The organism is Rhizobium sp. AQ_MP, from assembly GCF_014237835.1.
Taxonomy (GTDB): Bacteria; Pseudomonadota; Alphaproteobacteria; order Rhizobiales; family Rhizobiaceae; genus Allorhizobium.
In genome coordinates this window covers 57,198-114,401 of sequence record NZ_JACJVI010000002.1, presented here as the reverse complement: position 1 = coordinate 114,401, position 57,204 = coordinate 57,198, and the positions used below count along the sequence as shown (strand labels likewise).

Annotated in this window: 52 protein-coding genes (2 of these 52 running past the window's edge); 27 read left to right on the top strand and 25 right to left on the bottom strand. The window is 61.8% G+C overall.

Annotation, left to right across the window (positions count from 1 at the left end):
* Positions 1–365, bottom strand: the 5' portion of a protein-coding gene (locus tag H6M51_RS03640; RefSeq protein ID WP_185808538.1) for a TspO/MBR family protein. The gene continues 82 nt to the left of window position 1, outside the view; only the first 365 of its 447 coding nucleotides appear in the window; its start codon is at positions 363–365; its stop codon lies beyond the left edge, outside the window.
* 167 nt (positions 366–532) lie between these two features.
* Between H6M51_RS03640 and H6M51_RS03635 the strand changes: the two genes are divergently transcribed.
* The 3 genes from H6M51_RS03635 (at position 533) to H6M51_RS03625 (ending at position 4,053) form a co-directional block, all read left to right on the top strand.
* Positions 533–919: a cytochrome c family protein gene (locus H6M51_RS03635; RefSeq protein ID WP_185808537.1), complete on the top strand. Its 387-nt coding sequence runs from the start codon at positions 533–535 to the stop codon at positions 917–919.
* 204 nt (positions 920–1,123) lie between these two features.
* Positions 1,124–3,013 carry a 1-deoxy-D-xylulose-5-phosphate synthase gene (locus H6M51_RS03630; RefSeq protein WP_185808536.1) on the top strand — a complete coding sequence of 630 codons (1,890 nt, stop codon included), beginning with the start codon at positions 1,124–1,126 and terminating at the stop codon, positions 3,011–3,013.
* A 122-nt stretch (positions 3,014–3,135) separates the two neighbouring features.
* Positions 3,136–4,053: a B12-binding domain-containing protein gene (locus H6M51_RS03625; RefSeq protein ID WP_246780388.1), complete on the top strand. Its 918-nt coding sequence runs from the start codon at positions 3,136–3,138 to the stop codon at positions 4,051–4,053.
* A 35-nt stretch (positions 4,054–4,088) separates the two neighbouring features.
* Here the strand turns inward: H6M51_RS03625 and treZ are convergent, their stop codons facing one another.
* From treZ to H6M51_RS03610, 3 genes are all read right to left on the bottom strand, one after another.
* On the bottom strand, positions 4,089–5,858 hold the full coding sequence (treZ, locus tag H6M51_RS03620; protein ID WP_185808535.1) for a malto-oligosyltrehalose trehalohydrolase: 1,770 nt from the start codon (positions 5,856–5,858) through the stop codon (positions 4,089–4,091).
* Between the two features lie 96 nt (positions 5,859–5,954).
* Complete coding sequence (locus H6M51_RS03615) at positions 5,955–7,070, bottom strand: Gfo/Idh/MocA family protein (RefSeq protein WP_185808534.1); 1,116 nt, start codon at positions 7,068–7,070, stop codon at positions 5,955–5,957.
* A gap of 36 nt (positions 7,071–7,106) precedes the next feature.
* Positions 7,107–7,826: a GntR family transcriptional regulator gene (locus H6M51_RS03610; protein WP_348644389.1), complete on the bottom strand. Its 720-nt coding sequence runs from the start codon at positions 7,824–7,826 to the stop codon at positions 7,107–7,109.
* Between the two features lie 93 nt (positions 7,827–7,919).
* Here H6M51_RS03610 and H6M51_RS03605 point away from each other — a divergent pair, with 93 nt between their 5' ends.
* From H6M51_RS03605 to H6M51_RS03575, 7 genes are all read left to right on the top strand, one after another.
* Positions 7,920–9,077 (top strand): LLM class flavin-dependent oxidoreductase, encoded by a 1,158-nt coding sequence (locus tag H6M51_RS03605; protein WP_185808532.1) that lies wholly within the window; start codon positions 7,920–7,922, stop codon positions 9,075–9,077.
* Positions 9,077–9,970, top strand: coding sequence for an aldo/keto reductase family oxidoreductase (locus H6M51_RS03600; RefSeq protein WP_185808531.1), 894 nt, complete (start codon positions 9,077–9,079; stop codon positions 9,968–9,970). Before H6M51_RS03605 ends, H6M51_RS03600 begins: the two co-directional genes overlap by 1 nt.
* Positions 9,970–10,491, top strand: a complete 522-nt coding sequence (locus H6M51_RS03595) for a flavin reductase family protein (RefSeq protein WP_185808530.1) — start codon at positions 9,970–9,972, stop codon at positions 10,489–10,491. The genes H6M51_RS03600 and H6M51_RS03595 overlap by 1 nt, the downstream gene beginning before the upstream one ends.
* Before the next feature lie 190 nt (positions 10,492–10,681).
* Positions 10,682–11,272, top strand: coding sequence for a TRAP transporter small permease (locus H6M51_RS03590; RefSeq protein ID WP_185808529.1), 591 nt, complete (start codon positions 10,682–10,684; stop codon positions 11,270–11,272).
* Positions 11,272–12,561, top strand: coding sequence for a TRAP transporter large permease (locus tag H6M51_RS03585; protein WP_185808925.1), 1,290 nt, complete (start codon positions 11,272–11,274; stop codon positions 12,559–12,561). Before H6M51_RS03590 ends, H6M51_RS03585 begins: the two co-directional genes overlap by 1 nt.
* A gap of 24 nt (positions 12,562–12,585) precedes the next feature.
* Positions 12,586–13,641, top strand: a complete 1,056-nt coding sequence (dctP, locus tag H6M51_RS03580) for a TRAP transporter substrate-binding protein DctP (RefSeq protein WP_185808528.1) — start codon at positions 12,586–12,588, stop codon at positions 13,639–13,641.
* Positions 13,642–13,738: 97 nt separating this feature from the next.
* Entirely contained in the window at positions 13,739–14,785 is a 1,047-nt protein-coding gene (locus tag H6M51_RS03575) for a YeiH family protein (protein WP_185808527.1), read from the top strand.
* Between the two features lie 187 nt (positions 14,786–14,972).
* On the opposite strand, the gene H6M51_RS03570 is transcribed toward H6M51_RS03575, so the two are convergent.
* The 9 genes from H6M51_RS03570 to H6M51_RS03530 all read right to left on the bottom strand — a co-directional run bounded on the left by H6M51_RS03570 (position 14,973) and on the right by H6M51_RS03530 (position 23,830).
* Positions 14,973–15,956 (bottom strand): PDR/VanB family oxidoreductase, encoded by a 984-nt coding sequence (locus H6M51_RS03570; protein ID WP_185808526.1) that lies wholly within the window; start codon positions 15,954–15,956, stop codon positions 14,973–14,975.
* A gap of 33 nt (positions 15,957–15,989) precedes the next feature.
* Complete coding sequence (locus H6M51_RS03565) at positions 15,990–16,733, bottom strand: GntR family transcriptional regulator (protein ID WP_246780387.1); 744 nt, start codon at positions 16,731–16,733, stop codon at positions 15,990–15,992.
* A gap of 4 nt (positions 16,734–16,737) precedes the next feature.
* Entirely contained in the window at positions 16,738–17,799 is a 1,062-nt protein-coding gene (locus H6M51_RS03560) for an aromatic ring-hydroxylating dioxygenase subunit alpha (RefSeq protein ID WP_185808524.1), read from the bottom strand.
* A gap of 128 nt (positions 17,800–17,927) precedes the next feature.
* Entirely contained in the window at positions 17,928–19,043 is a 1,116-nt protein-coding gene (locus H6M51_RS03555; protein WP_185808523.1) for an FAD-dependent oxidoreductase, read from the bottom strand.
* A complete protein-coding gene (locus tag H6M51_RS03550; RefSeq protein WP_185808522.1) occupies positions 19,036–19,710 on the bottom strand; it encodes an ATP-binding cassette domain-containing protein in 675 nt (224 codons plus the stop codon). Before H6M51_RS03550 ends, H6M51_RS03555 begins: the two co-directional genes overlap by 8 nt.
* The gene (locus H6M51_RS03545; RefSeq protein WP_246780386.1) at positions 19,707–21,341 is read right to left on the bottom strand and encodes an ABC transporter permease; all 1,635 of its coding nucleotides are present in this window, start codon (positions 21,339–21,341) and stop codon (positions 19,707–19,709) included. Before H6M51_RS03545 ends, H6M51_RS03550 begins: the two co-directional genes overlap by 4 nt.
* 96 nt (positions 21,342–21,437) lie before the next feature.
* Positions 21,438–22,658, bottom strand: a complete 1,221-nt coding sequence (locus tag H6M51_RS03540) for an ABC transporter substrate-binding protein (RefSeq protein WP_407073547.1) — start codon at positions 22,656–22,658, stop codon at positions 21,438–21,440.
* Between the two features lie 96 nt (positions 22,659–22,754).
* Positions 22,755–23,000: a zf-HC2 domain-containing protein gene (locus H6M51_RS03535; RefSeq protein ID WP_185808520.1), complete on the bottom strand. Its 246-nt coding sequence runs from the start codon at positions 22,998–23,000 to the stop codon at positions 22,755–22,757.
* A 35-nt stretch (positions 23,001–23,035) separates the two neighbouring features.
* A complete protein-coding gene (locus H6M51_RS03530; RefSeq protein WP_185808519.1) occupies positions 23,036–23,830 on the bottom strand; it encodes a TVP38/TMEM64 family protein in 795 nt (264 codons plus the stop codon).
* Between the two features lie 154 nt (positions 23,831–23,984).
* Between H6M51_RS03530 and H6M51_RS03525 the strand changes: the two genes are divergently transcribed.
* Positions 23,985–24,593: an RNA polymerase sigma factor gene (locus H6M51_RS03525; RefSeq protein WP_185808518.1), complete on the top strand. Its 609-nt coding sequence runs from the start codon at positions 23,985–23,987 to the stop codon at positions 24,591–24,593.
* Between the two features lie 17 nt (positions 24,594–24,610).
* Here H6M51_RS03525 and H6M51_RS03520 read toward each other — a convergent pair whose 3' ends face one another.
* The 3 genes from H6M51_RS03520 to H6M51_RS03510 form a co-directional block, all read right to left on the bottom strand.
* A complete protein-coding gene (locus tag H6M51_RS03520; RefSeq protein ID WP_185808517.1) occupies positions 24,611–25,228 on the bottom strand; it encodes a CDP-alcohol phosphatidyltransferase family protein in 618 nt (205 codons plus the stop codon).
* Positions 25,225–26,736 (bottom strand): NAD(P)/FAD-dependent oxidoreductase, encoded by a 1,512-nt coding sequence (locus H6M51_RS03515; RefSeq protein WP_185808516.1) that lies wholly within the window; start codon positions 26,734–26,736, stop codon positions 25,225–25,227. Before H6M51_RS03515 ends, H6M51_RS03520 begins: the two co-directional genes overlap by 4 nt.
* 111 nt (positions 26,737–26,847) lie before the next feature.
* A complete protein-coding gene (locus H6M51_RS03510) occupies positions 26,848–27,825 on the bottom strand; it encodes a LysR family transcriptional regulator (protein WP_185808515.1) in 978 nt (325 codons plus the stop codon).
* A 186-nt stretch (positions 27,826–28,011) separates the two neighbouring features.
* On the opposite strand from H6M51_RS03510, the gene H6M51_RS03505 reads away from it, so the two are divergent.
* Genes H6M51_RS03505 through H6M51_RS03495 form a run of 3 tightly spaced genes read left to right on the top strand, consistent with a single transcriptional unit; the run spans position 28,012 to position 30,949 of the window.
* Positions 28,012–28,968: a VOC family protein gene (locus H6M51_RS03505; RefSeq protein ID WP_185808514.1), complete on the top strand. Its 957-nt coding sequence runs from the start codon at positions 28,012–28,014 to the stop codon at positions 28,966–28,968.
* Positions 28,969–28,981: 13 nt separating this feature from the next.
* Positions 28,982–29,644 carry an alpha/beta hydrolase gene (locus tag H6M51_RS03500; RefSeq protein ID WP_185808513.1) on the top strand — a complete coding sequence of 221 codons (663 nt, stop codon included), beginning with the start codon at positions 28,982–28,984 and terminating at the stop codon, positions 29,642–29,644.
* A gap of 30 nt (positions 29,645–29,674) precedes the next feature.
* Positions 29,675–30,949, top strand: a complete 1,275-nt coding sequence (locus H6M51_RS03495) for an ABC transporter substrate-binding protein (RefSeq protein WP_185808512.1) — start codon at positions 29,675–29,677, stop codon at positions 30,947–30,949.
* A 36-nt stretch (positions 30,950–30,985) separates the two neighbouring features.
* Here the strand turns inward: H6M51_RS03495 and H6M51_RS03490 are convergent, their stop codons facing one another.
* A complete protein-coding gene (locus H6M51_RS03490) occupies positions 30,986–31,936 on the bottom strand; it encodes a LysR family transcriptional regulator (protein ID WP_185808511.1) in 951 nt (316 codons plus the stop codon).
* Positions 31,937–32,034: 98 nt separating this feature from the next.
* On the opposite strand from H6M51_RS03490, the gene H6M51_RS03485 reads away from it, so the two are divergent.
* The 9 genes from H6M51_RS03485 to H6M51_RS03445 all read left to right on the top strand — a co-directional run bounded on the left by H6M51_RS03485 (position 32,035) and on the right by H6M51_RS03445 (position 41,605).
* Positions 32,035–32,907, top strand: coding sequence for a dioxygenase (locus H6M51_RS03485; protein ID WP_185808510.1), 873 nt, complete (start codon positions 32,035–32,037; stop codon positions 32,905–32,907).
* On the top strand, positions 32,904–33,959 hold the full coding sequence (locus tag H6M51_RS03480) for a maleylacetate reductase (RefSeq protein ID WP_185808509.1): 1,056 nt from the start codon (positions 32,904–32,906) through the stop codon (positions 33,957–33,959). Before H6M51_RS03485 ends, H6M51_RS03480 begins: the two co-directional genes overlap by 4 nt.
* A 61-nt stretch (positions 33,960–34,020) precedes the next feature.
* The gene (locus tag H6M51_RS03475) at positions 34,021–35,301 is read left to right on the top strand and encodes an ABC transporter substrate-binding protein (protein ID WP_185808508.1); all 1,281 of its coding nucleotides are present in this window, start codon (positions 34,021–34,023) and stop codon (positions 35,299–35,301) included.
* A 229-nt stretch (positions 35,302–35,530) separates the two neighbouring features.
* Positions 35,531–36,250 carry an ABC transporter ATP-binding protein gene (locus H6M51_RS03470; RefSeq protein WP_185808507.1) on the top strand — a complete coding sequence of 240 codons (720 nt, stop codon included), beginning with the start codon at positions 35,531–35,533 and terminating at the stop codon, positions 36,248–36,250.
* Between the two features lie 3 nt (positions 36,251–36,253).
* Complete coding sequence (locus H6M51_RS03465) at positions 36,254–36,973, top strand: ABC transporter ATP-binding protein (protein WP_185808506.1); 720 nt, start codon at positions 36,254–36,256, stop codon at positions 36,971–36,973.
* Positions 36,960–37,823, top strand: a complete 864-nt coding sequence (locus H6M51_RS03460) for a branched-chain amino acid ABC transporter permease (RefSeq protein ID WP_185808505.1) — start codon at positions 36,960–36,962, stop codon at positions 37,821–37,823. Before H6M51_RS03465 ends, H6M51_RS03460 begins: the two co-directional genes overlap by 14 nt.
* A gap of 7 nt (positions 37,824–37,830) precedes the next feature.
* A complete protein-coding gene (locus H6M51_RS03455; protein ID WP_185808504.1) occupies positions 37,831–38,946 on the top strand; it encodes a branched-chain amino acid ABC transporter permease in 1,116 nt (371 codons plus the stop codon).
* Positions 38,939–40,693 (top strand): FAD-dependent monooxygenase, encoded by a 1,755-nt coding sequence (locus H6M51_RS03450; RefSeq protein WP_185808503.1) that lies wholly within the window; start codon positions 38,939–38,941, stop codon positions 40,691–40,693. Before H6M51_RS03455 ends, H6M51_RS03450 begins: the two co-directional genes overlap by 8 nt.
* 9 nt (positions 40,694–40,702) lie before the next feature.
* Entirely contained in the window at positions 40,703–41,605 is a 903-nt protein-coding gene (locus H6M51_RS03445) for an intradiol ring-cleavage dioxygenase (protein ID WP_185808502.1), read from the top strand.
* A 333-nt stretch (positions 41,606–41,938) separates the two neighbouring features.
* On the opposite strand, the gene H6M51_RS03440 is transcribed toward H6M51_RS03445, so the two are convergent.
* From H6M51_RS03440 to bcsA, 6 genes are all read right to left on the bottom strand, one after another.
* Positions 41,939–42,856: a hypothetical protein gene (locus tag H6M51_RS03440; RefSeq protein WP_185808501.1), complete on the bottom strand. Its 918-nt coding sequence runs from the start codon at positions 42,854–42,856 to the stop codon at positions 41,939–41,941.
* Positions 42,857–42,867: 11 nt separating this feature from the next.
* Positions 42,868–43,764 carry a hypothetical protein gene (locus H6M51_RS03435; protein ID WP_185808500.1) on the bottom strand — a complete coding sequence of 299 codons (897 nt, stop codon included), beginning with the start codon at positions 43,762–43,764 and terminating at the stop codon, positions 42,868–42,870.
* Between the two features lie 368 nt (positions 43,765–44,132).
* Positions 44,133–44,897 (bottom strand): cellulose biosynthesis protein BcsN, encoded by a 765-nt coding sequence (bcsN, locus tag H6M51_RS03430; RefSeq protein ID WP_185808499.1) that lies wholly within the window; start codon positions 44,895–44,897, stop codon positions 44,133–44,135.
* 8 nt (positions 44,898–44,905) lie between these two features.
* Positions 44,906–46,954: a hypothetical protein gene (locus tag H6M51_RS03425; RefSeq protein ID WP_185808498.1), complete on the bottom strand. Its 2,049-nt coding sequence runs from the start codon at positions 46,952–46,954 to the stop codon at positions 44,906–44,908.
* On the bottom strand, positions 46,951–49,242 hold the full coding sequence (locus H6M51_RS03420; RefSeq protein WP_185808497.1) for a cellulose biosynthesis cyclic di-GMP-binding regulatory protein BcsB: 2,292 nt from the start codon (positions 49,240–49,242) through the stop codon (positions 46,951–46,953). Before H6M51_RS03420 ends, H6M51_RS03425 begins: the two co-directional genes overlap by 4 nt.
* Complete coding sequence (gene bcsA, locus H6M51_RS03415) at positions 49,235–51,481, bottom strand: UDP-forming cellulose synthase catalytic subunit (RefSeq protein WP_281418926.1); 2,247 nt, start codon at positions 51,479–51,481, stop codon at positions 49,235–49,237. The genes H6M51_RS03420 and bcsA overlap by 8 nt, the downstream gene beginning before the upstream one ends.
* 602 nt (positions 51,482–52,083) lie before the next feature.
* Between bcsA and H6M51_RS03410 the strand changes: the two genes are divergently transcribed.
* The 4 genes from H6M51_RS03410 to H6M51_RS03395 are packed head-to-tail and all read left to right on the top strand — an operon-like array spanning position 52,084 to position 55,816.
* The gene (locus H6M51_RS03410) at positions 52,084–52,908 is read left to right on the top strand and encodes a class I fructose-bisphosphate aldolase (protein WP_185808496.1); all 825 of its coding nucleotides are present in this window, start codon (positions 52,084–52,086) and stop codon (positions 52,906–52,908) included.
* A gap of 23 nt (positions 52,909–52,931) precedes the next feature.
* Positions 52,932–54,074 (top strand): Gfo/Idh/MocA family protein, encoded by a 1,143-nt coding sequence (locus H6M51_RS03405; protein WP_185808922.1) that lies wholly within the window; start codon positions 52,932–52,934, stop codon positions 54,072–54,074.
* A gap of 9 nt (positions 54,075–54,083) precedes the next feature.
* Complete coding sequence (locus H6M51_RS03400; protein WP_185808495.1) at positions 54,084–54,755, top strand: D-lyxose/D-mannose family sugar isomerase; 672 nt, start codon at positions 54,084–54,086, stop codon at positions 54,753–54,755.
* Entirely contained in the window at positions 54,755–55,816 is a 1,062-nt protein-coding gene (locus tag H6M51_RS03395; RefSeq protein WP_185808494.1) for a carbohydrate kinase family protein, read from the top strand. Before H6M51_RS03400 ends, H6M51_RS03395 begins: the two co-directional genes overlap by 1 nt.
* Positions 55,817–55,843: 27 nt before the next feature.
* On the opposite strand, the gene H6M51_RS03390 is transcribed toward H6M51_RS03395, so the two are convergent.
* Together H6M51_RS03390 and glnT are read right to left on the bottom strand one after the other, a co-directional pair.
* Positions 55,844–56,869, bottom strand: coding sequence for a LacI family DNA-binding transcriptional regulator (locus H6M51_RS03390; RefSeq protein WP_185808493.1), 1,026 nt, complete (start codon positions 56,867–56,869; stop codon positions 55,844–55,846).
* 106 nt (positions 56,870–56,975) lie between these two features.
* On the bottom strand, positions 56,976–57,204 hold the final stretch of the coding sequence (glnT, locus tag H6M51_RS03385; protein ID WP_185808492.1) for a type III glutamate--ammonia ligase. The gene runs 1,079 nt beyond the window's last position; 229 of the gene's 1,308 nt are visible here — the last part of the coding sequence; its start codon lies off the right edge, out of view; it ends in the stop codon at positions 56,976–56,978.

The window sequence follows — 57,204 nt, the reverse complement described above, 5'->3', positions numbered from 1 at the left end:
AGCGAGGCCAACGGCGTCGCGGACCAGGCCACGATGATGAAGGCCGCAATCGAGAGCCAGAGCACCGCCACATCGACAAGGGCCAGATCCATGCGGCGCAGTCCGAAGAAGAAGTAGGACCACAGCGCGTTGGCCACCATTTGCAGGCCCCAGAGCGCGACCGGCTGCGACCAGCCCTGAGCGTCCCAGACCAGCCAGCCGGCATAACCGATCATCACATAGAGGATCGTCCAGACGACCGGGAAGGCCCATTTCGGCGGCGTCCAGTTCGGCTTGCGCAGACCCTCGTACCATTCACCGGGCTTGAACATCGCGCCGCTGGATGCGGCGAGGAGAACGATGACGATAAAGACGACTGCGGCCATGATCCGGCTCCGGGGTTGGTTTCGTATACAGTATGCTTATGGCCTGCGTCCGGTTCCATGACGGTCCCGTGACCCGAGGCGAACCATTGGCCGGCTTGTCCGGAATGGTCGAATGTCATGCCAGCACTACATATGATTTTCATCCGCGATGCCATGGGAGGTTACACATGTCGAGGATATTAGCAGCCGCATGCACAGCCGCAGCACTCCTGCTGTCTACAAGCGCCTTCGCCCAGGAAGGCGATGCCGCGGCTGGTGAAGCGGTGTTCAAGAAGTGCAGCGCCTGTCACAACGTGGCAGACGCCAAGCACAAGGTCGGACCTTCCCTGCAAGGCGTGATCGGTCGCCAGCCCGGCGTTGCCGAAGGCTTCAAATATTCGAAGGCGATGGTGGATTATGGCGCAGGCAAGGTGTGGGATGAGGCAACGCTGGCGGCCTATCTGGAAAACCCGCGCGGCGTCGTAAAAGGCACCCGTATGGCATTTGCAGGCCTGAAGGATCCGAAGGAGATCGCCGACGTCATCGCCTATCTGAAGGCGCATCCGGCCCCCTGATCGAGCCTACAAAAATCCGCCGGGCAACCATGCCCGGCGGAATTCGAAGCAAAAGTGTAAAAAAAAGTTTACATATCGCTCGTCTTCTCCGAATATACACTTCTTGCACCATTCTTCGGCAACCGCCGTCCACAAGCGCCAATTCGGCACTGGAATCGACAGCGGACCCGTGAGGATTGGGCTCTTTCGTGGGAGGAGAGCGCAGTGGGTTTTTCTTTTGCGAATGACGTCGCCACCCCATTGCTCGACCAGGTGCGCGTTCCCCTTGATCTGAAAGCCATGGACCATGCCGCGCTCTGTCGCCTCGCAGAGGAATTGCGCGGCGAAACCTTGCGGATTGTCTCCGAAACCGGCGGCCACCTTGGCTCCAGCTTGGGTGTGATTGAACTGACGGTGGCCATCCACGCCACCTTCTCTGCTCCACGCGACACGATCATCTGGGATGTCAGTCATCAGTGTTATCCGCACAAGATCCTGACCGGACGCCGCGAGCGTATGCATAGCCTGCGCAAGAAGAACGGCTTGTCCGGCTTCACCCGCCGCCAGGAGAGCGAATTCGACCCCTTCGGCGCAGCCCATTCCTCCACATCGATCTCGGCTGGCATGGGCTTTGCCACGGCACGCGATCTGAAGGGAGAAGAGGGTCATGTAGTCTGCATCATCGGTGACGGTGCGATGTCCGCCGGGATGGCCTTCGAGGCGATGAACAACGTCGGCACATCAGGTCGGCGGCTGATAGTCATCCTCAATGACAATGACATGTCGATATCCGCATCCACGGGTGCCCTTTCCGACCATCTCGCTGACATCAGGCAGAGAAGTGGGGCGAACACGAACAACCTGTTCCAGAATTTCGGTTTCGACTATCGCGGTCCGATCGATGGACACGATCTCGACCGACTGCTTCCGCTTCTGAGCGAAATACGCGATGAGCAGGATGGCCCGGTGTTCCTGCATGTCGTTACCCGAAAGGGCGCGGGTTACCCACCGGCAGAACGGGCCGCCGACAAATATCATGGCGTCAATCCCTTCGACGTTGCGACCGGGACCCAGACCAAGGTGCAGGCGAAGGCACCAAGCTACACGAAGGTGTTTGCCGAGGCCTTGGTCGAGGAAGCAAAGTCGGACGATCGCATCGTGGCGATCACGGCAGCCATGGCGACCGGCACGGGCTTGGACAGGTTCCAGGCTGCGTTCCCTGATCGTGCCTTTGATGTCGGGATCGCTGAACAGCATGCAGTGACCTTCGCAGCGGGCCTGGCGGCAAGCGGCATGAAGCCCTTCTGTGCCATCTACTCGACATTCCTGCAGCGCGCATACGACCAGATCGTCCATGACGTGGCCCTCCAGCAACTTCCGGTCCGCTTCGCGATTGACCGGGCGGGACTGGTCGGGGCTGACGGTCCCACCCATGCGGGCGCCTTCGACGTTGTATACCTGGCCAACCTGCCAGGCTTCACGGTCATGGCTGCAAGTGACGAGGCCGAACTCGTCCACATGGTGGCAACCGCAGCAGCTCATGATCAAGGGCCCATCGCCTTTCGCTATCCACGCGGCGAGGGTACGGGCATTCCTTTGCCGAAAAACGGAGAAATATTGCCCATCGGTCGCGGCCGGATCGTCGAGCAAGGAAGCGACGTCGCCATTTTATCCTTCGGCACCCGGCTTGCTGACTGCGTAAAGGCACGCCGGCTGCTGTCGTTGGAGGGAACATCGGTCACGGTCGCCGACGCACGATTTGCAAAACCTCTCGACACCGCACTTCTGGCAGAACTCGTCAACAACCATGCCGTTCTGGTCACTGTCGAAGAGGGTTCCACGGGCGGTTTCGGAGCGCTTGTGCTGCATCATCTTGCGAATCGCGGCCTGCTGGACGGACGTTGCGCCCTGCGCACCCTGACCTTGCCCGACACGTTCATCGCCCAGGCGAGCCCCGAAGACATGTACGAGGAAGCCAAATTGACCGCCCGCCACATTGCCGCAGCCGCGCGCAACGGGCTCGGAAGCCAGCGTCCAACCAGCGATGTTCGCCGCACCGGAAGGGCGGGGCAGCAGGAGCTGACGACACGACTGCACCGTGCGGAAGATCGCTGATACTAAACTATTGGGAGCTTCGTCGCGTATAAGACTACGTTAGGTTTGGCGAGAGCACAGGAATGCGGTAATGTCGGATCGGGATGAGCGGATCCGCCCAAACCGACGACCGGGAGGGTGACATGGCGGGTGACAATGACGGGCCGCGCTCGGGAGAACCTCCGGCGAGGGCCGACGGCAAGTCTGGAACGTCTAAGGCCGATGCAAAGCTGACAAGCCTCGAACAGCGCATTCTCGAAAGCGCTATTCGCGGGGCTGTGCCTCGGCTGGTGAGTGCGAGTCACACGGAACTGACCGCGGGGCTGCGTGACGGCGAGACCCCGCCCGAATTCGACTTTCACCTGCATCCGGAACTGGATCCGAAAGCAAGAGAACTGCCAGGTACCGACAAGGCGATTGCCTTTCGTGCGGCCCTGACACAAGCACTGATCCAGCCGGATCCGCGTGGCCACCGAGAGATGATCGAGGAATTGCAGCGCAGTGACCTGCCGATGCACACCCTTGCCATCCAGCTCTTTTCGCCTGTGGCTGCACATCTCGGCCGGCTCTGGTGCAACGACGAGACCGATTTCATTCAGGTGGCCGTGGCATCCACACGGCTCGGGATGATCGTCAACCATCTGTCGCAGAACCGCAGCCAGACCATCCGGGAACGTCAGAAAGCGCGCCGCGTGCTTCTCGCGCGGACCCAAGGCGCATTGCACACCATTGGCGTGTCGATTGTCGCTTCCTGTTTCCGCGACATGGGGTGGGATGTCGATGGGGGAGCCGACCTCGAACTCAACGACAGCCTTTACATGCGCCTTTCGAATTCTTCCTACAGCCTTCTCGGCATCTCGGTCGGGCGTGTCGACGAAGTTGACGAATGCGCCGCTGCCATCAGCCGAATCCAATCCAATCGTGGCCTGAGCGCGATGAAGATCGCGGTCGGTGGTCCGGCAGTGATGAAAAATCCGCAAGCCTTCGGCAGCATTGGCGCGGACATGGTGGCAAAGTCGGCGCTTGAAGTCATGCACCTGGCCGACAAGATGGGGGTATGATCACCCGGCACGCCTCCAGCCACTTTGGCTTGTGATCAGCTGGTGCTGAAGACAAGTGACCAAGGCCCGAGAATGCCCGGTCGGTGGTCGCCCAGCGCATAGACCACATCGACCAGATCACTTTCCAGTCCTGTGGCAACAGCCTCCGGAGTCGGATTGGCGACGAGCACATATCGACGCCCGTCTTCCAGAGGCCACTCGACGCGGATGGCACCACCATCCAGAGCGTAATGGCCTCCCTTTCGCATGAATGACATCAATGGAATGACCCGTTCGCGACGCAACGCGATCAGTTGCCTGTAGCGATCCACCCACACGGAGCCCGGCTCCGAGGACGCCTGCTCCCAATCGACGCGCGCTGAGTGGAACGTGTCCTGCGCGGTCGGATCCAGCAGATCATCACCAGCGAAACCTGGAATCTTCGACAGTTCTGTCCGGCGCCCCTCACGCACGGCCGCATTCAACTCGTCGTCGAAGTCACAGAAATAGGGAAAGGGCCGTTGGGAGCACCATTCATCGCCCATGAACAGCATGGGAATTTGTGGAGACAACAGCGTCAGCGAGACAGCAAACGCGAGCGCCTGTTCGGGGAGCGCGGCCTTTACCCTGTCTCCCTTGGCCCGGTTGCCGATCTGGTCGTGATTATGAAGAAAAGAGATGAAGGCCGAAGGCGGCAAATGCGCACTCGGACGGCCTCGTCGTTCACCACTATAGGGCATCACGTCGCCCTGGTAGACGAAGCCCTCTGCGAGAGCCTTCGCCAGCGCTGCACCGGCATCCGCATAGTCCGCGTAGTATCCGAATGTCTCGCCTGTGGTCGCAACATGCAGGGCATGATGCATGTCGTCGTTCCATTGTGCATCGAAAAGGGAGGATCTCCCTCTGTGGTCTCGGTCCAGAAGACGAGGATCATTCTGTTCATTCTCGACAATCAGATGAACGTGGCGATCGACGAACCTCTCCCGCACGCGTGTCGCAAGCTCGTTCAGGAAATGCGGCTCGCTATCGTCCTTGATCGCATGCACCGCATCGAGTCTCAGCCCGTCACACTGAAACGCTTCAATCCAGTACAGGGCGTTCTCGATGAGAAACGCCCGCACCTCCTCGTTCTGTTGATCATCGAAATTGATGCCGTCGCCCCATGGCGTCTGGTGGTGGGGCGAGAACAACGGGGCATAGGCGGGCAACAGATTCCCGGAGGGGCCGAAATGATTGTAGACCACATCGAGGAAGACGGAGATGCCCCTCTTATGGGCTGCCTGAATGAGCTCCGCGAGATCCTCTGGCCGTCCATATCGACTGTCCGGGGCATAAGGCAGGACACCGTCATAACCCCAGTTCCAGCGGCCGGGAAAGTCTGCAATCGGCATGATCTGAATGGCAGTAATGCCGAGCCTGTTCAGGTGATTCAGTTTGCCGATCACCGCTCGAAAACTCCCCTCCTCCGTAAACGTGCCGACATGCAGTTCGTAGATGACCATGTCGGCCCACGGGCGCCCGCGCCAGAGAGGGTCGCGGGCCCGGAAAGTCGCAGGATCGATCACCTCGCTGGGCCCGAGGACGTCCTCAGGCTGATGGCGGCTTGCCGGATCCGAGACGAGCGAGCCGTCAGGGAGACGGAACCGATATCTCGTTCCATGCCCGGCGCCTTCAACCTTCACATGGAACCAGCCCTTGTCACGCCGTTCCATGCCCATCGATGCACCACCATCGACCTCCAGCAAGACGGCCTCGCAACGCGGCGCCCATAGCCGGAAAAGAACCCCGTCATCTTCGATAACGGGGCCGAAACGATATTGGCTCAAAGCGCTTTCTCCTTACATGGGTAGGAAAAGCCCAACGCCGCAGCCGTGAAAATGTTCGACCCGATCTTTGGTATCGGGTGTTCCGGGCCGCAGGGCTCAGAGCGTCTTCGGAGAGAATGACAGAGGAAAAGTCACAGCCTGCCCGGTCTCAGCCGAGCGCTGCGCCGCAAGCCCCATCGCGACCGCCCACCAGCCGTCCTGCAGCGCAACCTCGACCGACTGCTCCCCACGAACGGCACGCTGAAAACGCTGATGCTGATAGAAGGTCGACCCATTATGGTCGCCGGCCTCGAGCAATTGCGGATCGACGGGTATCTCGACCATGCGCGGCCCCTTCGGATCGCGCGGCGAGACGATCACCTGGGCGATCGGCGGCTCGCCGAGATGCTCCGGCCAGAAGCGCCCGGGACCAGGCACCAGGCATTCAATCTTGCCCTTGGGCCCGATAGCCGAGATCTCTTCCTGATAGCGCGCCCCTTCGGCGAACATGCAGAGTTCGAGCATGGCACGCGCCCCGGAGGCGAAGTCGACGATGACATAGGCATTGTCCCAGATGTCGGACTGTTGACCGTCGTAAACCTCGTCCAGATGGTTTACCGACTGTCCGCCAGAGGCCATCACGCGCACCGGATCGGATTTCAGGATATGACGCATCAGATCGAAGAAGTGGCAGCATTTCTCGACCAGCGTCCCGCCGGTATTGCGGTTGAAGCGGTTCCAATCGCCGACCTTTTCGAGGAAAGGAAAGCGGTGCTCGCGGATCGTCAGCATGCGGATGCCACCGGTGGCGTCCTCTGCCTCATCGATCATCCGCGCGACCGGCGGCATGTAGCGATATTCCATCGCCACCCAGATCGGCGCCGGATAGGCCGCGCGCAGAGCGGCAAGGCGGGGTGCATCGGCGGGATCGGTGAACAGCGGCTTCTCCACGAGAACCGGCAGCGGCCGGATCGCGGCGATCTTTTCCAGCTGCTCCAGATGCAGATAGTTGGGGCTGGCAATCAGCAGGCAGTTTACTTCCCTGACGGCCAGTAGTTCTTCGATCGAACCGACCATCTGCGCCTCAGGCACCGCCTGGGCAGAGAGCGCCTGCATGCCGGCATCCGGCTCGAAGATCGCCGCAACCGACGCGTCCTCCAGAAGCGCGATGTTGCGCAGGTGCTCCTGCCCCATCATGCCGCAACCGATGATCCCGTAATTCAATCCTGCCACTCTTTCCTCCTGGGTCGGGCCGCGCTCGCGGCCCCTTTATTTCAGCCGCGAGACGTAGCGCGCGACGGTATGGTCGAGCCAGGTGCGCGAGACTTCGGCGCGCACGCCGTCCGGGTCCTGGCTGATGCGTTGAATGTGAACGATGGGTGCTCCAGCCATCTGCCCGAAGCTCTCCGGGGCCCAGTCCGGCACATGGTCGAGGCCGATCTGGTCCTCTGCCCTGGCGATCCAGAGCGACAGTTTCGTCCGGTAGAAGAGATAAAGGGATTCCGACACGGCTTCGGGATCGATTGCATCGATATAGGAGCCATCGAGCCAGATTTCCTCGAGTGCTGCGGGCTTGCCGGAAAGACGGCGCAGCCGGCGAATACGATGCGCGTCGCCAGACGTCCCGAAGGCCGGCAGTCCCGCCGGCTTCGGCAGCCGCTCGATGGACAGGATCTCGGCCGTCGGCAAACCGCCACCGGCCAGCAGCTCCAGCCGGAACATCGCATAGACCGACTGAGGGTCGGAGATCGCCCGGACATAATTGCCGGAGCCCTGGATGCGCTCCAGAAGCCCCCGGTTCTGCAACTCGGCCAGCGCCTTGCGCAGCGTCCCCACCGCAATGCCGAGTTCTTCCGCCATCTCTCGCTCGGGCGGCAGCTTTTCGCCGTCGATCAGCCGTCCGGCAGCGATGTCGCGGACGAGAAGCTCGGTGATCTGCACATAGATCGGAAGACTGCCGGGCGGAGGCGTTGCGGGGTTCTGTGGCACTTCGGTATCGCCGGAAAAAAATTGATACACTATTGATCTACATCAAAGCGGGTGTTACGCAAGAGGAAAGTTGGAGCCCCGGAGGAGACCTCAATGACTGTCGTACCCGTCACATCGGCCGATCTCGAAGGCGCGGAAGTGTCGTGGTTCGCAGCGCTCTGCTCCGACGATTATCAATTTCTCGGCGTGCCGGATGGCACCCTGCGCTCCAGCTGGGAGCACTGCTCGGACATCGTGCAAAAGGCCGAGCAGCTTGGCTTTCGGAACATCCTCTGCCCGTCTTCCTACCAGGTCGGTCAGGACACCCTGAGCTTCGTCGCCGGCTGCGCGCCGATCACGTCGAAGATCAACATGCTCGCGGCCATCCGCTGCGGCGAGATGCAGCCAATCATGCTGGCGCGCACGGTCGCGACCCTCGACCACATGCTGAAGGGTCGCCTGACGCTGAACGTCATCAGCTCGGATTTCCCCGGCGAAGTCGCCGACAGCGCCTTTCGCTATCGCCGCAGTCATGAAGTCGTGCAGATCCTGCGCCAGGCCTGGACGCGCGACACGATCGACCACGAAGGCGAGGTCTACCAGTTCAAGGGCGTTTCGACCGACCCGGCCAAGCCCTACCAGCAGAATGGCGGCCCCCTCCTCTATTTCGGCGGCTACTCCCCCGATGCGCTGGAGCTTTGTGGCGCGCAATGCGACGTCTATCTGATGTGGCCGGAAAAGAAGGAACAGCTCGCGGAGCGGATGAAGGCCGTGCATGCGCGCGCCGAAGCCCATGGCCGCACGCTGGATTACGGTCTGCGCGTCCACATGATCGTGCGCGACACGGAAAAGGAAGCACGCGAATACGCCGAATATATCGTCTCGAAGCTCGACGACGAATACGGCAAGCTGATCCGCGATCGCGCCCATGACTCCATTTCGCTGGGTGTCGCCCATCAGGCTCGGGCCCGCGAATTGGCCGATCAGTTCGGCTATATCGAGCCGCATATGTGGACCGGCATCGGCCGCGCCCGCTCCGGCTGCGGCGCCGCCCTCGTCGGCTCGACGGACCAGATCCTGTCGGAGCTGGAAGAATACAGGAAGATGGGCATCCGCGCCTTCATCCTGTCAGGTTATCCGCATATCGACGAAGCGGTTCACTTCGGCACCAAGGTGCTGCCGGAATTGAAGACCGTCTCGCTTCCCCACGCCTATGGCCGCGTTCCCTCGGAAACGCCGGCCACACCTCTCGGAAATGGAGTTCGCCGCTGATGCAGCGCGTCAATCTTACCCCTGATCTCACCTTCAGCCGCCTCGTTTACGGCATGTGGCGCATCGGCGACGATGCAGACACCTCGCCGAAGCACGTGCAGGCCAAGATCGAGGCTTGCCTCGCCCAGGGCATCACCACCATGGACCAGGCCGACATCTATGGCGGCTATACGGCAGAAGCGATCCTCGGCAATGCGCTCAAGGCAGCGCCCGGCCTGCGCGACAAGCTCGAGATCGTCACCAAGTGCGACATCGTCGCCCCGGTCGGTCGGCATTCGGCTGCCCGCGTCAAATATTACGACACCTCGGCCGCACACATCACCGCCTCGGTCGAAGCCTCGCTCACCGACATGGGCACCGACCATGTCGACCTCCTCCTCATCCATCGCCCCGATCCACTGATCGATCCCGATGAAACCGGCCCGGTGCTCGATGCTCTGATTGCCTCAGGCAAGGTGCGCGCCGTCGGCGTCTCCAATTTCCGCCCCTGGGACTTCTCGCTTCTGCAGTCGTCGATGGCGAACAATCTCGTCACCAACCAGATCGAGATGAGCCTTCTCGCCACCGACACCTTCGTGAATGGCGACCTGGCCTATCTGCAGGAGCGCATGGTGCCGCCGATGGCATGGTCGCCGCTCGGTGGCGGGCGCCTTCTCGACGGCTCGAAGCCAGAACTCCTCGCAGCCCTGAAGCGGATCGGCGCGGAGCACGGCATCGACGAAACCGCTGTCGCCGTAGCCTGGTTGCTGCGCCACCCCGCCACCATCCTGCCGGTTATGGGCACCAATTCGCTCGATCGCATCGCGAAGATATCGGACGCGATGAAGTTCGAGATGGATCGCCAGACCTGGTTCGAACTCTACACGCTTGCGATTGGACGGGAGGTCGCCTGATGATGGCTGCCAATGACAGTCACGCGACCGGAGAAACCCTGTTCGTGCCGATGGCGGACAACCATCGCGCCTATCGCAATGCATTGGGCAGTTTTACCACGGGTGTCACAGTCGTGACCGCAATGACGGCCGAGGGCCCGATCGGCATGACGGTCAACAGCTTTGCCTCGGTCTCGCTCGATCCGCCGCTCGTTCTCTGGTCGCCGGCAAAGAGCTCGTCGCGCCATCACGCGTTCACGGCTGCACAACACTTCGCCATTCACGTTCTCGGTGCAGATCAGGATCATCTGAGTGCCGCTTTCACGCGGGGCGGCAGCGGCTTCGACGGCATCGAGGTCGAGATCAACGACGAAGGCGTTCCCACCTTGAAGGGAACGCTGGCCCGCTTCGAATGCCTTCAGCAGGCGCAGCACGATGCGGGTGATCACACGATCATCATCGGGAGGGTGATACGGGTGGCACATCGGCAGGGAGAGCCGCTGTGCTTCTCAGGAGGACGCTTCGGACGCTTCGCCGTCTGAAGACACAGGGAGGAAGTCGTCGGTGCATGGGGAGCATGTGGCGGCGGGGTATTGAGGATCACCCGGAACAAGGGCCGCGAGGAGGATTTTACTCCGCCGCGGCATGAAACGGGAATAGTCGTGTTTGCACGGCGGGAAAGAGTCTTCGATAGTCGCGCCAAATTGACCGATGGCAAAAACGGGTGGAGACATGACGGTATTATCGATCCTGACCAATCTGATCGGCCGGCTCAACGCCGCCGTGTTGATGGTCGGCCTGTGGCTGGGCGCCGGCGCACTCGGCATCATGCTCTTCTTCATGCTGATGCAGGTCTTCTTCCGCTATTTCCTGGGCAATGCTCTGCCCTGGAGCGAGGAGGCCTCCCGCTTCCTGATGCTCTGGATGACAGGGCTTCTGGTCCCGACCGCCTTCCGTCAGGGCGGGTTCGTTGCGATCGGCATGATCATCGACAACCTGCCGCGGCTCCTCTCAACCCTTATCACCCTCCTCTTCCTGCTGCTCAGCGCCACCGTGCTCTATGTCGGCATGCGCATCGGCTGGAACGAGGTGACCGGGATCGGCGGGCGTTTCGCCATGTCGGCGATCGCCGTTCCGACCTCATTCGATCTCTCGACCTGGATGAAGGTGCCGCGCGGCTGGATGATGGCTTCGCTGGCGGTCGGCGTGACGCTGATGTTCGTCGTCAACATCGAACTCTTGCTGCGTGCGCTTCTCAAGCTGACGGGGCATGACCGCGAACTGATGCCGATCCGCATCGCCGGACAGCTGGGAGCCGAATGATGTTGAGCCTCTTCCTGCCCCTCTTCATCGTCTTCCTGCTCTTTGGCCTCCCGATTGTCTTCGGCCTGATTGCAGCACCCGCCCTCATCCTCTGGTGGAACGGTCAGGAGCGCGACATCGTGCTCCTCTACCGCAACATCTATGCGGGCATGGACAGTTTCCCGCTGATGGCGATCCCCTTCTTCATGCTGACCGGAGAGCTGATGAACCGTGCTGGCATCACGCTCCGCATCGTCCGCTTTGCCCAGGCCATGGTCGGCCACATGCGCGGCGGCCTCGCCCAGGTGAACGTCGTCGATTCCATGATGTTCGCCGGCATTTCCGGTTCTGCCGTTGCAGACGTCTCGGCGCTGGGTGCCATGCTGATCCCGGCCATGGAAAAGGAAGGTTATACCCGCCGCTTCGCCGCCGGCATCACTGCAGCATCCGCCATCATCGGCCCGATCATCCCGCCCTCCGGGATCATGATCATCTATGCCTATGTCATGGGCGAAAGCGTTGCGGCCCTGTTCTTGGCCGGCATCGTCCCCGGCGTTCTGATCGGCGTCAGCCTCATGGTGATGATCCGGCTACTGGCCAACCACTACGATCTGCCAGCCGCCACCAAGCGCGCCTCATGGCGCGAGCGCGGGAGAGCAATGATCGGCGCCTTCTGGCCGCTGCTCACGCCCGTCATCATCATGGGCGGCATCCTGGGCGGCATCTTTACACCGACGGAAGCTGCAGCGATCGCTGCGGGCTACGCCTTCTTCCTCGGTCTCTTCGTCATCGGCACGCTGGAGTATCGAGATATCCCCGGCATCCTGATGCGCTCGGCCATGACATCGGCCGTCGTATTGCTCCTGATCGGCGCGGCCATGGCCTTCAAGACCGTTGCCTCTCTCGCCCACACGCCGGAAATGCTGGCAAGTATCTTCCTCAGCCTCAGCGACAACCCGCTCGTCCTGCTCCTCCTCGTCAACATCCTGTTGTTCATCGTTGGCATGTTCCTGGACGCGGGCCCCGCGATCATCGTGCTGGGGCCGATCTTGGGGCCGATCTTCACCTCGCTCGGCGTCGATCCGGTCCATTTCGCGATCATCATGGTGGTGAACCTGACGGTCGGTCTGCTGACGCCACCAATGGGTCTGGTGCTCTTCGTCACGTCCTCCGTCTCCGGACTGAAGGTCGAGACGGTCGCCAAGGCCGTGATGCCATTCCTCTTGGCGGAGATCGTGGTGATCTTCCTGATCACCTATTTTCCAGCCTTGACCCTGACCGTCCCGCGTCTTGCGGGCTTCGTCGACTAACTTGAGAAACCGGGAGGTAACAACATGCTCAAGACCATGCTGAAGACATTGCTGCTCGCCAGCGCGCTGACGATCAGCGGGGTGGCGCAGGCGGCCGATATCACGCTGCGCGCCACCGCAAACTCCAACGAAAATGACGAGGACTATGACGGCCTCGTCGTCTTCAAGAACTACATCGAGAACGCCTCGAACGGTGCGATCGCCGTCGAAATCTTCATGGGCACGCAGCTCTGCGCCACCGGCGAGGAATGCCTCCAGGGCATCGCGGACGGTTCGCTCGACGTCTATATCTCGACCTCGGGCGGCGCAGCCGGTCTCTTCCCCTATATCCAGGTTCTCGACCTGCCCTATCTGATGAGCGACGACCGCGTCGCGGAAGCCGTGCTGACAGGTGACTTCACCCGCAAGCTTCGTGAGCGCGCGCTTGCTGACAGCGACAACAAGATCCGCCTCATGACCATCGGCAACACCGGCGGCTGGCGCAACTATGCCAACACCAAGAAGACGGTGAAGTCGCCCGAGGACCTCAAGGGTCTGAAGATGCGCACCGTCCCCGCTGATCTGCCCCAGCAGGTTGCGACCGCAGTGGGTGCCGCTCCGACCCCGATCCCGTGGCCGGAACTCTTCACCTCTCTGCAGACGGGTGTTGTCGAAGGCACGGCCAACGGCATCACCGACATCATGTCGATGAAGTTCCCGGATGCCGGCCTGAAGTATCTGACGCTCGATGGCCACAGCTACATGGGCGCCTTCTGGTGGATGTCGAACGACCGCTTCCAGGCCCTGACTCCCGAGCAGAAGCAGATCGTCGTCGATGGCTTTGCCGCTCTGCAGCAGGCGACCTTCGCTTCACCGAAGCGCAAGGAAATCGCCGCTTATCAGGACTTCGCCAAGGCTGGCGGCGAAATCTACGTGCCGACGCCTGCAGAAAAGGACGCCTTCAAGACCGCCGTTGCTCCGGTCTTTGACTGGTTCAAGACCAATGTCACCGGCGGCGCAGAAGTCTTCGACGAGTTCACGGCAGCCGTTGCCGAGGCTCAGAAGAAGGTTGACGCCGAGCGTGCGGCTGAGCTGAACTGATGTGAGAGGGATGCGCGGCACTCCCGCGCATCCCGCCCCACACCCGCGGCGCCGGATAAGGCCCTTATCCGCACCGCGATTCCCCAGAGGTGATTTCATGCCAGACCTGCCGACCGTCTCGCCTGATCCGGAGCGGGAGCGTCCTTCTGCGACCTTCAGAGATCATTGGCAGAGACTGTTTCCCGGGCTCTCGGTGACGATCCTCATCGCACTCGCCTCGGCCTTCCTGTCGGAGCACTATGGCGCACCGGCGATGCTGCTCGCCATCCTGATTGGGCTCGCCCTGCATTTCCTCGCGGAAGATCCAAGAACGGCAGCGGGTCTGGACTTTGCCTCGCGCGTGGTCTTGAGGCTGGGCATTGCCCTTTTGGGCTTACGGGTCAGCGTCGCCATGTTCACCGATCTGGGTGCCCCGGTGATAGGAATGATTGTGGCGGCCGTGGTGCTGACGATTGTCTTTGGAATAGTGGCCGCGAAACTGCTGAGCCAAAGCACCGCCTTCGGCGTGCTGACAGGCGGCGCTGTGGCCATCTGCGGCGCCTCCGCCGCGCTTGCGATCTCCGCCACGCTTGGCAGCCGAAGCAAGGAAGCCGACCAGCAGATGGTGTTCACGGTGATCGGCGTGACCATGCTCTCCACGCTCGCCATGATCTTCTACCCGATCATCGCCAGCCTGGCCGGTCTTGACGACCATCAGACCGGCATCTTTCTCGGCGCCACCATCCACGACGTGGCCCAGGTCGCTGGCGCCGGCTTTTCGGTCTCCGTCCCGGCGGGCGAGACGGCCGTCTTCGTCAAGCTCATCCGGGTTACCATGCTGGCCCCCGTCGTCCTGATCGCGGCCCTTGCTTTCCGCAAGAGCGTTTCCAGCGATATGAAGCGCCCGCCCCTGCTCCCCGGCTTCGTCGTCGCCTTCCTCCTGCTCGGAACACTGAACTCGCTGGTCACCATCCCGCCCGTCGTAAGCGACTGGGCCGGTACACTGTCCCGCTGGGCGCTTCTGGTCGCCATCGCCGCCGTCGGCGTCAAGACCTCGCTTCCGGAGGTCTTCAAGATCGGAGGCCGCGCCATCGGGCTTCTGGTGGCAGAGACCGCCTTCCTGGCGGCACTTGTTCTGGCAGCCTTGCTGATCCTGGGCCTCTAGCAGCGCGCCGGGGCCGGAAGGAAGTTTCCGGCTAAAACAGCCCATACGTTGTCGCCAGTCTGCCTCGTCGCGGAACACAGACCGAAGATGATACGCAGCCCAGCCCAGTCGAGGTCTGCAACAAAGCGCTTGCGAAGCCGTTGGGGATCGGCGAGCAACTGAACACAACGGCAGGCGCCGACGAAGATCAGGCGCGCAACGCTTCCTGTCGGTAGCCTGTGTCGATCGTTATGGTGCCGCCTACCGCCCGCGAAACGCAGGCACACATCTTCTCACCCTCATGCCGTTCCTCCGGGGAGAAGAAGACATCACGGTGATCAATGGGCGTGGAAGCATCGACAATGGTGACCGCGCAAAGCCCGCATTCTCCGCGGCGACAATCGTAGACCATGTCGATTCCCGCCTCCATCAGCGCGTCCAGCATCGTCTGGTCAGCGCGCACCTCGACGGTACTTCCGTAATTTGGAACCGTGACGGAAAAAGGCTGCTCTGCGAAACGCCCACTGTCGCCAAACACTTCGAAGCGCAACCGGCTCATCGACCGTCCGCTGTCACGCCAGGTGTTGCGCGCTGCCTCCAGAAGACCATGCGGCCCGCAGATATAGGCTTCACCGTCAACGGGCAGTGCTGCAAACTCGGCCGGTAGATCGAAACCCTGACATTCATCCTGGACGAAAGTTTGCAGATTGTCGCCCAGCAACACCTGCAATTCGTCGACAAACGCCATCTGCGCCCGGCTCTTTGCGCCATAGATCAGCCGTACGGAGTGGCCGCGCGCCACCAGCGCTTTCGCCATCCCGTAGATCGGCGTGATGCCGATACCGCCGGCAATCAGGAGATAGCGGGATGCCCGCCAGGAAAGCTCGAAACGGTTTTCGGGCTCGGTCATCTCGGTCTCGTCCCCGATCGCCATGTTCCAGACGAAGGCCGATCCGCCACGGCTGTTGGGATGCAGCTTGACTGCGATCTTCAGGGTGCCTGGGGCACTCGGCAGCACGGTGTAAGTGCGGATCGCAGGCTCGCCCCGAATAAGGACCTTGATGTTCGTGTGTGAGCCAGGATCGAAGGGAGAGCGAAGGCCCTCGACTGCGAAAGTCACCGCCCGGACATCTTCTGCCGGGGTTTCGCTCGCTATGACGCGCGCGGCACGCCATTCCAGCTTGGAACGCATATAATCCTCCCAGATGTGTTTCTCTCAGCCCGTTCAGCCCGCCATCAGGGCGAGCGCCAGAACTTTCCGGCGCAGATCGGGCTGCTCCTCCAGCACGAAATCGAGATTCTGCCGGGCAAGCCGTGCATGCTCCCGCGCCAGCGCCTCCGCCCGCGCCCCCTCACGCAACTCGATCGCCGAAACAATCGCCTTGTGCTGTGCCTGCGCGACCACGAGTGACCTGTAAAAGGCCGGTGCATTGGACTCGGTATTCACGAAGGCATTCGGGCTGGCAAAGGGCAGACTTGTCATGCGCTCGATCTCCCGTTTCAGGAGATCGCTGCCGGCGAGGTCCCAGAGCAGGCGATGGAACATGCCGTTCAAAGCTTCGTACCGCTCGAAGTCCAAGGCGGACGCCTCCACCTGCAACACCGCGTCGAGGGCATCGACCACGTCGCGAATGGCCCTCATCCGCTCAGCCGTTGTCGCTCGTTCGGCAGCAAGGCGCGCAGCGGTGCCTTCCAGAACGCCTCTGAGCTCGATGGCATCGATCACCTCTTGCCGGCTGAAGGAACGCACGGCATAGCCGCCCGACGGGATAAGTGCGACAAGTCCCTCCTGTTCGAGCCGCTGAAGGGCCGCCCGAAGCGGGGTGCGCGACACCGAAAGGCGCTCGGCAAGACCCACCTCCGAAAGTCGTTCACCCGGCTCCACTTCGCCTGCAAGGATGAGGTCGCGAAGCCCGAGCAACGCCTTTGCCGTTTGCTGTTTCGGAGCACGTTCGCCGTCAGCCGTCATGACATCACTCCGCAGCCACCGCATGGGGTCCGGCCTGCGGCTTTACCTCTGCATCGATCATCCGGTCGATCAGCTTGCGCGCCCACATCGAGCCAGCGTCGATGTTGAGATTGTAGAACTGGTGGTCCGGATTGGCATCGATGGCCCGCTGCTGTGCTTCGAGCACCACCTCATCCTCACGGAACACGCCAGCGACTCCCTCGCGCAGCTCGTGCGTGCGCGCCTGGTTGCCGAGGTCGTAATTCCGCGCGAAGGCCCAGAAATAGAGACAGGTCTTGTCAGTGGACGGGGTGATGGTGTTGAGCACATAACCGTTCACGCCCTTGGAGCGATCGCCCTGCTTGGCACCGGTGCCGGCTTCAGCCACACCCACATCGATCGTCACCGTGCAGGGTGCCTCGAAGCGAATGACCTGCCAGCGATCGACCTTGCCCGGGCGGCCATACTGCTTGCGCCAGAAGGGCGGCGGGTCGATGTCCTCCATCCAGCGCGTGATGTAAGCGAAGCGATCGGAATGGCTTGCCTCGAACGGCGCTTCTGCGACGGCGCGATTGCCGATCGAAGAGCCGTGAACAAAGGTCTCGTGCGTGAGATCCATCAGGTTGTCGACCACGAGACGATAGTCGCACTTCACTTCGATCAGCTTGCCGTCAGCAGCCCAGTTCGGATCCTGGTTCCAATGCATGTCGGGGATGAGTGCGGGATCGGCGAGCGCCGGATCGCCCGGCCAGATCCAGATGAAGCGGTGCTTCTCGGCAATCGGATAGGATTTGACGCATGCCGACGGATTGATGGTGTCCTGGGAGGGCATGTATACACAACGGCCAGTGTCGTCGAATTCCAGACCGTGATACCCGCAGACGACATTGTCGCCCTCCAACCGCCCGAGCGAGAGCGGCACAAGCCTGTGCCAACAGGCATCGGCGAGAGCGACAGGCGTGCCGTTTTCCTTGCGATACAGGACAACAGGCTTGTTACAGATCGTGCGTGGCAAAAGCGCCCGCTTTAACTCAACGTCGTAGGCGGCGGCATACCAGGCGTTCAGCGGAAACGTGGGTTTGGACATGACAGCTCCTCCTCTATCACGATCAGAGAGCCACATTGTATACAGCCTGTCAATCAGGATGCAGATTTCGCCGAAAAGCGAGCGGGTGCTACGATGCATGGCTCGCAAGCAGTGGAACGTCCAGAAACCTATCGCGCAGACTGGTCGCCTGACGCATATCGCTGCATGAAGCGTCGATCGATCCGATCCTTCCATCGAGCGACCCAACGGCCGGATACCGCCAGGCCCCACTTGTCCGCGATGGCCTGGTTTTCGGGCAAGGATATGAGGACCAGCCAGGATCGCTGCGGGCGATAGGCTAGAAGGGGCTGACCCCTCAGGCTCCGCAGAATGTTCTCCGCCAGGATGGGCCCTTGCCGGACGGCAAAGACCCCGGCCTTCGGACGCGGATCGACAAGGGAAGCCACGTCTCCGGCCGCAAAGACATCCGGATGCGATAGAGAACGCAGCGACGCTCCGACGCGAATGAAGCCGCCCGCATCAAGCAGCAAACCACTGTCTCGCAGAAAACCTTGAGAGCCGCTCGATGTCGTCCAGATGACCTCGTCGGCGCCAAGCCGCCGGCCATCACGGGAGACGAGCTCGCCGTTTGCGAATCCGACAACGTCGAAGCTGCCTTGATGCGCGATGCCTGCGCGCTTCATCTGCCGCAGCACCAGCCGTCGAGCGAGGAAGCTGCGCTCCCGCAGTGGTTCGGTCGACCGTCCAACAAGCGTGATCTGGACGCCACGGCCGGCAAATCTCTGTCGCAAGGCAAAGGCGACCTCAACACCGGCCACGCCCTGCCCGACGACCACCAGCTTCAGGAGATTTCCGTCCCCAATCAGTCGGTCGAGGCACGAGAGGCGATCGGTAAAGCTTGCGATCGGCTTCACGGAAATGCCACCGGTTATCCCGGATGGCAGGGAGGGCGTGGACCCGATATCGATCGAAAGCTGCCGATAGGAAAGGTCTGATCCATCTGCGAGCCGAACCACCCGACGATCGGGATCGATATGACTCGCCACAGTTTCCTGAAACGTCACTCCGAAACGCGCACAGAGCGCTTGAAGATCGATATGAAAGTCTTCGAAACCGTATATGCCGGCAATATATCCCGGCAGCATGCCAGAATAGGGAGCGTGTTTGCCGGGCGAAACCAGCGTGATGCGGGAACCAAGCCCGAGCTGCCCAAGGCGCCGGATCACTTCGACGTGGCTGTGACCGCCACCGAGAAGCATGATGTCCCTTTCGGTCTCAATCATGTCCGAGATCCTGTGCGCCGAGACGGTGCACGGGGCCACCTGCGGCATCCGCATCCGCCTCGTCATGGGTGACGAGGACCACCGGGAGGCCTGCGCTGCGTGCGCGCGCGAAGACAAGCGCCCGCATCTGGCTCCGAAGAGCCATATCAAGTTTTGAGAAGGGCTCGTCGAGCAGCAACAACCGAGGTTGGGAAACCAGGACACGGGCAAGCGCCACCCGCGCCTTCTGGCCGCCCGAAAGCGTTGCCGGATCGCGATCCTCGAAGCCGGCAAGCTCCATCTCCGCGAGGATTTCAGCCGCCATGCGTCGTCGGAGCTTTCTGTCCGAAACCTCAGAAGGAATGGCAAAGGCGATATTGCCACCGACGGACATATGCGGAAACAGCAGCGGATCCTGGAACAGAATGCCCGCCCTGCGCTGTTCGGGAGCAAGTTCCAGAAGATCGATGCCGTCGACGGAGACAGCGCCCTCCGCATGGAAGACGGGATCGAGAAAGCCGCCGATGAAGGACAGCAGTGTCGACTTCCCCGAACCGGACGGGCCCATGATCGTGAAGACGGACCCCGAAGGGACGTCAGCTGTCAGCGATATCAGACGTTTAGCGCCGAGAGAGATGCCGATCTTCGAGAGACGAAGGCCCGTGCCGGGCTGAGACTGCAACATCATCCGACCCTCATTTCACGGCGATTGCGATGCAGGATCGCCGGTATGAGTGCGGCGAGCGCAAAGGCAAGACTGGGAAGGATGGTCTGCAGCAAAGCGTAGACTCCAATGACGCGTCGGTTGTTTCCGGACGCAAGCGCGACAGCCTCGGTGGTGATGGTCGAGAGCCGTCCTTCGCCGATCAGAAGGGTGGGCAAGTACTGACCGACCGAAACGGCAAATCCGACGGCAAAAGCCGTCAGGATCGGGCGGATGAGCATCGGCACACGGATCAAAAGCAGGACAGACAGCCGTGATCGTCCGAGCGCAGCAGCGATGATCTCGTAGCGGCGGTCCAGCGCTCGCCAGGGATCGGCCAGCGACAGAAAGACATAAGGCAGGACGAAAACCAGATGAACGAGGATCAGAGCGAGGAGCCGATACTGGCTTCCGCTGCCGATGAACAGCAGTTGGAGACCGAAGACAAAGGCGATCTGAGGCACCATGAGCGGCAGATATAGAAGGAGCAGCCCCCGGTCACCCCCATTCCGGCCGGTCTGGATCTCCCGCTCAAGGCAGCCTATGCCAAGCACAACGGCGATCAGGGTCGAGGTGATGCCAATCGCAAGCGTGGTGACCAGGGGATCGATGACCCGCGGCATCGCGAGCATCCAGCTCCGCAACGTGAAGTCCCGAGGCAGCAAATCCGGGAACTGCCAGAGACCAGCCAGTGACCAGATTGCAAGAAGAACCAGCCCGGCAAACACGCCGGCAACAATGATACTGACGGCGACAACCGAGAAAAGGCTCAGCAGGCCATCCCGTACGAACCGGCGCCCGCGCTCGCAGGAAAGTCGCAGAAGCGTCGAGCCCAGTCGCTCGAGGCCGAACCAGATAATCAGCGCCGCAAGGGTTACGGCAAGCTGCAGCACGGCACCTGCCGAGGCGAGGAAGCGTACGGAAAGGTCAGGATCGTTCATCCACTGCACCAGTCGTGTGGCAAGCGTACCGGGCAGGTTCGGCCCCAGAATGACTGCGACATCCACGACGGATGACGAATAGGCGATGACGGCATACACGGCAAAGCGGATTTGCCGGTAGAGCGCCGGCCACAACAGATAGACAAAGCCCGCGATCCGCCCATAGCCGAACGAGGCGGCAAGGCGACGGGCAGCGCCCAGCTCAACCTGAGGCAAAGCCGCCAACAGGACCAGAAACAGGAAGGGTGTCTCCTTGATCACAAGACCCGCGATCATGGCCAGCCCCCACGGATCGTGCGGGATCAGCACATCCGGCGGCCGGTCTATCCCGAACAGTGGCGCCGCCAGCCGAATGAGGAAACCGGATGGAGCAACAAGAAACGCAAGCCCGAAGGCTGCTGCCGCATGCGGAATGGCCAGAAGCGGCGAGAGGAGGTGTTGGATACGGGCAAGAGTCGTCGTGCCGGCAAAGCCGGCGATGAAAACCAGTGCGATGGCAAGCGACAAGGCAGTCGCCGCAAGGCCTGCGGCCAGGCTCAGCATTGCAGCGGAGAAAAGGCCCGGAGTAGCAAGAAGAGCACGGAAGGGATCGAAGGAAAGAGTCACACCACCGAGCGCAGGCAGATAGCCAAAGGCGGGCAGCAATGTGCCGAGGATGCCGAAGGTGATCGGCAAGAGTAAGAAGCCAAGTGTAAGAGTGACCGCGCTTCGGGAGAAAAGCGCGGCCGACCGGTTTGCAAACCTGCGGGCATTTACGTGAAGCAGCACGGCTCAATTGCCGCTGGCATAACGCCGGCGCCATTCCGCTTCGATCCGCTCCATCCAGCTGGCATGCGGCTCGGCGATCACAGGTCCGAGCTGATCCGGCGAAAGTGTCGCGACACCGAGATCGAGCGCTGAGAATGCCGAGCGATCGGCTTCTCCCAGCTTGGCCATGGACAACACTGTCGGGTCACCCCAATAGGCCGGGTCCTGCTTGCGCAGCTGCGCCTCCGGGGAGATCAGGAAATTGGCCGTTAGGAGTGCACCCTCCTTTGCATTGGCATTGTAGGGAATCGCCACGAAATGGGTGTTGCCGAGCGTGCCGCCGGAGAAGGTGAAGGAGCGGACCGTGTCCGGCAATTCTCCGGCCTTGATGCCCGCCGAGGCTTCCGCCGGATTGAAAGCGAAGATGATATCGAGTTCGCCATCCGCCAGCTTTTGCTTCATGTCCGGATAGTTTTGCGGGAACGTCTTGCCCTGGCGCCAGCCCACAGGATGCAACTGGTCCAGATAGGCAAACAGCGGCTCGACATCGCGTTCGAAGGTCTTTTCATCGACAGGCTTTGAGAGCTTTGTCCGGTCGGCGATCACCTCGCTCAGCACCTGCTTGAGAAAGGACGACCCGATGAAATCCGGAGGCGCCGGATAGGAGAACCGCCCCGGATTCGCCTTGGCCCAGTCAAGCAATTGGGCCGCGCTGTCAGGAAGGGACGAGGCTTGCGTGCGGGCGCCGTCGTAAAAGAAGACCATCTTGGCCCCGCCCCATGGACTTTCCAGACCCTCCGTCGGCTCCGTGAAGTCAGTCAGTATGGTCGGCTGGTTCTCAAAGTCCACATAGCGCCAGTTTGGCAGGGCAGTCGCCCAACCCGGGGTCAGCAACAGCTCCTGCTGCTTCATTGACACGAAGTTCTCGCCGTTAATCCAGATGAGATCGACGGAACCGCCCTCGTCCTTGCCGGCTGCTTTTTCGGCAATCACTTTCGCAACAGCACTGGCTGTATCGTCAAGCTTCACCTGCACAACGGTGACCCCGTAGCGCGACTGCATCTCCGCCCCCACCCATTCGAGGTAAGCATTGATGTTTTCCGACCCGCCCCAGGCGTTGAAATAGACCGTCTGACCGGAGGCAGCCTTCTCAAGGGCCGCCCAGTCCGAAATATCGGGACCGGCCGCCACAGCCGGAAGACTGGTGGCTGCTGCCACAAAGCCCGCAGCGAAAATTCCTGTCATCAATCGCATGTTCTGCACTGCTCCCTTAATCGAAGGTATGATTTTGAGTTAGGAGGTTCATTCCATTGAAGATACGCACGCCAGTGCCGCTGGTTTTTATGATGACCTTTCTGACCGTGCCTGGAGATTGGCCAGAGCGGCCTGAATCTCTTCGTTCGACGATACACCCTCGGTGGCACCGACCTTCTGGGCAAGATCGCGTGTGATCCGCATCTGCTCGATAAAGGCCCGGCATCCCCGGCACATCGCAATATGCAGCCTGATGTTCACGCGTGACCACAAGCTCAATTCGCCATCGATCAGAAGGCTCGCACGTTCGGCGACTTCGCTGCATCGGAACATGGCTTACCCTCCCCCCAAAGCTGTGATGCCACTGTTCATGGCGAAGCACCCCGCTTGCGGATCTGGCGGACCAGGGTGGGGATCAGAGCGACCAGAGCCAATGCGAAGAAAGCAACCGTGATCTCGGTCGTCACGAGATCGGAAATCTTTGCCTCCTGGCCGCTTTCCTGTGCGGCAACCAGGACACTATCGACCCCCTGCCCAAGATAGGCATAGGCAAAAGTGCCGGGCAGAATTCCGAAAAACGTCGCAGCGACGAATCGGCCAAGGCTGATGTCGAAGAGCGCTGCGGCAATGTTCACCACGAAAAACGGAAAGACCGGCGCCAGGCGGATGACGAAGAGATAGCCGAAAGCGTTTTCGCGGAAGCCGTCGGCCAGCTTCTTGATCACACCGTCGACGCGGTGACGCAGGAAACCACCGAAGGCGGATCGCGTCGCAAGGAAAAGGATGGATGCACCGACCGTGGCACCGACAGCCACGAGCGCCCCACCAATCATCCAGCCGAACAGGAAGCCCCCGAAAATCGTGAGCACAGATGCAGCCGGAAAGGAAAAGGCGACAGCGGCAATGTACACGCCGAGGAAAAGCATCGCCGACGTAAGGAAATGGGCATCGACATAGGCCCTCAGAGCCTGTCGTTGTTCTGCGAGAAAATCGAGGCTGAGATAGTCTTGAAGACCCAGGGCATATCCGAGACCTAAGCCGGCCAGAACCACAGCCAAAGGTGCAAAGCGCCACAGGACGTTTCGAGTTGGCGCGGTTTCGGAAGCGCCCTCCCTCCCATCCGACGACGGATTGCCCGGATCGGGCGAACGGCGTTCAATCATCACAATCTCCGGGAAAGCGTTCTACGCCCTGTAAGACCGCCCTCTGCCAAGCGACAGATATCGCGTGGTCACTATGACTTGATGGGGTCGAATGCGGCTGGACTTTGCGGATGATTGTTTCGCTAATGGCCAGGGGGTTCAGGCAGGGGGCGGCGTGTCGCGGGTTGACGGGGATGATCGGGCGCTGGCCTTGCGACTGGTGCATGGCGACGCAGCAGCGTTCGACGGCCTCTATCGGCGCCACAATGCCGCGATGGTCCGCTTCTGCACCAGTATCGTCCATCAACGGCACATTGCCGAGGAGGTCGTCCAGGATACTTGGATCGCGGTGCTCGGCCGCATCGATCTCTTTGAGGGACGAGGTTCGCTTGCGAGCTGGATCTATACTATCCTCCTGAACAAGGCGCGCAGCCGGGCCCGCCGCGAAGGTCGCACCGTCTTCTTCGACGATCATAGCAGTGGTGACAGCCTGGCGGACGCCTTCGACGGTCGCGGTCACTGGCGCCAGGTTCCGGAACTGTGGGAGAACCTGACCCCCGAGCGCCACATCGAGGGACGAAGCGTCCTGCAACATGTTGAAGAGGTAATCGAGACGCTGCCACCCGGCCAACGCGCGGTTCTCATCCTTCGCGGCCAACAGGACCTTGATCCCGCCGAGGTTTGCACACTGCTCGACATCAGCGAAGGCAATATGCGTGTGCTCCTGCATCGCGCCCGCCTGGCGATCCGTCATGCACTTGACCGTCTGAACCAGGTCAGCTGATACCGTGATCCGCGCCATCATCGCTGCGATTCCGAAAACGCGATCCAGCCTTGCCGCCACCGGATCAAGGTGGTGAGCGCACACAGCGCTGCAAAGCTGTAGGCGATCACGGCAAAGCGTTCCGGGAAAAGGCACATGACGACAAAGACGAAAATCGTCTCGAAGCCCTCGGCCAGACCACCGGCATAGTAGATGCCTTTGGTGGGAAACTTGGGCGCCTGACGCCCGAGTTTCGCAGCAACTGCAGAAAATGCGAGGAAAGAGGATCCTGTTCCGACAAACGAAACGATGAGCACGGCAGCCGGCAGGGCGTTGTCCTCCGGCATCGAGAGCGCGAAGCCGAGTGGGATCAGAGCGTAGAAGACCATGTCGAATGCGATATCAAGATAGGCACCGCGATCCGTGGGCCCCTGAATGCGCGCAACCGCACCATCGAGTCCGTCCAAGACGCGGTTGAGGAGAACAAAGAAGAGCGCAGCCAGCCAATATCCGAAACTGAGTGCGCCAAAAGCGAAAAGGCCGGCCACGAAGCCCATGATGCTGAGCTGGTCCGCACGCACCCCCCGCCGCGCGAAAAAGGTCGCTGCGGGCTGAAGTGCCGCCTTTTGCAGGGGCAGGATCTTTGCATCGATCATCCACGCCTCCAGGCCTGGAAACGCTCGAGCAATGAAAGGGCGAAGCCATTGATATGCGCCCGTCGCCACTGCCCGGCCACCATTTTGTTGGCCTCGGCCAGCGTCGGATAGATGTGGATCGTGCCGAGGATCTTACCGAGCCCATGGCCATGTTTCATGGCGAAGACGAACTCGGCAAGCAGATCGCCGGCATGCTCGCCGACGATCGTGGCGCCGAGGATCCTGTCCTTGCCGGGCACGGTCAGCACCTTGACGAAGCCGCGTGCAGATCCGTCGGCAATCGCCCGGTCCAGATCATCGATCCCGAAGCGCGTGACCTCATGCGGGACCTTCTTCTCCCTTGCCTCGGCCTCCGACAATCCGACACGGGCGACTTCGGGATCAGTGAAGGTCGCCCAGGGAATGACCGAGTAGTCGGCCTTGAAGCGCTTGAGATCACCGAACAGCGCATTGATCGCCGCAAACCAGGCCTGATGCCCGGCGACATGGGTAAACTGATAGGGTCCAGCTACATCACCGGCGGCGAGGATGTTTGGGTAGAGCGTTTGCAGATATTCGTTGGTCTCGACCACCCGATCGACCTTGATACCGAGTGCTTCCAGCCCGAAACCCTTCAGGCGCGGCGCACGTCCCACGGCAACAATGATCTCGTCGAAACCGATGCGGCGAACCGAGCTGTCATGCTCGACCTCGAGCCATTTGTCGCCGGCATCCGTTCCGCAGGCAACGGCCTTGTGCCGTGTCAGGACCTTCACCCCGTCACCCTTCAGCGACGCCTCGACCAAGGCGGCGGCATCTTCGTCCTCGCGCATCATCAGACGCGGCGCCATCTCGACCTGCGTAACCTCCGACCCGAGCCGGGCAAAACTCTGCGCGAGCTCGCAGCCTATCGGCCCGCCACCGAGAACGACGAGACGACGCGGCACCTCCGGTCGGCCCCGCAGACGTTCCCAAAGCGTGTCGGAAGTGAGGTAGCCCACATCGGCAAGTCCCGGGATCGGCGGAACGAAAGGCTGCGCTCCTGTCGCGATGATGACCGACCGTGTGGTCAGCCGCTGCATGCCACCGTCGTTGAGCGCGATCTCGACCGTCCAGGGATCGATCAGCTTGGCATAGCCCTGCAGCACCTCGACCCCGAGCTCCGTGTAGCGCTCGACACTGTCATGCGGTTCGATCTCCCCGATCACCTTGTGGATCCGCTCCATGACAGCAGAGAAAGGAACCTTCGGCTCGACCGCTTCAAGACCGTAACGATCGGCGTGGCGCATTTGGTGCGCCACCTTGGCGCTCTTGATCAGGGCCTTTGACGGCACACAGCCGAAGTTCAGGCAATCGCCACCCATCTTGTTGACTTCGACCAAGGTTACCTTGGCCTTGGCGGCTGCTGCGATATAGGCAGAGACGAGCCCGGCAGACCCCGCACCGATCACAATGAGGTTGCGGTCGAAACGTCTAGGCTTCGTCCACTGCGCGCCTGGGGCGCCCGGCTTTTGTTCCATACTGCGCATAGACAGTCCCGTACACAAAATGTGGTTTCACGGATTAGACGGAGCAGACTGCGTTTCGTTACAGTCTCTCGAACATATTTTGCAGGACCCGAGGCTCGGCTCGGCAATGGATCAGCGATCCCGCTCCGGCAGGAACGGCCCCTCGCCCCAGGCGATCGATTTTTCGTGACGTTCGATCACCTTCTTGAGATCCGTGAATTCCCGGACGATGTGATCCTGAAACTTCCGGCAGGCCGGGTTCGGATAGGTCTTACGCTTGGTAATGATGCCAAGCGTCCGCTCCGGCTGCGGGATATCGACGGGCACGATCGAGATCTTGTTCTCGCCTTTGAAGGAAAAGACGACCGAATGCGGCAGGATCGCCAGCGCATCGGTCGAGGCAATGTAGTTGACGACCGACAGCAGAGAGCCACCGGAATAGCGGACCTGCAATTCGCTGATCCCGAGCGTGATCAGGATGTTGTGCAGGTCGAGCACAAGGGGCGAGCCGGGAAGTGGCGCCACCCACGGATAGGTCATGATGTCTTCTATGCTGAGCCGCCGCTTTCGGAGCAGCGGGTGACCGACCGCACAGGTCAGCACGTTGCGCCCGGGAAGAATAGGCTGGAACTCGAAGTCGCTCTTCAGGTCCGAGCTGCCGATCGGTGTTATGGCGACGTCGATCTGGCTTGAATCAAGCTCGGTCAGGAGATCGGGCAGATTGCCATAGGACTGCTCGACCATGATATCGCGTTCGCGCAGCTGGAAGCTCGCGATCATCTGCGAAATGACGGCATCCATGAAAAATGGCACGCCCCCGACCTTGATGCGCCCGGTTGTGCCCGACTGGAAACCGCGCACGATTTCCACCGCCTTGCGCGATGCGGCCAGGATCGATCGCCCCTGAATCGCCAGCTGCTGTCCGAGCGGTGTCAGCTGCAGCGGGCGCTTGCCCGGCGTGAAAAGCGGTTCCCCTACCCGGCGCTCCAGCATGGACAGCGTGCGCGAGACTGCCGGCTGCGTCATGCCGAGCAGTGCCGCGCCTTCGGTCACGCCGCCGGTCTCGGCGACGGCCGCCAGCTGAACGAGGTGGCGCTCATCAATCTTCATAGCGATCTGCTATACTGAACATAAGCAATTTTATCAACAGATGGCTCGATGCGGGATATAGTCGGATTATTGGGAGGATCCGATCGGGCGCAAGCATGACGGGTGTGGCGACAATCGCCACTGGAGGCCCCGTGCGTTCTAGATCGGCTCCATGCCTGCCCGCGCAGCATCTGGAGGAAGATAAGAATGTCGTTCATCACGGGTTACCATCACCTCACGCTGAGCACCGACGGCGCTCAGGAGGACTATGACTTTTACACCAAGACGCTTGGACTCCATTCCATCAAGCGCACAGTTCTCTTCGACGGCACGATTCCGGTTTACCACCTCTATTACGGCGCCAGAAGCGGCGACCCATCGACCATCGTCACCACCTTCCCCTTCAGGAAACCCGGCATTTATGGCAGGCGCGGCACCAACCAGTCGAAGATCATCCAGCTTTCGATCCCCGTCGGCTCGGCCGACTTCTGGGTCAACCGGCTGAACGAGCGCGGCATACCTGCCAGCAAGACCAGCCGCTTCGGCATTACACGGGTAGCCCTCGCCCATCCCTGCGGCATCGACCACGAACTGGTCGAGAGCCCGGCAGACAAGCGCCCGCCGATCACCAATGAGGCTCAAGGCATAGGCGAGGCCCAGGGCATCCGCGGCATCTATGGCGCCGCAATCGCCGTTTTCGACCGCACATCGATGGACGACTTCCTGACGATTGGCATGGGCATGAAGAAGGAAGCCGACAGCGACGAGGGGCTGATGTTCTCGGTTCCGAACAATGGCGGCCCGTCGAGCATGGTGGAAGTCCTGCACCAGCCGAACGGCCCGCAGGGCACTTGGACGCTTTCAGGCGGCACGATCCACCACCTCGCACTCAACACCGTCAACGAAGAGAACCAGTTGAAGCTGAAGGCCCATATCGAAGGTCTCGGTTTCACCGACGTCTCCGACCAGAAGGACCGCAACTACTTCAAGTCCTGCTATGTCCGCTCGCCGGGCGGCGCGCTGTTCGAGATCGCCTGGTCGGTCGAGGGCGGTTGGGCCAAGGACGAGCCGGCCGACGCGATCGGTTCGACGCTGGTCTTCCCGCCCTGGTTCGAGGATCGCCGCGAGGAACTGATCGCCGGCCTCGAACCCGCGAACTTCTGATCCGGTGGCGATCATGGCCGTTCATGGCGAGCCGCTCACCGCAGGTGTCGCACCGGCGGATGCCGACGTTCTCTGCGTCTTCATCCACGGGCGAACCCAGACCCCCGAGGACATGATCGAACAGGTCGTCGGGCGGCTTGCCGTACCGAGGGTCTCCTTCTGCCTGCCGCGAGCCACTGGAAACTCCTGGTATGCCGCGCGTGCCACGGATGCGCTGACCGACGCGACGAGACGCGAACTTTCGGCATCGCTTGACTATCTCCATGGGCTGGCGGGGGCCCTGCGACAGGCGGGCGGCGCGGACAAGCCCCTTCTCATCGGCGGCTTCAGCCAGGGCGCCTGCCTGTCGCTTGAATATGCCATGACCTTTGGCCCCTGGAAGGGGGCCATGGTCAATCTCACGGGCTGCCGGGTCGGGCAGACGCAGGACGAACGATCGGCACACGATCTCGACGGCATGCCCGTCTATCTCACCGGCTCCGATCAGGATCCGTGGATCCCGGTCTCGGCATTCGCAGAAGCCTCCGAAGCGCTTGGGAGGGCGCGGGCGAGACTTCGCTGCGAACTGTTTCCGGGGCGGGCGCACCAGGCCTCTGACATGGAGGTGAAAGCGCTCGAAGCGATGCTTCGGGATCTTGCGGAGGGCAGTCAACCATTTCGCCGCGTCGCGGCCTAGTTTCAAACAAACAACTGGGAGGAGGACAGCATGATTACGCGCAGAAAACTGCTGAAGGCGGGGGCCGCCACCGGTCTCGCCTATGGGCTTGGCGGCCTTGCCGCACCCGCGATCGCTCAGGGAGCCAAGATCAAGCTCGGCTATGTGAGCCCGCAGACGGGACCGCTGGCAAGCTTCGGCGAGAGCGACGCCTATAACATCGCCTCTTTCCTGGCGACCGAGGCAGGCAAGAACTTCGAGATCATCGTCAAGGACAGCCAGTCCAACCCGAACCGGGCAGCGGATGTAGCGAAGGAACTCATCCTCTCCGACGAGATCAATCTGATGTTGGTCGCCTCGACGCCGGAAAACACCAATCCGGTGGCGACGACCTGCGAAGCCGAGGGCATCCCCTGCATATCGACCAAGGCGCCGTGGCAGCCCTGGTTCATCGGGCAACAGGGCAATCCCGGGGATCCGCAGAGCTGGAAACCATTCGACTTCGCCTACCATTACTTCTGGGGCCTGGAAGACGTCATCGCCGTCTTCACCAACATGTGGAGCCAGCTTGATACCAACAAGAAGGTTGGCGGCCTCTTCCCCAATGATGCCGACGGCAATGCCTGGGGTGACCCGAATGTCGGCCTGAAGCCGGGTCTCGCCCAGGCTGGCTTCGATCTCCTGGATCCGGGTCGCTACCAGAACCTGACCGACGACTTCACCGCCCAGGTCAATGCCTTCAAGGACGGCCAGTGCGACATCATCACCGGCGTCGTCATTCCGCCTGACTTCACAACCTTCTGGAACCAGGCGAAACAACAAGGCTTCAATCCGAAGGCGGTCACCGTCGCCAAGGCGATCCTCTTCCCGCAATCGGTCGAGACGCTGGGCGCGGCCGGCCACAACCTCTCCTCGGAGGTCTGGTGGTCGGCGCAGCATCCGTTCAAGTCATCGCTGACGGGTCAGAGCGCCGGCGAACTCGCCGCCGACTTCACCGCCAAGACCGGTCGCCCCTGGACACAGCCCATCGGCTTCATCCACTCGCTCTTCGAGATGGCAACCAATGTCATGGGCCGCGTCGACGATGTGACGGATGCCGAAGCCGTCGCCGCGGCGATCGCCTCTTCCAAGGTCGACACGATCGTCGGCCGCGTCGAATGGAACGGTCAGGGCGTGCCGCCCTTTGCAGCCAAGAACGTCACCAAGACGCCGCTGGTCGGCGGCCAGTGGCGGCGCAAGGACGATGGCACGTTCGATCTCGTCATCGTCGACAACAAGACGGCACCGAACATTCCGACGGCTGGCAAGATGGAAGCGCTGGCCTGAGGACACGACCTAGGCGGGCCCGCCCGAGCGGGCCCGTCAGCTTCCCCAGACGACCGCCTCTTCATGACGCTTGATCAGGTGACGCAGGTTTTCGAAGCTCGACCGAACGAAGGATGAAAACTGCTCGACCGCCGGAGACCGCGGCGCATCCACACGCCGAAGGATGGCCAAAGCACGCTCCGGATGCGGAATGTTGATCGGCAGCGCCGTGATCGTCTTCTCCTTGCGCTGCGCAAAGACCACGCTATGCGGCATCACGGTCAGTGCATCTGCGCCCTTCAGATAATTGACGACACTCGCCAGCGACCCACCGGAATAGCGGATGCGGATTTCCGTCGCTCCGAAGGAGAGGAGTAGTGCTCTGAGGTCGGCCAGAAGCGGACTGCCCGGCGGCGGCGCCACCCAGGAATAGTCGAGAAGATGGGACGGCTGCACGCGGCGCTTCAACAGAAGCGGATGGGTCACGCGGCACGCGATGACATTGCGGCCGGGCAGGATCTGCTGGAAGGCAAGCCCCGAGCCCTCATCGAGAATGTCGATTGGGCAGATCGCAAGATCGATCTGGTCGGACTTCAGAGCGGCACGCAGATCCGGAAAATAGCCATAGGATTGGTCGATCCGCACATCAGGATGCGTCGCCTGAAACTCGGCGCACATGCCCGCGATCAGCGAATCCATGAAGAACGGACTTCCGCCGACACGCACCACGCCGCTTTTGCCGACCCGGAAGCTCTCCATCAGATCCGATGCCTTACGAGAGGCCGCCAACATGGCAAGCCCATGTTCTGCCAACGCAATCCCGAGAGGCGTCGGCTGCAGCGGACGCCGGCCCTTGATGAAGAGCGGTTCGCCCACACGCTTTTCCAGCATCGACAGCGTGCGCGACACGGCCGGCTGCGCGAGCCCCAGGAGGGCTGCACCTTCGGTCACGCCACCCGTCTTGACCACGGCGGCCAGCTGGATGAGATGTCGCTCGTCGAACTTCATAACGGATTGTTATATTGGCGCCCAAACAAATCATCAATACTGCATGAAAGGGCTGCTAGCTTCCTCTCGACCAGCAATGCGGATTTGGGAGGAGATGCATGTCGCGGGCCGCTGACCTCATGTCCTTCGACGAAGCGACCTCGAAGGAGGCCTTCACAAGCCGCTTCGACGCGCCCGATGATGCCACCGCGCGCCTGCTCTCCGCCGTGGTCTGCCACGTGCACGATCTCATCAAGGAATTCCGCCCGACACCGGAGCAATGGCGCACGGTTCTCGACTTTCTGACCGAAGTCGGCCACGCCTCGGACGAACGCCGCCAGGAATGGGTGCTGTTCTCCGATCTGGTTGGCGCCTCCGCGCTCGTCGAGGAGATCAATTCGCGCCGTCCATCGGGTGCTACCCCCAACACGATCCGCGGGCCCTTCTTCCGGACCGACACCCCGGAGCGGGCACTCGGCAGTTCCATCTCGCTCGACGGCGAAGGCGAACCTCTGCTGGTCGAGGGCCGCGTCGAAGATCTGGACGGCCTGCCGATCACCACGGCCGAAATCATCACCTGGCAGGCCAACGCCGAAGGCTACTACGAAAACCAGCAGCCGGATCTGCAGCCGGAATTCAATCTGCGGGGTCTGTTCCATCCCGATCAGGACGGCAGGTTCCACTATCGCTCGGTGAGGCCGGCCGGTTACGGCGTCCCCGGTGACGGGCCCGTGGGGCGGCTGTTCGCTCAGGCGGGTTATCCGCTGCACCGTCCCGCGCATCTGCATTTCGTCGTGCGCGCACCGGGTTTCGAGACGATCACCACCCACATCTACGACGCTGACGATCCGAGGCTGGGCGAAGACGCGCTGTTCGGTGTTCGACCGGAACTGGTGCATCCGTTCGAGCAGACGGTGATTGACGGGAAACCCGCCTCGCGCGTCAGCCTCAGGTTCGTCATGGTCCGCGCACGACCCGGGAGGGGCAAATGAAGAGCTTCACCTATGCCGGCAGCCCGGCGCGTATCCTCTTCGGCTCCGGCCGCAGCGCAGACGTGAGCAGCGCGGTCGAGTCCCTCGGCTGCCGCCGTGCGCTGGTTCTGGCAACGCCGCACCAGAAGGCAGATGCCGAAGCCCTGTCGGACCGCCTGGGTTCACTCTCCGTCGGCGTCTTCTCCGGCGCCGTCATGCACACGCCCGTCGATGTGACGGAGAAAGCGCTGAAGGTTGTCAGGGACACCGAAGCCGACTGCGTCGTTTCGCTCGGCGGCGGCTCCACCACGGGGCTCGGCAAGGCGATTGCCTACCGCACCGATCTGCCGCAGGTTGTCATCCCCACGACCTACGCCGGCTCCGAAGTCACGCCGATCCTTGGCCAGACCGACGGCGGCCGAAAGACCACGGTCCGGAACGCCAGCATCCTGCCGGAAGTCGTCATCTACGATCCGGATCTTACGCTCGGCCTTCCCGTCGGCATGAGCGTCACGAGTGGTCTGAACGCCATGGCCCATGCGGTCGAGGGCCTCTATGCCCAGGATCGCAACCCCGTCTCGACGCTGATGGCGCTCGACGGTCTACGCGCCTTCAGGGACAGCCTTCCGGTTCTGGTGAAGAGCCCTGAAGACACCGATGCGCGGGCGGAAGCGCTCTATGGCGCCTGGCTCTGCGGCACGGTGCTCGGCACTGTCGGCATGGCGCTGCACCACAAGATCTGCCACACGCTGGGCGGCTCCTTCGACACGCCGCATGCCGAAACCCATGCAGTCATGCTGCCACACACGGCCGCCTTCAACGCCGAGGCGGCACAAGCGGAACTCTCAGGCGCCGCCGAACTTTTCGGCGGTTCGATTGGCGGTGGTCTCTGGGACTTTGCCAAGTCGATCGGCGCACCGCTGTCGCTCAAGGATTTCGGGCTCACTCAAGCCGATCTTGATCGTGCTGCCGATATCGCCACGGAAAACCCGTACTGGAACCCGCGCCCGATCGACCGGGCGTCGATCCGCACACTTTTGCAACATGCCTGGGAGGGCGTGAGGCCCGACTGACCGAAACGACATCTCGCGCGCTGCGCGCTCTTTGGGAGGAGAGACGATGATGGGAGGAAACATGATTACGCGACGCAAATTCCTGCAGACGACGGCAGCCGGCGGTGCCGTCCTGGCGACCTCGGGCCTCGCGGCCCCTGCGATTGCACAGTCAGCGGCGGTCAAGCTCGGCTATGTCAGCCCGCAGACCGGACCGCTCGCGGCTTTCGGCGAAGCCGACAAGTTCGTCATCGACAGCTTCCTCGCCACGACCAAGAAGATGGGCCTGAACTACGAGGTCGTCGTCAAGGACAGCCAGTCCAATCCGAACCGTGCCGCCGAAGTCGCCAAGGAACTGATCGTCGACGATGAGATCAACCTGATGCTCGTCTCCTCGACACCGGAAACCACCAATCCGGTCTCCACCACCTGCGAAGCCGAGCAGATCCCCTGCCTGTCCACGGTCGCTCCCTGGCAGCCCTGGTTCATCGGCCAGCAGGGCAATCCCGGCGATCCCGGAAGTTGGAAGCCCTTCAACTACGCCTACCATTTCTTCTGGGGCCTTGAGGACATCATCGCCGTCTTCACCGGCATGTGGGGTCAGGTCGAGACGAACAAGAAGGTCGGCGGCCTTTTCCCGAACGATGGCGACGGCAATGCCTGGGGCGACAAGGTCGTCGGCTTCCCGCCGGTGCTCGAAAAGCTTGGCTATGGCCTGACCGACACCGGCCGCTATCAGAACCTGACCGACGATTTCTCTGCCCAGATCAACGCCTTCAAGCAGGCCGAGACAGAGATCCTCACCGGCGTGATGATCCCGCCTGACCTCACCACCTTCTGGAACCAGGCCAAGCAGCAGGGCCTCAAACCCAAGATAGCCTCGATCGGCAAGGCGCTGCTTTTCCCGCAGACCGTGGAAGCCCTTGGCGATGCCGGCCACAACCTCTCGACCGAGGTCTGGTGGACGCCATCCCATCCTTTCAAGTCCTCGCTGACCGGTGAAACCGCCGCCGATGTCGCCGCCGCCTTCACCACAGCGACCGGTCGTCCCTGGACACAGCCGATCGGCTTTGCCCATGCGCTCTTCGAACTGGCGGTCGACGTCATGAAGCGGGCGGAAGACGTGACGGATGGCGATGCTGTGGCCAAGGCTATCGGCGAAACCAAGCTCGACACGCTGGTCGGCCCGATCGCCTGGAACAACGCCAACCTGCCACCCTTCGCCCAGAAGAACGTCGCCAAGACCCCGCTCGTCGGTGGCCAGTGGCGGCTCAAATCCGGCGGCGGTTACGACCTCGTTGTCGTCGAGAACGGCCAGGCAACGAACATCCCGCTCGGCGGCAAGATGGAGGCGTTGGGCTGATCAATTGTGGCAGACTGATTTTGGTCTGCCGTGGATACCCCCTCTGGTCTGCCGACCATCTCCCCCTCAAGGGGGGAGATCCGCAGGCGGCAAGTCCTCGCCCGCCATCTTCTGCCGAGTGGGGACGGGGCGCCGGCTCCAAGTGATCTCCCCCCTTGAGGGGGAGATGTCCGGCAGGACAGAGGGGGGTGCCCCGGATGAGTACGTCATAGTCTGAAGGGACTGAACAATGCCGATCCTGGAATTGAATGGAGTATCGAAATCCTTCGGGGCCCTCGTGGTCGCCGAGGACATCGGCTTTTCCGTCGAACCCGGCGAGGCGCTGGGTATCATCGGACCGAACGGCGCCGGCAAATCGACGCTGTTCAACCTGATCACCGGTAACCTCTCCGTCGCAAAAGGCACGGTTCATTTCGATGGCCGAGACGTGACGAATGTCCCGCCCATGCAGCGCTGCTTTGCCGGCATGGGCCGCACCTTCCAGATCCCGCAGCCTTTCGAGCGGCTGACGGTCTATGAAAACCTGCTCGTCGCCGGCGCCTTCGGCAGCGAAAGCAGCGAAGCTGATGTCGCAGAGTTCTGCGCCGAAATCCTGGTCGAGACGGGCCTGATCGCCAAGGCCAACCGCCCGGCCGGCAGCCTTACCCTGCTCGAGCGCAAACGGTTGGAACTCGCCCGAGCCCTTGCCACCCGGCCCAAGCTTTTGTTGCTCGACGAGATCGCCGGCGGGCTGACCGAAGGCGAGTGCCGGCAGCTGGTCGCCACGATCAAGCGCGTCCACCAGCGCGGCATGGCGATCATCTGGATCGAGCATGTTCTGCATGCGCTGAACGCCGTCGCCGAGAAGATCCTTGTCCTCAACTTCGGTCGGATGATCGGCCATGGCGATCCGCAGACCATCATGAATTCACGCGAGGTGCGCGAAATCTATCTGGGCATGGAGGTCTGACAGATGAGCCTCATCGAAACGAAGAACCTCACCGCCTTCTATGGCGACTTCCAGGCCCTGTTCGGCGTCGATCTCGTCCTCAACTCCGGTGAGACGATCGCTGTCATCGGCGCCAATGGTGCGGGCAAGTCGACACTGATGCGCTCGATCTCAGGCGTGCTGCGCAATGAACCAGCGGCCGTCCTGCATCGTGGCCAGCCGATCGGCGCGCTTGGTTCCCCGGATGTCATGGCTCGCGGCATCGCGCTGGTGCCGGAAGGGCGTCGGCTTTTCCCGTCGCTGACGGTGGAGGAGAACCTTCTCGTCGGTCGCCACGGCAGAAAGGTTGATGGGCCCTGGTCGCTTGAAACCGTATACGAGCTCTTCCCGATCCTGAAGGAGCGGCGCCGCAATCCCTCGACGGCACTGTCAGGCGGGCAGCAGCAGATGGTCGCGATCGGCCGCGCGCTGATGTCCAATCCGGAAGTGCTGCTGTGCGACGAGCTCAGCCTCGGCCTTGCCCCCGTCGTCATCAAGGACATCTACGCCGCCTTCCCGCGCATCCGGGAAACGGGTGCGGCCATCGTTATCGTCGAGCAGGACATCGCGCAGGCGCTGAAGGTGGCCGATCGCGTCTATTGCATGATGGAAGGCCGGGTCACGCTCGAAGGGCGCCCGGCAGAGCTCGACCGCGCGGATATCCATGCGGCCTATTTCGGAGCGGAGTCCCATGAACTGGCTTGATACCATTCTCCAGGGCATCCTGCTCGGCGGGCTCTACGCCCTGTTCGCCGCGGGCCTCTCGCTCGTCTTCGGCATCATGCGGCTCGTTAATCTCGCCCATGGCGACCTGATAGTCTTTGCCGCCTTCCTGATCCTGCTGCTCGTCTCGACGCTCGGGCTCAGTCCATTCCTGGCGGCCCTGATCGCCGGTCCCCTGATGTTCGGGATCGGTTACCTGCTGCAGTATCACCTGCTGAACCGGACGCTCGGCAAGGACATCCTGCCGCCGCTGCTCGTCACCTTCGGCCTGTCGATCGTCATCCAGAACGGCTTGCTCGAAGCCTTCACCGCCGACAGCCAGCGCATACCCGCTGGCGCACTGGAACAGGCTTCGCTCTCGCTTGGCGGCATCAATGCCGGCGTGATGCCGCTCCTGACCTTCGCCTCCGCGATCCTGGTGATCGTCGGCCTCAACCAGCTGATCTACAGGACGGCGCTAGGCCGTGCCTTCCGCGCAACCTCCGACGATGTCGTTACAGCAGGCCTGATGGGCATCCACCCGAACCAGATCTTTGCCATCGCAACCGGCCTTGCCATGGTGATCGTCACCATCGCCGCGCTTTATCTCGGCACTCGCGCCAATTTCGACCCGACCGCCGGGCCAGCGCGCCTAATCTACGCCTTCGAAGCGGTCATCATCGGCGGTCTCGGCTCGCTTTGGGGCACGCTTGCCGGCGGCATCATTCTGGGTGTCGCGCAAACGCTCGGAGCCGCCATCAATCCGGAATGGCAGATCCTCTCGGGCCATATCGCCTTCCTGCTGGTCCTGCTGTTCCGTCCGCGGGGTCTCTTCCCGCGCGCTGTCGATTGAGGTGACGATGACCACGAACCGAGACATCCTGTCGAATGTCATGCGCCCCTCACCATCCTGGCGGGTGGAGACGCGCACGCGCCTGTCCTCGCTGTTCTCCCTTGCAGCCATCCTTTTCGTGCTGCTCCTGGCGGCAGCTCCCTTCGTCGTGTCGCGCGGCGTGGTGCAGGATCTGTTCTTCATCCTCACCATGCTGGCGCTCGCCCAGAGCTGGAACCTTCTCGCTGGATACGCAGGCCTGATCTCTGTCGGCCAGCAGCTTTTCGTCGGCTGTGGCGCCTATGCGCTCTTCGGTTTCGTCATCCTGCTCGGTGTCGATCCGATCCTCGCCATCCCGATCGCCGGCCTCTTTGCCGTCCTCGTCTCCATTCCAACGGCCTTCTTCGCATTCCGCCTCTACGGCCCCTATTTCGCCATCGGCACCTGGGTCATCGCCGAAGTTGGCCGCCTGCTCTTTGCCCAGTGGAAGGCGCTTGGCGGCGGCACCGGCACCTCGCTGCCGCGCGAGGCAACCCGCGACATGTTCGGCGTGGCACTGTTGGAAGACTGGTTCGGCATGCGGGCCGCCGCCGCGGCCGATGCCGTCGCCTTCTGGCTGGCGCTGATCGTGCTCGCCCTGACGATCTGGTTCGTCTACCGCCTGCTGCGCTCCAAGCAGGGGCTGGGCCTGGCCGCCGTGCGCGACAACGAGACAGCGGCCCGGGCACTCGGGGTGGACGCCCAGAAACTGAAACTGGTGATCTACCTCTCCACCGCCTTCATCACCGGGGTCGTCGGCGCCCTCATCTACCTGCAGAAGGCCCGCATCTCCCCGGATGCCGCTTTCTCGCTCACCGACTGGACGGCCTATGTGCTGTTCATCGTCATCATCGGCGGCATTGGAACCATCGAGGGGCCGATCGTCGGCGTCATCATCTTCTTCCTGATGCAGAATGCGCTGTCGAGCTATGGGTCCTGGTACCTGCTCCTGCTCGGCGCCATCGCCATCATCACCATGCTGTTTGCGCCACGCGGGATCTGGGGCCTGATCACCGACCGCACCGGCATCGAACTCTTTCCGGTCCGTCGCACCTTGAGGGGCGGACCGCTTGAACAAACGACAAAGGGAGGGCCACATGGCTGACATCACCACCGACGTCCTGATCATCGGCACCGGGCCGGCCGGCTCGGCAACGGCCGCATTGCTCGCAAGTTACGGCCTCGAGCCCATGGTCATCAACCGCTACCGCTGGCTCGCCAACACGCCACGTGCCCACATCACCAACCAGCGCACCATGGAGGTGCTGCGCGATCTCGGCCGCGACGTCGAGGACGAAGCTTATATGTTCGCAACCGAGCAGGACCTGATGGGCCAGAACGTCTTCTGCACGGCGGTCGCCGGCGAAGAAATCGGCCGCATGCAAAGCTGGGGCAACCATCCGCTTTCGCGCGCCGAACATCTCCTGTCCTCGCCCGGACGCATGAACGACCTGCCGCAGACCTATATGGAGCCCCTGCTCTTCAAGACGGCCTGTTCGCGCGGTGCGCAGTCGCGCATGTCGACGGAATATGTGAGCCATGTGCAGGATGCGGACGGCGTCACCACCACCTGCCTTGATCGCCTGACCGGCAAGCAATTCACCGTGCGGTCGAAATTCCTGGTCGGCGCCGACGGCGGCAACTCCAAGGTCGCCGAACATGCCGGCCTTACCTTCGAAGGCAAGATGGGCGTCGCCGGATCGATGAACATCCTCTTCGAATGCGATCTGTCGCGCTACGTCGCCCACCGCCCCTCGGTGCTCTACTGGGTGCTGCAGCCGGGCGCCGATGTCGGCGGCATCGGCATGGGCCTCGTCCGCATGGTCCGCCCGTGGAACGAGTGGCTGATCGTCTGGGGCTACGACATCAACCAGCCGGCGCCAGCCGTCGATGATGCCTTCGCCACCAAGGTCGTGCGCGACCTCGTCGGCGTCCAGGACCTGCAGCCAAAGATCAAGTCGGTCTCCACCTGGACCGTCAACAACATGTACGCAACCACCATGTCGAACGGCCGCGTCTTCTGCATGGGCGACGCCACCCACCGCCATCCGCCGTCGAACGGCTTGGGATCCAACACCTCGATCCAGGATGCCTTCAACCTCGCCTGGAAGCTCGCCGCCGTCATCCGCGGTCAGGCCGGCATGGGCCTGCTCGACAGCTACCACGCCGAACGCGCCCCGGTCGCCAAGCAGATCGTCACCCGCGCCAACAAGTCGATCGAGGAATTCGGCCCGATCTTCAAGGCGCTCGGCCTGCTCGATTCCGTCGACCCGGTGAAGATGCAGGAAAACATGGACGCCCGCTGCAACGACACGGCGGATGCGGAAAAGCAGCGTGAGGCCATCCGTCAGGCGATCGCCGCCAAGGTCTATGAGTTCGACGCCCATGGTGTCGAGATGAACCAGCGCTACAAGTCCGGCGCCGTGGTCACCGACGGCCAGCCGGAGCCGGCCTTCGAGAAGGACGCCGAACTGCACTACCAGCCGACCACTTGGCCTGGCGCCCGCCTGCCGCATGTCTGGCTCTTCGGCCCCGAGGGCGAAAAGGTTTCCAGCCTCGACCTGACCGGCCATGGCGTCTTCACCGTTCTCACCGGCATCGGCGGCGATGGCTGGGTGGCTGCGGCAAAATCCCTGTCGAAGGAATTCGGCCTGCCGATCACGGTCCACAAGATCGGCCCGCGCCAGACCTGGCAGGACTTCTCCGGCGACTGGGCGCGTGCCCGCGAAATCCGCGATTCCGGCGTGCTTCTGGTTCGTCCGGACCACCACGTCGCCTGGCGCGCTGAAGCCGCCATCAAGGACCCCGAAGGCGAGCTGCGGCGCGTCCTGAAAACCATTCTGGACCGGTGAGGAGCGATCATGGACGCGCACGAAAAGGGCTATTTCACCGAAGAGACCTCCGTCGAGGTCGTCACCGGCCGCAATGCCAATGCCAGGGACGAGCGGTTGAAAGAGGTGATGGAAGTCATCACCCGCAAGCTGCACGAGGCGGTCAAGGAACTGGAGCCGACCCAGGATGAATGGATGGAAGCGATCCTCTTCCTCACCCGCACCGGCCAGATGTGCAACGAATGGCGGCAGGAATTCATCCTGCTGTCAGACGTGCTCGGCGTCTCGATGCTGGTCGATGCGGTCAACAACCGCAAACCCTCGGGCGCCTCGGAAAGCACCGTCCTCGGCCCCTTCCATGTGGCCGATGCCCCGGAACTGCCGATGGGCGCCAACATCTGCCTGGACTCCAAGGGCGAGGACATGGTGATCGAGGGCCGCATCCTCGACACCGAGGGCAAGCCGATTGAGGGTGCCGTGATCGACGTCTGGCAGGCCAATGACGAGGGCTTCTATGACGTCCAGCAGAAGGGCATCCAGCCGGACTTCAATCTGCGTGGCGTCTTTCGCACCGGCCCTGACGGGCATTACTGGTTCCGCGCGGTAAAGCCGAAATTCTATCCGATCCCAGACGACGGCCCGGTCGGCCAGTTGCTCGGCAAGCTCGGCCGTCATCCCTATCGCCCGGCCCATCTGCATTACATCATCAAGGCGGATGGATACGAGACGCTTGTCACCCATATCTTCGATCCTGACGATCAATATATCCATTCGGATGCGGTCTTCGGCGTCAAGGAGAGCCTGCTGGCGAAATTCGACCGCCGCAAGGATGCAAAACGCGCTGCCGACTTCGGCTTCACCGAGGAATTCTGGGAGGTGAAGCACGATTTCGTTCTTGTGGGTCCCAGAAAAACGTCTGGTGACCGTTTGTGAATGCACAGACCGCTGGGAAGGCATAGTGCCAGGAGCCTTCCAGGAGCCGCGAGTGTACCTAAGCGCATCCCGATCGGGCTGGGCTAGCATAATCACTGGCAATACCTTTGTCTGGCAACGGGTCCAACGGACGGCTTGCTTCTGAAGAGCGAACAATCGAAGAGCAGCAAAGTCCCGCAGAATGCCGTCGCTCGTTGCAAACAGGACGTCGCCTATGAGGCATGCTGTTTGGGCTGAATTCAGGGGAGAGAGTTTCCCTTCCCCAACGAACTGAAGCCCCCGGAGGCGGATGCTTCCGGGGGCTTTCGCATAGTTGACGCCGGTCAGGACCGATCAGCTGCCGAGACCCGGCAGGAATACGGGCATTGGGGGCATCACCACCGGATCGTTGATCTTGTCCCAATCATCACCTGGTTTGATTGCGCCGCCGCCGTTGGCGGGCGGATTGCCGCCGCTGCCCGGCAGCACGCCACCGCCAAACCCTGGAAGGGGCTCGCCGCTACCCACCACCACCGGTCTGCCGCCACTGACGGGCAGCACGATCGTGGCGCCGCTGCCCGGCACTACCGAGCTAGGCGGCGTGGTTGTACCGCCGCCGGCCTGGGTCGGTCGCGGGATGCTCTGCGTGATCCACGATCTGGCGAACGCATCGTCCGTGAGGAACTGAGCAAAAAGGACCTGGTTCTTGATCAGGTTTTCGATCGAGGCTTGTGGAACTTGACTGCTCTCGGGGATCTGGGATGTCCGCTTGTTGTAAAGCTCCAGTCTCTGCAAGCGTTCCTGCGGGGCAAGATCTGGATATTCGTCATCTCCTGCCCCCGCTGCGGTAGCGATGACGCCGCTTGCAGCCACCGCTCCGACGACCGCTTCCGTAGTCAAGGACCCGACGGCCACGCCGGCTGCACCGGCCCCGGCAGCAGAACTGCTCCCGGTCGCAGAACCGCTCGCTGCGCCAGAAGCGCCGGAAGACGAAGACGGCGAGCGATTCTGGCTTGATTGGGCCGGCTCATCGTCGGTACCACCGGTAACGACAATAGGTTTTGCTGCGGTGACACCGCCGGGAACAGCAGCGTTGTTTGCCCCTGACCCAGCCCCGGCTCCTGCCGCACTCCCGCTTGTGGTGGAGCCGACAGTGCTTTGGGAAGCGCTGGACGAGGTCTGCGCTAAAGCTGGGGCCTGCACCAGAACCATCAAGAGCGGCGTCACCAGCAGTGAATGGGTTGCCTTGCAAAGTTTAAACTGTGTCATCATGTGTGTCCTCCTTAAAAGCGATAGGACATGCCGAACGACACCTGCCGGTAGTCGTATTTGCTGTTTTCAAACCACGCGACACCCTTGGCGTTAAGCTCAAGCTGTTCGGTGAGCATATAGCCAATGCGCAGCTGGCCAGAGCCCCAGGATGTATCGAGCGGCGTCTCCGCCGGCGCTACCGTCTGCGAGAGGACGTGATGCAGTGCTAACGAGCCGGCAATCTTCAGCTTGGGAGTCAGATTGTAACTGGCGCCGAATTGCAGTGCCATGAACTCGGCATTCCATCGCGCCTCCTGGACCGAGTTTGTCGGCGCGTAAGTCTGTTTGTTTTGGGCGTTCAGATAACTCAAATCCACATGAAGGCCTAGGTCGCCGAGTTCATGCGAACCGCCAACAAAGGCGCCGAGATAGCTCCCAAAGCTCGAACTTGGATTTCGTGAAGGTGCAACGGCAAAGCTGTAGGCCAAATCGCCATCGCCCACACCTCCGATGACGCCAACGCGCAGATGGTCCATCGGCTTGAAGCCGATCATGCCGTCAAATCCGCGTGTCTGCCCGTCTCCGTTAAGCTCAAGCGGAAATGACACCACGCGGGAATTCCATTCTTCGCGAGAAAAACGTCCGCTGATTTCCGCAAAACCGACGTCGCCAATATCGGTGCTAAGACCGAGACGTACACCTTTACCCTGCTGATTGAGGCGCGCAGGCTGACCAGCCTTCTGGTCTATCCAGGTAAAAATGCCTTCAGATGAAAACCTGATGTTGTGGAAAAGTCGTGGCGATTTTCCCAAAGGCCGCACCTGTGCCAGAGAAGGCAAAGACGAGACTTCTGACACGGCATCAGCCGCCAGAGTGCCACCAGCGCAAAAAAGTGAGGCAAAACTGCTGACCAGCAGTAATTTCTTCATAGTGCATGCTCCCCATTACCGGTGCACACTGCGTAACAGGGCAAGTCGACGCGGACCAAGTCTCCGCGTCTCATCAATCATCACTGCGTCTCACGCCTCGCATTTTCTCTCAGATGTTGCAGATAAGAAACGCTTGGATCCGCAGGGCTCTTTACCCAACGAGTCTTTGCTTCGCGACCGCCGGCGCATCAAACGGAATGCAAGGATCGGGGCTCTGGAACAGATCCAGCGAGCACGCGCCTGCCGTGGGAGGGATATAAAACGCGCTGCGGACTACGGCTTTACCGAGGAAATCTGGGAGGTGAAGCACGATTTCGTGCTGGTCCGGACAGACGGATAGATTGGCGAGAACCCGATGGATGCACGGTTCATCCGGGCATTGGGATGCTGACAACCGGACCGGATGGCGCGTCTCTATCGGTCTGCAAGGGCTCCGAGGCTGTGTCTTTGCTCTCATTCACCTGAGGGGTGATGGCGACATTCGACGCCCTTGTGGCTGAAGCAGCTGCAAGGCTCGGCGTGGAATAGGCGTAGCTCAAGGGCTGAGGCAGGGTTGAAGCCGAACCTCGAAGCGTCAGTCCGGCCAGGAGGTCTGCGAGCACATCCGGGGCGAGGCGTGGATGGCAATAGCGAAGGCGAACCTGCAAGGGCTCGTCTCGCCCCGCATCGCGGTCCTGACCGATCATCTGCCACGCAGAAACACAGCCACCTTCGGCGCCCAGTTTCCCAGTGGCGACGCCATAAGAACCATAGGCATTGCGACGGATCACGGGATCGACGGCCATAGCAACACCGGGAAAATCGCGTCTCAGCGTTTCGGTGATCTCCCGGCGATCCGGCCCCTTCCACAAGGACGCCTTGGACGATGACCGGGTCGATACCGTAAGAACGTTCTCGCCGGATATAGTGGTCATGTTGCGGTAAACGAGGACCTGCGTCGTGACGCCATCAAGCGTGGTTTGGCGAAGGCTCAAAGGTGCCTCGCCGAGCCCGGTCAGGGAGGCGGATGCAAGATGCACCGGAAGCTCTCGATTGCCGGTCGCGACGGGCATGCTGCCGGTCATGCCCACAAGCAACGGATCCTCGGCGGTCGTACAGCCGTGCAGGCCAAGCAGTGCCAGGATCGCAAACATATTTCGCTTCACTGATTGATCCCCATGCGTTCGTTGATGGCTGCAATACCCCTCGTATTCGCCGGGTCTGCCATGACCTGGTTCAGCTGGGCGAAGATCGCGCGCGACTGCGAGAGATTGCCGAGGTGGTAATGGCTCCAGGCGCGCATCTGGCTGATGCCGACCGGCTCCGGCATGATCTGCAGGCGAGCGTTCAGTGCTTCAAGCGTGACGCGGTATTGCTTGCGATCAAAGGCGGCGCGCGCCCGCTGCCAGAGTAGCTCGGCGCGCAGTTCCCGGTCGCGCAACGGCGTGAGGCTCTGCTGCATCAAGAGGGCCTCGGCGTCGTCGGTCAGATTGGCGCGAAGCAGGGTGAGGCCAAGGCCATAGGCGGCATCATCCGCCTTGCCGCCCCCGCCCGCGAGACCGACCGTGAAGGCCTGACGCGCCTCGGCCAGATGGTTGAGACCGAGCAGACACCAGCCCTTGGCCACCTGTGCATCCGGCCGCAAGGCTGTCTTTGCTTCAAGCCGCCGCAACTCGGCAACACAGCCACCATAGTCCTTCTTCTGCAGCCGCGAGAGATAGCCGGCCTGGACACCCGCGGGTGCCGAGACCGATTTCCCGGCCCGGTCGCGCGGTGCGGCTGCCGATTTCAGCTCGGCGAAAACAGTCTGATAGGTTTCGCCATGCTGTTCCCGCAGCTTGGCAAGGGCTTTCTTCTCGCCCAGGCGCGTCAGGGTGAGGGCCAGCCCCTTCAGGCTGTCTGCCTCGGCCTTCCATTCGAAGGCCTTGGCGAACCAGGCGCGCGCCGGCTCAAACTGGCGCGAGTTGTAGGCATACCAGCCGATGAGGCGGGCATGATCGGACGATTCCGTCTTCTGGATCGCTTCCGAATAGCGGGTCACGACCCGCTCATCGATGTCGGTCTTGCCCTCGCCCTTGAAGGGAAAGGAAAGCTGATCGAGCAGGAAGGCATCCTCCTCGGCGAGCAGGTCGAGATGGCCTGTCACGAAGGCGTAGGCTTCCTCATCTTTCGACTGGTGGGAAAGACTGAGCACCATGCCGCGAACGGCTTCGGTCGTCGCCTCTTTCTGCAGCATGCGCTGGAAGAAGTTCGCCGCCTGGTCGGGCTGCTCGATCTTCAGCATGTACCAGCCCATCAGAGCGAGGTCTTCGGGCGCTTGCTCCTTGTCTGCAGCCGTCCTGACGGCGGCGATTACCTCGGGGCCTGGTTGAGGCGCGCCTGCAACACCGGATGCGAAATCTCCCAGTTCGCGGCGCATGAGATCAAGACCGAGCGATTGCATCGAGAGGGCCAGCTCGGGATCCGCGGAGAGCACTCGGATCGCCTGATGCAGATCGGCCGCCGGAATGTCCTCCATCGCCTTTTGCAGGGTGGTGAGCACCAGTTCATCGGAGAATGCCTGCTCCGGCGCCCGGAAGAGGATCCCGCGATAGACCGCCGTCAGCCCCTCCTGCATGTCGTTCGCCCGATAAGCGTCGAGCATCATCCAGAGCAGGTCGATCTCGGCTTCCCGTGCCGGGTCAAGCTTCGCGCCCAGACGGATGACGGTCACAAAGTCCTTCGCCTCGTTCGCTTGTGTCATGGCAAATCTAAGCTTCCGCCGCTCGAGCTTGTTGCGGAAATCCTCGGATGGCTCCCAGCCCGGATGGCTTGCGGCAATCCGACTGATCTCCTGCTCGATGCCGGCATAATCATCTCGCTCGTAGAGTTGCCAGAGCGTGGTCTCGTCCACTTGGTCGCCGGCATCCGGAGCATAAAGGTCCGCCGGTGGGATAAAGCCGGGAAACTTCAGTTCCAGGCGGCGGGTCTCCGCTTCGACACGCTCAGCCTCGCCATTCCGGGCGTAGTAATAGAGCGCGGCGAGATCGACCGTGTCGGGTGCGGGCGTCATCTGGGCAGTCGCTTTGCCGATCTCCGGGCCGTCCGAAGGCTGTGCCATGGCGGTGGTCGCTTGGGGTGTCAGAAGCGACGTCGCACCAGCCGGCAACGCGACATTCAGCGCGGCGAGGATGGTACCGGCCAACAGCTTCGTGTTGATTGTCTTCTTCATTCGACTGTCCTCACGCCCTTGCGCGGCACGACGTAACCAACCCACCAGCCAAAGCCGCCCATCAGTGCGAGAACAAGGCCGACATAGATCATGAAGTTGTCGGAGAGCCAGGCAGCCGCGAGGCGTCTCAGATTGGCGGGGCTCGTATCGGTGATCGGAAAGAAACCGTAGGTTTCGGGGTATCGGTTCACGAGTTCGAGGTCAGAGCGGCGGATCACCGCTTCGCCTCCTTCGAGTGCCGTCCAGGTGGCCGGCCTCGTCAGCGCTGCGACGCCTTGCTGGAGCAGGGTTTCATCGGAAGCGTTGACATAGGTCCAGACGGCGGTGCCTTCAGCTGCGGCCACCTGTCTCAGACTGATCAGCCGATCCCGTGGATCGACCTTGACATCTTCCCGACCGATATCCTTGTAGGCCAGCCAGCGGTTGACAGTCGTCGAGGCACGCGCAATCCAATCCGAGGCGCGGCTCTTCAACGACAGCTGGTCGTGCGCAAGTCGCGTTTCGACCTGGAAGGCGTCGAGCAGGGCTTGCGAGTCAGAGATTTGCCCGCCTGTAGTCACCGAAGCCGTGACCAGATCATCGGTTGCAGAGAGCTGCAGGCGATCGCCCTTTTGCCCGGAGAGTTCGGCAAGCTCCAGCGGCTCTTCACCGGCGCCGACAATCAGCGCATTCGTGGACTGGCGCGCATCCGGACGGCCGATCTTGAGTTCGGCTGGAAGAGGATGACCGGCCGACATGGCGAGCCGCGTCAGAAGAGTCAGGGCCGAGCCCAGCCGCGCAGGTGTCGGCGTATCGACATAGAGGCCGAAGCTATCAGCGCCCTTGAAGGGGAAGGAGGTGCCAGCAAAGGCCGCAAGGTCGGGAAGACGGCCGGCGCGCGCCAGGGGCGGTATCGTCACCGTCGTTTCCTCGAGCAGCAGGAAGCGCGACCGCGCTTCATCCCGTCCAGCCGGATCACAGGTGAGGTCCGAGGCGAGCGGCAGCTCGGCCAGAACGCGAACATGGTTCACACCAGGATGGAAGGCGCGCAGGGGAAGTTCCAGCGGCTTGTCCTTGAGCGTCGTGCCCTCAGGATCGTAAAGCACCAGGCTAGCTACGGCCCGTTCATTAACGCGGACAAGCAGTTGCGTCCCGGGGGCGAGCCCTGGTGCGGTGGCGGCGTTGAGATCGAGATCCACCGTCGCATAGTCGCCGGGATAGAAATCGGCAGGCATGACGACGTCGAAGCTCGTCTGGAAGAGACGACCTGCAAAAGGCGTCGTCTGATAGCCGACGCTCGACAGCGGATGTGTGCCCGGGCTCTCGCCATCGATCCGCGTCTGCGCCATGGCAAGCTTGTTTGCGCGTATCAGCGGCAGCAGGGGACCGTTGACGGCGGCAAGCAGCAGCGACTGGATTTCGCTCTTGTTCGATCCGCGCATGGTAACCACGTGGCGACCGTTTTCTCCCTGTCGGACGAAGAGGCCACGCGGCGCTGCGTTGAGGGCATCTCGGGCGGTCTGGGGGAGTTTTGTGTCTGAGGGGTCCCCAATGAAGAGATCGATGCCCGGCCCGCTGCCTCCGACGTCGCCAACGCTGACGCTCAGATCCTCGCGACCGAGCACCAGTGCCAGGGTCTGCACAAGAGACAGGCCGTCGCGAAGGATCGTCTGGGGAGCCTCGTTCCCGGCGATCATCCGGATTTCCGTGGCGCCATCGCCATTCCTGCCGACCGACAGAAGGCTGGCGAGATCGCCGTCCCTCGGGCGTGCGCCGCTCAGGAAGCCGCTGACGAGCGGATCGATCTGCGTCCATAGTTCGTAGGTCGCCTGAACGCTGCAATCGATGCGGTGGTGCTGTTTCGCACGCAGACGCACCTTGTTCCAGCCGACAGTCAGGTCCTTGGCAGAGACGGGAAGGTCGTGGGTCGCCGGTCCGTTGGGCGAACGGATCGGCAAGGCTGCAAGAGGCTTGCCGTTCAACTCGACGTCCAGCATGGCATCGTCAGGCAGGACCGAGACGGCATTGGTGTAGCTCAATCTGAGAATGCCGGCCGTCGTTACCTGTTCGGGCGAGAGATAGAAGGTGAGTTCTCGTGCCGCGCCTTCGCCTTCCAGGCGCATGGCGGTTGCCGTTTGTCGAAAGGCGACCATCTGGCGCGGGATATCCGAAGCGGCCTGAAGCGTGCTCTGGACACTTGCCGTACCAAGGTCCGCAGGAACGAAATCGCCCGCGCGAGAAACGTTTGCCGACAGACAAATGAGCATGGCCGCTGCAGACAGCCGGCGCAGGAATTCATGGTTATGCATAGGCCGACCCTTTCACGGCTACCGGATAGGTCTCGCCCGGACCGGAATCGGTGCTTATTGCCTTGATGATCAGCGGCGCGTCGGGATGCGAGATTTCCGTCGTTTCGCGGACCAGGCGCAGGGCATAGGTAAAGCCGCGCAGCGTCTCGGTAATCGTCCAGAGGGCAAAGCGGAAGGTGCCGGTGAAGAAGCCCTTGTGCTTCTGGACACGGTTCCAGCGATCCTGCAGCGGTTGCTGTTCGCAATACATCATCTCGGCGATTGCGATGAAGGTTTCGGGCGTGCGCTCGGCAAAGGCGAAGCCGAAGCTCGTCTCGTCCTGCCGGCGCAGCATGCTGCGGCAGACGAGGGGGACGCGTATTCCCCGGCCGTGGCGGCGGATCTCGATGACGGCCTCTTCGCCCTTCTCCAAGCCATTGACCGGCTGGCCGTCGATGAACTGCAGGGCAAGGCCGCCGCTCGACACGTCAGCCACGATGACGGCGTGGCTTGCGCCACCGGCGTGCAGGATGGCATGGCGGCGAACGCTAAGCCGCTGGTTGCGTCGGCGCTCGCGCCGTTCCGAGACGGAGCCGAGGGCGGCACCGGCGATCCCCATGTTGATGATGTTCCAGCCGGCAACGATGAGCAGCAGTTCGGACGGCATTGCTTCCGTCATGTAACGCCAGATCGCGTAGCAGGTGGCGGCAAAGAGCAGGAAGAAGATCAGGAAATAGGGACGCGCCAGCGGCGAGAGCTTGCTTTCATCCAGCGTCTGGCCTTTCGACGTGACGTTGAAGGTCGGCTTGCGGGGGTTCTTTACGACGCTCAGGATCGCGCCGAAGAGCATCACCGACTGCACATATTCATAGAGTTCGGAGACCCAGGGCCAGCGGACGCGACCGAAGAGGTAGCTCTGCATGGCAAAGGACGAGATGAGGTAGGTCACCGAATAGCAGATGAACTCGGTGATATTGGCTTCGAAGATCTGCAACGAGAAGAAGATGTAGAGGAGCGGCGAGAACATGAAGGTCAGCCGCGTCAGCGGAAAGAGCCAGAACAGGTTCGTGCCGGCGTAGCAGATGCGCTGTGCCGCAGAGAGGCCGCGCTGCAGGAAGGGACGGTTCAGGGTCAGGATCTGCAGCATGCCCTGGGCCCAGCGAACACGCTGGCCGATGAAGGAGACGAGCGTTTCCGGCTGCAGACCGGCGATCAGAGGCTTGTCGACGTAAAGGCTGTGCCAGCCGCGGCAATGCAGCGCCAGCGCGCTTTCGCAGTCTTCGGTGATCGACTGGCCCGAAAAGCCGCCGGTCTCCTTCAGCGCCTTGCGGCGCAGGACTGCAGCGGAGCCGCAGAAGAAGGATGCATTCCACTTGTCGAGGCCACGTTGCACGACGGAATAGAACATCTCGTTTTCCGACGGCATCTTGCCGAAGGTCTGCAGGTTCTTTTCCAGCGGATCGGGATTGAGGAAGTAGTGCGGCGTCTGGACGAGGAAGAGCTTCTCGTCGTTTTTGAAGTGGCCCACGGTCTCGTTGAGGAATTCGCGCACGGGCGCATGGTCCGCATCGAAGACGACCACAAGCTCGCTGGTCGAGATCGCAAGGCCCGCGTTCAGGTTCCCGGCCTTCGCATGGCTGTTTTCGGCGCGGGCGTGATAGCGGACGCCAAGCGCTGCGGAAAGTGCTTGCAGTTCATCGCGACGGCGACGGGCAGCGATGGCGGCGCGCGGATCGGACTGGTTGCATTTGGCGTCGGTGCCGCCGTCGTCGAGCAGATAGACGGTGAGCTTGTCTGCCGGATAGTTCATCGATTTGGCCGCAGCCAGCGTCAGCGCCAGAAGGTCGGCGGACTCATTGTAGGACGGCACGAAGACGTCGACGGTCGGCTTGTCGTCATCGGCAAGACGAGGTGCCGGTTTGCGGTCCAGCGGGTCGGCGACGATGAAGAAATTGATCGCCAGCATGACCAGGCAATACATTTCCGCCGCATAGAGAATGATGCCCGGAATGAAATTCCAGGGCTCGTTGATGTCGGGAAGCGTCTCCGTCGTGCGCCAGAACGCATAGCGCAGGGCGAGCACGGCCGAGAACACGAAAGTCATCACGCGGAATGTCTTGTTCTGAGGGCGCATCATGAACAGGAGCATCAGCGCCAGAATGGTCAGGCTGAGCACCAGTTGCGCCTGCAGGCTGATCGGCAGCCACAGCAGAAACATACCAAAAAGGCCCGCAATGATTGCAGGCAACGCAGCGCACATCATGTGCAGAACCCCATCTCTCATCCGCTCGCAGCTTCATCTGCGGCGATCCCCTAACAGGGACGCCTGAGAATTAGGGGGTGACTTCTTAGCAAATTGCTAAGAGCGCGAGCGTCGAAAATGCAGAATCTCCGCATCGCGCTGCCACGAATTGACCTGGCAAAGCATTGAAAAATAGAAATATTCTAACCGCTTTATTCGAGTATTTCGACATATCGCGACAATCCAAATCCTAAACCTGATCTAATCGACATGGTGGAGAAAACGTTAACACACAGCCTTGGTGGAAGGTGTTTGCCCCAGGAGGGAACAGAGAATGAGATCCTGGGTGGTTTTCTCCGCTGCTCGTGTGTTGAACCGGTGATCGGACAGCGTCGTCCGCCGCATCGTCCCACACCCAAGTTAGATCGCCAGCGTCAGCGTCCCGATCTCGCACATCCTGTTGCGATGCTGCGTCGTTTCCCGGTTCTCGCCAGAGGCGCTGGAAGGATCCGCTCCAACACCTACTCCCCCCGTTTGTTTGTCGTGTCACTTCGATCATTGACACGGTTTCAACCTCGCAATAGCCTTTGTGGAAACGTTACCACATTGGGAGGAAATCGATGAAACTCGCGCGGCTCAACCGCCTCTTCGGCACGTCTGGAAACTGCTTCGACGTGGCGATCGACCATGGGATGTTCAACGAACGCACCTTCCTGGCCGGTATCGAAAACATGCGGGCTGCGATCGATATCATCGCTGCTGCAGCGCCCGATGCGATCCAGCTCCCACCGGGCACCGCTCCCCTGCTGCAATCGATCCCGGGCAAGGCCCGCCCTGCCCTGGTGCTGCGCACCGACATCGCCAACATCTACGGCAATCCGCTGCCGAGCGCGCTGTTTTCGGAAATCATCGACCACCCGGTCGAACAGGCGATCGCCCTTGATGCGGCTTGCGTCGTGGTCAACCTGCTGATGCTGCCGAACCAGCCGGAGGTCTATCGCGCCTGCGTGCGCAATGTGAACAGCCTGAAACGCGAATGTGAGATCTACGGCATGCCGCTGATGGTCGAACCTCTGGTGATGCAGGACAATTCCAAGGGCGCCTACATGGTCGATGGCGCCATCGACAAGATCCTGCCACTGGTCCGCCAGGCCGCCGAACTGGGAGCAGACATCATCAAGGCTGATCCTTGTGACGACGTGAACGAATACCACCGCGTCATCGAAATCGCCCAAGGGCTGCCGGTTCTGGTGCGCGGCGGTGGCAAGGTCTCCGATCAGGAAATCCTTGCACGTACCAAGGTCCTGATGGAACAGGGCGCCCGGGGCATCGTCTATGGTCGCAATGTCATCCAGCACGCCAATCCGGGCGGCATGACGCGCGCGCTGATGGCCATCGTCCATGACGGTGCAACCGCCGAAGAGGCGTCACGCCACCTCGCCTGAGGTCGGGCGACGGGAGGAGGAAGATCATGAAGACATTTCGTTTCGGCGTCATCGGCTGCGGCCTGATGGGACGCGAATTTGCCAGTGCCGCCGCGCGCTGGATGCATCTGAGCGATGCAAAGGCACGGCCGGAAATCGTCGCCGTCTGCGACACCAATCCGGAACTGATGGCGTGGTTCACGACCCACATTCCATCGGTGCGGCAGACCACCGCCGATTACCGCGAACTGCTCGCCAACCCGGAGGTCGACGCGATCTATTGCGCGGTCCCGCATGTCCTGCATGCGGAGTTCTACGTGGAGATCCTCAAGGCCGGGAAACACCTGCTGGGAGAAAAGCCCTTCGGCATGGACCGGGAGCAGAACCAGGCCATCATGACCGAGCTTGCAAAGCATCCGGAACTGATTGTTCGTTGCTCGTCGGAGATGCCCTACTTCCCCGGCGCACAGAAAGTCATCGCCATGGCTGCCAGCGGCGAGATGGGTGACATCCTGGAGGTCGAGGCCGGTTTTCTGCATTCCTCCGACATCGACATGAACAAGCCGATCAACTGGAAGCGCATGGAGCACGTGAACGGCGCCTATGGCTGCATGGGCGATCTCGGCATGCATGTCCTGCATGTGCCGCTGCGTCTTGGCTGGCGGCCCGAGACCTTGCACGCCAATCTGGTGAAGCGGGTAACCGAGCGGCCGGACGGCAAGGGCAACCGGATTCCCTGCACCACCTGGGACAACGCGACGATCAGCAGCCGCGTAGTGACTGCGGATCAGGATTTCCCGATGGTCCTCAAGACCTGGCGCATCGCTCCAGGCGAATCCAACACCTGGTACATCCGCATTCTCGGCATGAAGAAGAGCGCCTTCTTCTCGACCAAGCAGCCACGCCAATGGCAATGGATGGATTACCAAGGCACGACGCAGTCGTGGAACACGGAAGACCTCGGCTATGGCTCGGTTTTCCCCGCCATTACCGGCAAGATCTTCGAATTCGGATTTGCCGATGCGATCCAGCAGATGTGGGCGGCCTTCATGGACGAACTGGCCGGCGGGACGGCAAACGGCTTCCCCTGCGCAAGCCCTGCCGAAGCTGCAGACCATCATGCGGTGCTGACCGCAGCGCTGAGGTCTGGTCTCGAAAACCGCGTCGTCACCGTCGACTACGATTGAGGCACGGCCATGAAACGCTCGGAAATCAACGCAGCATTGCGCTTTGCGATCGAAATGCTCGAGACCTGGCGCTGGTCGCTGCCGGTATGGGGAACATGGACCGTGGCAGACTTCGCCGCCAATCCCGAGGCCTCGCAATATCTGCGCAGCCGCCAGCTCGGCTGGGATGTCACCGACTTCGGCTCGGGCCGTTTTGCCGACCAGGGGCTCGTGCTCTTCTGCCTGCGCAACGGTATCCTCGGCATGAAGGGCGAACGCAGCTATGCGGAAAAACTGCTCTTCATTCAGGAGGGACAGCTGACACCCGCACATCTGCACAAGGCCAAGCAGGAGGACATCATCAACCGCGCCGGTGGTGATCTCGTCGTCGAATTCTGCGCCGCCGATGAGATGGGCAGGACCACCAATGCCGATGTTACGGTGCTGGTTGATGGCCTTGCCCGGCACCTACGCACCTGGGAGCCCCTGGTGCTGCATCCCGGCCAAAGCGTAACTATCCCGACCGGTCTCTATCACCGTTTCTATGGGGCGGCAGGAAAGGGCCCGGTTCTGGTCGGCGAAGTCAGTGAGGTCAACGACGACCGTACGGACAACTATTTCCTCGAACCCATCGGTCGTTTCGCCGAAATCGAGGAGGACGAGCCACCGCTCCGACCGCTCTGGAACGAAGGGAGTGTCTGATGAGAGCCGGGGAGGAGGTTCGAAACGGACAGGAAACGGAAGAGACGGGCGGCATCGTCTGCGTCGGCAACTTCATCGTCGATCGCATCCACACACTGTCATACTGGCCTGAACAGGGAAGCCTCGCCCATATCCTGCACCAGGATCTCGGCGTCGGCGGCGGCGCAGCCAATGTGGTGACCGACCTCGCCTCGTTCGGCTTCAAGGGTCGGCTTTCGGTCGCAGGCGCCGTGGGCGAGGACAGGGACGGCGAATATGTCCGCGATCGCCACGCCTCGCTTGGCATCGACGTGACGGGCCTGAGGACACTGAAGGGTCATGCAACGGCGCATACCCATGTCATGAATGTGCCAGGACAGAGCCGAACCTTCTTCTATCACGGTGGCTCCAATGATCTCCTGACCGAGGATGCGATCGATCCCAGAGCCTATGCCGCAAGCGGACATCGGATTTTCTATCTGGGCTACCTGATGCTCTTGCCGGCACTGGACCGCCTGGACGAAGCCGGCTCCTCCGGAGCAGCCCGTCTGCTGAAAGCCGCGCGCGAAGCAGGCCTCGTTACCTGCGTCGATTTCGTCTCGAGCGAGGATCCCGCCTTTGCCGCGCAGGTCGCTGCCGCCCTGCCCCATTGCGACTACGTGATCGTCAACGAGACCGAAGCCGGACGCGCAACCGGGATGACCGTTCGCGATGAGGCGGGCGGGCTGTTGATGTCAGCGCTGGAGGCGGCAGGTGAGAGGCTCCTGGATGGCGGCGTCGCCAGAGGCGTCGTCATCCATGCACCGGAACTCTCCATCTGGCTCACACCGCAACAAGCTCCCGTTGTGACCCCAGCTTTCCCCGTGGATCCAGCGAAGATCGTCAGCCCCGTGGGTGCCGGCGATGCCTTTTGCGCGGCTGTCCTCTACGGACTGCATGAGGGCTGGCCGATCGAAACCACCTCGATCGTCGCCCATCGCGCGGCGGTCCATTGTCTTGGTGGCGCAACCGCGACGGATGGCATACCCGACATATCGGTCCTGCTGGCTGAAATCGGCCAGGACGTTCCGACAACGGCATAACTGCCGGCTGGCGGCGGTTGGATGGCCTTAGCCCCTGACCGAAACCGGGGCGGTGGATTCCCTGACGATCAATCGCACAGGCAGGCGCGTCACTGATGCGGGCCGATGATCGAATGACGGCTGACGATGGCCAAGTCGCTCCTCCAGTCGTCGAGTGGCCTCCAGCGCGACATCACGGATCGGCTGCGCCACAGTCGTCAGTCTCGGTAAAACATAAGCCGCTTCTGGCAGATCGTCGAAACCGATCACCGAGCAGTTCTCTGGCACGCTGCGGCCACTGTCGCGGACAGCATGGATGACCGCGATGGCTGCGATATCCGTCGTTCCGACGATCGCGGTAAGGTCGCCATGATCATGCAGGACCTTCTCGGCCAGTGAATAGATGGCCGGGAAACTGTGATCCTCGCCGATTGCCTCTGTGACGGGCGACAGCCCATGGTGGCGCAAGACCTCCCGGATGCCCTGCAGGCGCAGCCGGATCGGTTGGCTGTGACCGGGCGCTCCGACCACTGCGACCTTTCGATGACCAAGGTCGATGAGGTGCTGGGCCATGATGCGCCCACCCTCCACATGGTCAGCCATGATGGCGTCATCCGATATGCCTTGAAGCTCACGGTCGATCGCGATGATCGGAATGCCGGAATCCGCCAGGGGCTTGAGATGCGCGGTTCCACCATAGGCGCTCGCGACGATCACGCCCTCGACCCGCTGCGCTCTGAGCATCGCGACATAGCGTGCCTCGTGCTCTTCGTTCTCGGCGGAACTGCAGATCAGGGTGTGATAGCCGCGCTCGAAGAGCTCGCGTTCGATCGTGTTGGCCAGGATGCCGAAGAAGGGCACGTCTATCGATGGCAGCATCAGGCCGATCATCCGGCTGGCCTCGCCCCTCAACATCCGGGCGCCCTTGCTCGGCGCATAGTTGAGATCCCGGATCGCCGTCTCTACCCGTTGGCGCACTTCCGGGGATACATAGCCACTGTTGTTCAGAACGCGTGACACGGACGAGACCGATGTTTCGGCAACCTTCGCTATCGTTCTGATACTGGCTGTCATCTCCGGCTTTCCTGCTGCACAGGGCTGACGGAGTAAGCAGATTCCGCCGCCTCCGCAAGTCGAGAGTATGAACGGGATGCAGCATCTGACAGGGACCAGGAGACGATCACACGTCCAAAGTCGCCTGACGCTCCCAGGCAGTGAAATGGGAACAATAGCTGTCCCACTCGCTGTGCTTCAGCTTCAGATATGCGGCGGAAAATTCTGCACCCAAGGCCGCCTGCAAATCCTCATCCTTCCCGTAGGCACGCAGCGCATCAAGCAGGTTGAGTGGCAGACGCGGTGCATCCTTCACCAGGTGGCCATCGCGATACATGTCGATGTCGTGATGCGGG

What these genes read in the sequence shown, in the direction of transcription:
- H6M51_RS03400 (WP_185808495.1), top strand. Translation starts at nt 54,084, where the DNA reads ATGAAACGCTCGGAAATCAACGCAGCATTGCGCTTTGCGATCGAAATG.
- H6M51_RS03540 (WP_407073547.1), bottom strand. Translation starts at nt 22,658, where the DNA reads ATGACAGGAATTTTCGCTGCGGGCTTTGTGGCAGCAGCCACCAGTCTT.
- H6M51_RS03625 (WP_246780388.1), top strand. Translation starts at nt 3,136, where the DNA reads ATGGCGGGTGACAATGACGGGCCGCGCTCGGGAGAACCTCCGGCGAGG.
- dctP (WP_185808528.1), top strand. Translation starts at nt 12,586, where the DNA reads ATGCTCAAGACCATGCTGAAGACATTGCTGCTCGCCAGCGCGCTGACG.
- H6M51_RS03445 (WP_185808502.1), top strand. Translation starts at nt 40,703, where the DNA reads ATGGACGCGCACGAAAAGGGCTATTTCACCGAAGAGACCTCCGTCGAG.
- H6M51_RS03570 (WP_185808526.1), bottom strand. Translation starts at nt 15,956, where the DNA reads ATGCGTTCCAAGCTGGAATGGCGTGCCGCGCGCGTCATAGCGAGCGAA.
- H6M51_RS03435 (WP_185808500.1), bottom strand. Translation starts at nt 43,764, where the DNA reads ATGAAGAAATTACTGCTGGTCAGCAGTTTTGCCTCACTTTTTTGCGCT.
- H6M51_RS03535 (WP_185808520.1), bottom strand. Translation starts at nt 23,000, where the DNA reads ATGTTCCGATGCAGCGAAGTCGCCGAACGTGCGAGCCTTCTGATCGAT.
- H6M51_RS03470 (WP_185808507.1), top strand. Translation starts at nt 35,531, where the DNA reads ATGCCGATCCTGGAATTGAATGGAGTATCGAAATCCTTCGGGGCCCTC.
- H6M51_RS03505 (WP_185808514.1), top strand. Translation starts at nt 28,012, where the DNA reads ATGTCGTTCATCACGGGTTACCATCACCTCACGCTGAGCACCGACGGC.
- H6M51_RS03485 (WP_185808510.1), top strand. Translation starts at nt 32,035, where the DNA reads ATGTCGCGGGCCGCTGACCTCATGTCCTTCGACGAAGCGACCTCGAAG.
- H6M51_RS03420 (WP_185808497.1), bottom strand. Translation starts at nt 49,242, where the DNA reads ATGCATAACCATGAATTCCTGCGCCGGCTGTCTGCAGCGGCCATGCTC.
- H6M51_RS03555 (WP_185808523.1), bottom strand. Translation starts at nt 19,043, where the DNA reads ATGATTGAGACCGAAAGGGACATCATGCTTCTCGGTGGCGGTCACAGC.
- H6M51_RS03410 (WP_185808496.1), top strand. Translation starts at nt 52,084, where the DNA reads ATGAAACTCGCGCGGCTCAACCGCCTCTTCGGCACGTCTGGAAACTGC.
- H6M51_RS03455 (WP_185808504.1), top strand. Translation starts at nt 37,831, where the DNA reads ATGACCACGAACCGAGACATCCTGTCGAATGTCATGCGCCCCTCACCA.
- H6M51_RS03510 (WP_185808515.1), bottom strand. Translation starts at nt 27,825, where the DNA reads ATGAAGATTGATGAGCGCCACCTCGTTCAGCTGGCGGCCGTCGCCGAG.
- H6M51_RS03530 (WP_185808519.1), bottom strand. Translation starts at nt 23,830, where the DNA reads ATGATTGAACGCCGTTCGCCCGATCCGGGCAATCCGTCGTCGGATGGG.
- bcsN (WP_185808499.1), bottom strand. Translation starts at nt 44,897, where the DNA reads ATGTTTGCGATCCTGGCACTGCTTGGCCTGCACGGCTGTACGACCGCC.
- H6M51_RS03495 (WP_185808512.1), top strand. Translation starts at nt 29,675, where the DNA reads ATGATTACGCGCAGAAAACTGCTGAAGGCGGGGGCCGCCACCGGTCTC.
- H6M51_RS03475 (WP_185808508.1), top strand. Translation starts at nt 34,021, where the DNA reads ATGATTACGCGACGCAAATTCCTGCAGACGACGGCAGCCGGCGGTGCC.
- H6M51_RS03585 (WP_185808925.1), top strand. Translation starts at nt 11,272, where the DNA reads ATGTTGAGCCTCTTCCTGCCCCTCTTCATCGTCTTCCTGCTCTTTGGC.
- H6M51_RS03575 (WP_185808527.1), top strand. Translation starts at nt 13,739, where the DNA reads ATGCCAGACCTGCCGACCGTCTCGCCTGATCCGGAGCGGGAGCGTCCT.
- H6M51_RS03605 (WP_185808532.1), top strand. Translation starts at nt 7,920, where the DNA reads ATGACTGTCGTACCCGTCACATCGGCCGATCTCGAAGGCGCGGAAGTG.
- H6M51_RS03440 (WP_185808501.1), bottom strand. Translation starts at nt 42,856, where the DNA reads ATGATGACACAGTTTAAACTTTGCAAGGCAACCCATTCACTGCTGGTG.
- H6M51_RS03520 (WP_185808517.1), bottom strand. Translation starts at nt 25,228, where the DNA reads ATGATCGATGCAAAGATCCTGCCCCTGCAAAAGGCGGCACTTCAGCCC.
- H6M51_RS03590 (WP_185808529.1), top strand. Translation starts at nt 10,682, where the DNA reads ATGACGGTATTATCGATCCTGACCAATCTGATCGGCCGGCTCAACGCC.
- H6M51_RS03465 (WP_185808506.1), top strand. Translation starts at nt 36,254, where the DNA reads ATGAGCCTCATCGAAACGAAGAACCTCACCGCCTTCTATGGCGACTTC.
- H6M51_RS03480 (WP_185808509.1), top strand. Translation starts at nt 32,904, where the DNA reads ATGAAGAGCTTCACCTATGCCGGCAGCCCGGCGCGTATCCTCTTCGGC.
- H6M51_RS03600 (WP_185808531.1), top strand. Translation starts at nt 9,077, where the DNA reads ATGCAGCGCGTCAATCTTACCCCTGATCTCACCTTCAGCCGCCTCGTT.
- H6M51_RS03425 (WP_185808498.1), bottom strand. Translation starts at nt 46,954, where the DNA reads ATGAAGAAGACAATCAACACGAAGCTGTTGGCCGGTACCATCCTCGCC.
- H6M51_RS03450 (WP_185808503.1), top strand. Translation starts at nt 38,939, where the DNA reads ATGGCTGACATCACCACCGACGTCCTGATCATCGGCACCGGGCCGGCC.
- H6M51_RS03460 (WP_185808505.1), top strand. Translation starts at nt 36,960, where the DNA reads ATGAACTGGCTTGATACCATTCTCCAGGGCATCCTGCTCGGCGGGCTC.
- H6M51_RS03565 (WP_246780387.1), bottom strand. Translation starts at nt 16,733, where the DNA reads ATGACGGCTGACGGCGAACGTGCTCCGAAACAGCAAACGGCAAAGGCG.
- H6M51_RS03635 (WP_185808537.1), top strand. Translation starts at nt 533, where the DNA reads ATGTCGAGGATATTAGCAGCCGCATGCACAGCCGCAGCACTCCTGCTG.
- bcsA (WP_281418926.1), bottom strand. Translation starts at nt 51,481, where the DNA reads ATGTGCGCTGCGTTGCCTGCAATCATTGCGGGCCTTTTTGGTATGTTT.
- H6M51_RS03515 (WP_185808516.1), bottom strand. Translation starts at nt 26,736, where the DNA reads ATGCGCAGTATGGAACAAAAGCCGGGCGCCCCAGGCGCGCAGTGGACG.
- H6M51_RS03595 (WP_185808530.1), top strand. Translation starts at nt 9,970, where the DNA reads ATGATGGCTGCCAATGACAGTCACGCGACCGGAGAAACCCTGTTCGTG.
- H6M51_RS03395 (WP_185808494.1), top strand. Translation starts at nt 54,755, where the DNA reads ATGAGAGCCGGGGAGGAGGTTCGAAACGGACAGGAAACGGAAGAGACG.
- H6M51_RS03500 (WP_185808513.1), top strand. Translation starts at nt 28,982, where the DNA reads ATGGCCGTTCATGGCGAGCCGCTCACCGCAGGTGTCGCACCGGCGGAT.
- H6M51_RS03390 (WP_185808493.1), bottom strand. Translation starts at nt 56,869, where the DNA reads ATGACAGCCAGTATCAGAACGATAGCGAAGGTTGCCGAAACATCGGTC.
- H6M51_RS03560 (WP_185808524.1), bottom strand. Translation starts at nt 17,799, where the DNA reads ATGTCCAAACCCACGTTTCCGCTGAACGCCTGGTATGCCGCCGCCTAC.
- H6M51_RS03550 (WP_185808522.1), bottom strand. Translation starts at nt 19,710, where the DNA reads ATGATGTTGCAGTCTCAGCCCGGCACGGGCCTTCGTCTCTCGAAGATC.
- H6M51_RS03490 (WP_185808511.1), bottom strand. Translation starts at nt 31,936, where the DNA reads ATGAAGTTCGACGAGCGACATCTCATCCAGCTGGCCGCCGTGGTCAAG.